Below are 56,280 nucleotides of genomic sequence, written 5' to 3' on the forward strand. Positions count from 1 at the left end.
TCGACCTGCGCCATCAGCTCGCGGATGGCGTCCTCGCCGATGGTCTTGTTGGAGTCTTCCAACGCAGCCAGAGCCGAGCCCTTGACGATCGGAATGTCGTCGCCGGGGAACTCGTTCTTCGACAGAAGCTCGCGAACCTCGAGCTCGACCAGTTCCAGCAGCTCGGCGTCGTCGACCTGGTCAACCTTGTTCAGGAACACCACGATCGAGGGAACGCCGACCTGGCGGGCAAGCAGGATGTGCTCGCGGGTCTGCGGCATCGGGCCGTCGGCGGCCGAAACGACCAGGATCGCGCCGTCCATCTGCGCCGCACCGGTGATCATGTTCTTCACATAGTCGGCGTGGCCGGGGCAGTCGACGTGGGCATAATGACGGTTGGCCGTCTCATACTCGACATGCGCCGTCGAAATCGTGATGCCGCGCGCCTTCTCTTCAGGTGCCGCGTCGATCTGGTCATAGCGCTTGTATTCGCCAAAATACTTCGTGATCGCCGCCGTCAGCGACGTCTTGCCATGATCGACGTGACCGATCGTGCCAATGTTCACATGCGGCTTGGTGCGCTCGAATTTACCTTTTGCCATGTGATCTCTCCATTCCTGCCTGCCCGTGCGGGCCTTGAATTAAGGTCTCGTGCAACCCGCTCGAGTTACGCGTATTTTTTCTGAACTTCCTGGGCGACCGCGGTCGGAACCGGCTCGTAGTGGTCGAACTGCATCGTGTACTGGGCGCGGCCCTGCGACATCGAACGCAGATTGTCGACGTACTTGAACATGTTCGCGAGCGGCACCATCGCGTTGATGACGACGGCAACGCCGCGCGCTTCCTGACCCTGGATCTGGCCACGACGGCCGTTGAGGTCGCCGATGACGCCACCGACGTAATCTTCCGGCGTCACGACCTCGACCTTCATGATCGGCTCCAGAAGCTGCACGCCGAGGCGCGGAGCCGCTTCCTTGAAGCAGGCGCGGGAGGCGATTTCGAACGCCAGAACCGAGGAGTCGACGTCGTGGAAGGCGCCGTCGATCAGGGTGGCCTTGACACCGATCATCGGGAAGCCGGCGAACGGACCGGAACCCATGACGCTGTTGATGCCCTTCTCGACGCCCGGGATGTATTCCTTCGGAACCGCACCGCCGACGATCTTGGACTCGAACACGAACTCTTCGCTCTCGGTGTTCGGCTCGAATATGATCTTGACGCGGGCGAACTGGCCGGTACCGCCGGTCTGCTTCTTGTGCGTGTAGTCCTGCTCGTGGGTGCGGGTGATCGTCTCGCGATAAGCCACCTGCGGCGCGCCGACATTGGCTTCGACCTTGAACTCGCGGCGCATGCGGTCGACGATGATGTCAAGATGCAGCTCGCCCATGCCGGCGATGATGGTCTGGCCGCTTTCCTCGTCGGTCTTGACGCGGAAGGACGGATCCTCGGCCGCCAGGCGATGCAGCGCGAGGCCCATCTTTTCCTGGTCGTTCTTGGTCTTCGGCTCGATGGCGATCTGGATGACCGGATCGGGGAATTCCATGCGCTCGAGGATGACCGGGTGCAGCGGATCGCAGAGCGTGTCGCCGGTGGTCGTGTCCTTGAGGCCAGCCAGGGCGACGATGTCGCCTGCGTAAGCTTCTTCGACGTCGGCGCGCGAATTCGCATGCATCTGCAGCATGCGGCCGATGCGCTCCTTCTTGCCCTTTACGGTGTTGTCGACCGAGGTTCCCTTGGCGAGCTTGCCCGAATAGATGCGGGCAAAGGTCAGCGAACCGACAAACGGGTCGTTCATGATCTTGAACGCCAGCATCGACAGCGGCTCGTTGTCATCGGCATGACGCTCGATCTCGGCGTCGGTCTTGGCGTCGACACCCTTGATGGCCGGCACGTCGATCGGCGACGGCAGGTATTCGACAACGGCGTCGAGCAGCGGCTGCACGCCCTTGTTCTTGAAGGCCGAGCCACAGAACATCGGGTAGAACTTGACCGCGATGGTGCCCTTGCGGATCAGCGCGCGGATCTCGTCGTTCGACGGCATCTTGCCTTCGAGGTAGTTCTCGAGCGCGGTCTCGTCCATCTCGACGGCGGCTTCGATCATCTTCTCGCGGTACTGCTCGGCCTTCTCCTTGAGATCGGCCGGGATCTCGACGACGTCCCAGGCAGCGCCAAGGGTCTCGTCGCGCCAAACGAGCGCGTTCATCTCGACGAGGTCGACAACGCCCTTGAACTCGGTCTCGGCACCGATCGGCAGCTGCATGACGACGGCCTGCGCACCGAGGCGCGAGGCGATCATTTCCTCGGAGCGGTAGAAGTCGGCGCCGATTTTGTCCATCTTGTTGCAGAAGATCATGCGCGGCACATGGTACTTGTCAGCCTGGCGCCACACGGTCTCGGTCTGTGGCTCCACGCCGGCGTTGGCGTCGAGCAGCGCGATGGCGCCGTCGAGCACGCGCAGCGAACGCTCGACCTCGATGGTGAAGTCGACGTGTCCGGGGGTGTCGATGATGTTGAAGCGGCGCATCTTGCCGTCACGACCCTTCCAGAAGGTCGTGGTCGCGGCCGACGTGATGGTGATGCCGCGTTCCTGCTCCTGCTCCATCCAGTCCATGGTGGCAGCGCCGTCATGGACTTCGCCGATCTTGTGCGACTTGCCCGTGTAGTAGAGGACGCGCTCGGTCGTCGTCGTCTTGCCGGCGTCGATATGCGCCATGATACCGAAATTGCGGTAGTCTTCGATTTTGTATTCGCGGGCCATGGGAGGTGCCTCTCAGTCTCTTTCGCGTTACCAGCGGTAATGCGCGAAGGCGCGGTTGGCTTCCGCCATCTTGTGGGTGTCTTCACGCTTCTTGACGGCCGTGCCGCGGTTGTTGGCCGCGTCCATCAGCTCGCCCGAAAGGCGGTCGACCATGGTGGTCTCGTTGCGGTTGCGGGCCGCGGCGATCAGCCAGCGGATGGCCAGCGCCTGACGGCGCTCGGGGCGCACGTCGACCGGAACCTGGTAGGTGGCGCCGCCGACGCGACGCGAGCGCACTTCCACATGCGGCGCGACATTGTCGAGCGCCTGATGGAAGACTGTGACCGGCTCCTGCTTGGTCTTGGCCTGGACTTGGTCCAGCGCGCCATAGACGATGGTCTCGGCAACCGACTTCTTGCCGTCATACATGACGGCGTTCATGAACTTGGTGACGATCAGATCGCCGAACTTGGGGTCCGGATTGATCTCACGCTTTTCTGCACTGTGACGACGGGACATGGGAAACCCTTACTTCGGACGCTTGGCGCCGTATTTCGAACGACGCTGCTTGCGGTTCTTCACACCCTGCGTGTCGAGCACGCCGCGGATGATGTGGTAGCGGACGCCCGGCAGATCCTTGACGCGACCGCCGCGGATCATGACCACCGAGTGCTCCTGAAGGTTGTGGCCTTCGCCGGGGATGTAGCCGATCACTTCAAAACCGTTGGTCAGGCGAATCTTGGCCACCTTGCGCAGCGCCGAGTTCGGCTTCTTCGGCGTCGTGGTGTAGACGCGCGTGCAGACGCCCCGCTTCTGCGGGTTCTGCTGCATGGCCGGGACCTTGTTGCGCTTCACCGGCGCCAGGCGCGGCTTGCGGATCAGCTGGTTGACGGTAGGCATTAAACCCTCTTGTCTCTCAATTCCGTGTCTGCCCTGTCAGGGCCGCTCAAAGCGTCATTTCCATACGCAAATTCGGGCAACACACCGCGCCTCGCGGTCCTGCCCGAACAAATTGCAGAGGAAGCGGGAGCCGCTTCATGCGCGCCGGAAATGTCTTTTTCGCTCGTAAAACGAACCCTGTTTGAGGCAAACTCCAAAGCGTGTCGCTTCGGACAGGAGAGCCTCACATCGGTTCTGACGTCGCGGCTTCTACCCGCAACCCCAGGGTCCGTCAACCCCGGCGCGACAAATATTGCGCCCAACCCGAGGCTGGGCAGCCATGCGAGAAACGCATGTAATTTTCTTGCGTCTTTTTCCAAGAGCGAGGAAGAAAGTGACCGGCTTTGCGCTGTCCTGTGCCCTTGCTTCGTGCCAAAAGGCGGCTTGCCCCGGACAATCTCCGGGAAAACGAGGAATCAGCCCGTGAACGACAATGAAGAACGGCCGGTCACGATCATCACCGGGCGGGTCTGGAAGAAGAAAGGCGGCAAGCCGGAGGGCGTGCATGTGATGCTGGTGGCGCCCGACGATGATTCTGCCGTGCGCCGCGCGCTCGAATCGCTCGCTGCGGAAGGTTACGCCGAGGCCGAACTCGACCAGATCGGCGACATGGAAGGCGAGCCCGACGAGGAGCCGCATCTGTCGGCCTATCAGGGCGCGCTCGAAGGCGAAGTTTCGATCGTCACCTTTGAAGAGCCGATCTGAAAAGCGCGTCCAGCCTTCATATTTCCCAGAACCCGCCGGACAAACCTGCCCCGCCTAGGCACCCTTTCATTCCTTGGAGTTTCCATGACCAGCAGTCCCATCAAGCTCGGCATCGTCGGTGTGGGCAAGATCGTGCGCGACCAGCATTTGCCGGCGGTCGCCAAGGATGGGGATTTTCAGCTCGCCGCCGCGGCCAGCCGCCACGGCAAAGTCGACGGGATCCCAAACTATCCAACGATCGAAACCATGCTTGCGGCCGAACCCGGCATCGAGGCGGTCTCGCTCTGCATGCCGCCGCAGTTCCGTTACGACGCCGCGCGCACCGCGCTGGAGGCGAAAAAACATGTGTTCCTCGAAAAGCCGCCGGGCGCCACGGTCAGCGAAGTCGAACACCTCAAGGCGCTTGCCGAGAGGAACGGTGTCTCGCTCTTCGCCAGCTGGCATTCGCGCTATGCGCCGGCGGTGGAGGCCGCGCGCGCGTTCCTTGCCTCGGCCAGACTGACTTCGGCCGCCATCAATTGGAAGGAAGATGTGCGCCGCTGGCACCCGAACCAGGAATGGATCTGGGAACCCGGCGGCTTCGGCGTGTTCGATCCCGGCATCAACGCGCTGTCGATCGCCACGCACATCCTGCCTGCTATGTTCATCACCTCGGCCGTGCTCGATTTTCCGGAGAACCGCGCGGCACCGGTCGCGGCCCATGTCGCCTTCCGCACGCCCAACGGCCTGCCGGTGATGATGGAGCTCGACTGGCTTCAGACCGGCCCTCAGAGCTGGGACATCGTCGCCGAGACCGACAAGGGCAAGATGGTGCTGTCGGGCGGCGGCGCCAAGCTCGCCGTCGACGGCAAGATCGTCCACGACGAGCCCGAGGCCGAATATCCGATGCTTTACATGCGTTTCGCCGAGATCGTTCGCGCAGGGACTTCCGATGTCGACCTCGCGCCGCTGCAGCACGTCGCCGATGCCTTCATGCTCGGCAAGCGCAACGTGGTCGAGGCGTTCTTCGACTGAGCCGGCGGCAAAGCGCCGAGGCCAACGGCATCCTCACTCGACGATCGCGATGGCGAAGCCATCATAGCCCTTGGCGCCTACGGTCTGGATGGCGGTGCCGTCCAGCCGCTTTTCGCCTCCGATGAACGAAAACGCGGCGCGAGCGCCTTCGACATTGGCGTCGCCGCTGCTCTTTTTCACGACCGCGCCGTCGCGGATGACATTGTCGCAGACGATGACGGTGCCTGGGCGCGACAGCTTCATGGCCCGGGTCAGATAGTTCGGGTTGTTCGGCTTGTCGGCATCGATGAAGATGAGGTCGAACGGTCCGGCACCTTCGTCCGCCAGCTTGCCAAGCGACTGCAGCGCAGGCCCCACGCGCAGGTCGACCCTGTCGGAAACCCCTGCCCGCTCGAAATTCGAGCACGCGACCTTGGCGTGGTGCGGATCGAGTTCCAGCGTCACGACCTTGCCGTCCGCCGGCAATCCTCTCGCCATCCAGATGGTCGAGTAGCCGCCAAGCGTGCCGACCTCCAGCACCTTCTTCGCGCCGCGGATGCGCACCAGCAGCGACAGCAGCTTGCCCTGCGCGGCCGACACGTCGATCGCGGGCAGGCCCTGATCGCGGTTGGCCTTAAGCACCGCATCCAGGACGGGATCCGCTTCGAAAAGAGAGGAAACGATGTAGTCGTCGACAGCCGTCCAAGTCTTGCTGCTCATGGTTCTTCCTCGTTCGTGAAGCCAGATCAGGATGACGGCTAATAGAACCGTCATACTGATCTGGTCTCTTTATTCGATCATGATCTCTTCCGAAAACCGGTGTCCGCTTTTCGGGATCAGCTCTTGAAATGCAAGAAGGGGCCACGTGGGCCCCTTCTCATCGTTTCTCATGTCAAGCCGCTCACTGCGCGGCGTTGACCATGTCGGTCAGCATCGGGTCGGCGACCTCGGCACCGGAGGCCTTGCGGCGCTCGTCGATGATGAGTTCGTCGCGCGAGGTGGCGATGCGCCGGATTTGGCTCATCGTACCGCCCGTGCCGGCCGGGATCAGACGGCCGACGATGACGTTTTCCTTCAGGCCCTGCAGCATGTCGGTCTTGCCGGCAACCGCGGCCTCGGTGAGCACCCTGGTCGTCTCCTGGAAGGAAGCGGCCGAGATGAAGGACGGCGTCTGCAGCGAGGCCTTGGTGATGCCGAGCAGCACCGGCTGACCTTCGGCCGGCTTCTTGCCGTCCTCGATCAGGCGCTCGTTGACCTCTTCCAGTTCGATCACGTCGACGTGGTCGCCCGGGATGTAGGTCGAGTCGCCCTGCGTGGTGATCTCGACCTTCTGCAGCATCTGGCGAACGATCACCTCGATGTGCTTGTCGTTGATCGACACGCCCTGCAGGCGGTAGACCTCCTGGATCTCGTTGACGAGGTAGGAGGCAAGCGCCTCTACGCCCTTGATCGCCAGGATGTCGTGCGGCGCCGGGTTGCCGTCGAGGATGTAGTCGCCCTTCTCGATGACGTCGCCGTCCTGGAGATGGAACGGCTTGCCCTTCGGGATCAGGTACTCCACCGGCTCGAGCGTCGAGTCATGCGGCTCGATGATGATGCGGCGCTTGTTCTTGTAGTCGCGGCCGAAGCGGATCGTGCCATCGATCTCGGCGATGATGGCGTGATCCTTCGGACGGCGGGCCTCGAACAATTCCGCAACACGCGGCAGACCGCCGGTGATGTCCTTGGTCTTGGCGCTTTCCATCGGGATACGCGCAAGCACGTCGCCCGGACGGACATGCGCGCCCGGCTCGACCGAGAGGATGGCCTCGACCGAGAGCAGGAAGCGTGCATCGCCGCCCTTCGACAGCTTGCCGACCTTGCCCTTGGCGTCCTGGATGACGATCGCGGGCTTCAGGTCGCTGCCCCGCGGCGTCGAACGCCAGTCGATGACCTCACGCTTGGTGATGCCGGTCGACTCGTCGGCCGTTTCCTGCACGGAGATGCCGTCGACCAGATCCTCGAACGCCACCCTGCCCTCGATTTCGGTGAGGATCGGGCGGGTATAGGGATCCCACTCGGCGATACGCTGGCCGCGCTTCACCTTGTCGCCATCGTCCACGAAGATACGCGAACCATAGGCGACGCGGTGCGTGGCGCGCTCCTTGCCGGTCTCATCGAGGATAAGCACCGCCATGTTGCGGCCCATGACCATCTGCTGGCCTTCCGAGTTGCGAACCACGTTGCGGTTGCGGATCTGCACCTTGCCCTCGTAGGAGGCTTCAAGGAACGAGCTATCCACCACCTGCGCCGTGCCGCCCATGTGGAAGGTACGCATGGTGAGCTGGGTGCCCGGCTCGCCGATCGACTGCGCCGCGATGACGCCGACAGCCTCGCCCTGGTTGACAGGGGTACCGCGGGCAAGGTCGCGACCGTAGCAGACAGCGCACACGCCGGTCCTGACCTCGCAGGTCAGCGCCGAACGGATGCGGATCGACTGCACGCCGGCCTTTTCGATCTGCTCCACGTCGCGCTCATCCATCAGCGTTCCGGCCTTGACCAGCAATTCGCCGGAGACCGGATGGTTGATGTCGTCGAGCGCGGTGCGGCCCAGCACGCGCTGGCCGACCGAAGCGACGACCTGACCGGCATCGACGATCGGCTGCATGGTGAGGCCCTTGTCGGTGCCGCAATCCACGGAGTTGACGATGCAGTCCTGCGCCACGTCGACGAGACGGCGGGTGAGGTAACCCGAATTCGCCGTCTTCAAGGCGGTGTCGGCCAGACCCTTGCGGGCGCCGTGGGTCGAGTTGAAATACTCGAGCACGGTAAGGCCTTCCTTGAAGTTCGAGATGATCGGCGTCTCGATGATTTCACCCGAGGGCTTGGCCATCAGGCCACGCATGCCGGCGAGCTGACGCATCTGGGTGGGCGAACCGCGCGCACCCGAATGCGACATCATGTAGATCGAGTTCATCGGCTTCTGACGGCCGTTGTCCTCGAACTCCACCGCCTTGATGCGGGCCATCATCTCGTCGGCGACCTTTTCCGAGCACTTGGCCCAAGCGTCGACGACCTTGTTGTACTTCTCGCCCTGGGTGATCAGGCCGTCATTGTACTGCTGCTCGTATTCCTTGGCCAAAGCCTCGGTCTCGGAGACCAGCTTGATCTTGGAATCCGGGATCAGCATGTCGTCCTTGCCGAACGAGATGCCGGCGCGGCAGGCATGCGCGAAGCCGAGCGCCATGATGCGATCGCAGAAAATGACCGTCTCCTTCTGACCGCAGTGGCGGTAGACGGTGTCGATCATCTTGGAGATGTTCTTCTTGGTCATCTCCTGGTTGGCGGTCTCATACGGCACGTTGACGTTCTTCGGCAGCAGTTCGCCGATGATCATGCGGCCAGGCGTGGTGTCGTAGATCTTCGACACCATCTTGCCTTCGGCGTCGACGGTGCGGAAGCGGCCCTTGATCTTGGCGTGCAGCGTCACGGCCTTGGTCTCCAGCGCATGCTGGAGCTCGCCCATGTCGGCAAACACCATGCCTTCGCCCGGCTCGTTCTGGTTGACGATCGAGAGATAGTAGAGACCGAGAACCATGTCCTGCGACGGCACGATGATCGGCGCGCCGGAGGCCGGGTGCAGGATGTTGTTGGTCGACATCATCAGCACGCGGGCTTCCAACTGCGCTTCCAAGGACAGCGGCACGTGGACCGCCATCTGGTCGCCGTCGAAGTCGGCGTTGAAGGCGGTGCAGACCAGCGGATGCAGCTGGATCGCCTTGCCTTCGATCAGGATCGGCTCGAACGCCTGGATGCCGAGGCGGTGCAGCGTCGGCGCGCGGTTCAGAAGCACCGGATGCTCGCGGATGACCTCGTCGAGGATATCCCAGACCTCCGGACGCTCCTTCTCGACCAGCTTCTTCGCCTGCTTGACGGTCGAGGAGAAACCCTTGGCGTCGAGACGGGCGTAGATGAAGGGCTTGAAGAGCTCGAGCGCCATCTTCTTCGGCAGGCCGCACTGATGCAGCTTCAGCTCCGGACCGGTCACGATGACCGAGCGGCCGGAATAGTCGACGCGCTTGCCGAGCAGGTTCTGGCGGAACCGGCCCTGCTTGCCCTTGAGCATATCGGACAGCGACTTCAGCGGACGCTTGTTGGCGCCGGTGATGACGCGGCCGCGACGGCCGTTGTCGAACAACGCGTCGACGGCTTCCTGCAGCATGCGCTTTTCATTGCGCACGATGATGCCGGGCGCGCGCAACTCGATCAGCCGCTTCAGGCGGTTGTTGCGGTTGATGACGCGGCGATAGAGATCGTTGAGGTCGGACGTGGCGAAGCGACCGCCGTCCAGCGGGACGAGCGGACGCAGGTCCGGCGGGATCACCGGAACCACCTTCATGATCATCCATTCCGGACGGTTGCCGGATTCCATGAAGTTTTCCACGACCTTGAGCCGCTTCAGATACTTCTTCTGCTTGAGCTCGGAGGTGGTCGACGCCAGCTCCGAACGCAGGTCGCCGGCGATCTTCTCCAGGTCCATGCCGGCCAGAAGGTCATGGATGGCCTCGGCGCCGATCATGGCGGTGAAAGAGTCCTCGCCATACTCGTCGACGGCAAGCATGTACTCTTCCTCGCTGAGGAGCTGGTTCTCCTTCAGCGCGGTGAGGCCGGGCTCGGTGACGATGTAGTTCTCGAAGTAGAGCACGCGCTCGATATCCTTGAGCGTCATGTCGAGCAGCGTGCCGATGCGCGAGGGCAGCGACTTCAGGAACCAGATATGGGCGACTGGCGCGGCGAGCTCGATATGGCCCATGCGCTCGCGGCGAACGCGCGACAGCGTGACTTCGACGCCGCACTTTTCGCAGATGACACCCTTGTACTTCATGCGCTTGTACTTGCCGCACAGGCACTCATAGTCCTTGATCGGGCCAAAAATGCGCGCGCAGAACAGGCCGTCACGCTCCGGCTTGAAGGTGCGGTAGTTGATGGTCTCCGGCTTCTTGATCTCGCCGAACGACCAGGACAGAATCTTCTCTGGGCTGGCAAGCGAGATCCGGATGGAATCGAACACCTGCGCAGGCGCCTGCGGGTTGAAGAGATTCATGACCTCTTGGTTCATGCCGTTCTCCTTTCGGGGTCCTCGATAACCCCTTGCATCGATCGCGGACGAAATGTCCGCAGACTGGCCGGTTGCCCGACCGGAAAATTTGAAGGGCGCGCCGCATCCTAGAGCGGCGCGCCGTAGGCTTTACTCGGCTGCGTCGGGCAGACGCGTCGGGGTCTCTTCGACCTGGGTGTTCTCCAACTCCACATTGAGGCCCAGCGAGCGCATTTCCTTGACGAGAACGTTGAAGCTCTCCGGAATGCCCGCCTCGAACGTGTCGTCGCCGCGCACGATCGCCTCGTAGACCTTGGTGCGGCCGGCGACGTCGTCCGACTTCACCGTCAGCATTTCCTGCAGCGTGTAGGCGGCGCCGTAGGCTTCGAGCGCCCAGACCTCCATTTCGCCGAAGCGCTGGCCGCCGAACTGCGCCTTGCCGCCCAGCGGCTGCTGGGTGACGAGCGAGTACGGACCGATCGAACGCGCGTGGATCTTGTCGTCCACCAGGTGATGCAGCTTGAGCATATAAATATAGCCCATCGTCACCTTGCGATCGAACGGCTCGCCGGTGCGGCCGTCATAGAGCTGCGACTGACCGCTGGTGTGCAGGCCTGCCTGCTCCAGCATGGTGTTGATGTCGGCCTCATGCGCGCCGTCGAACACCGGGGTCGCGATCGAGACGCCGCGGCGCATCTGCTCGCTCAGGCGAACGATGCTCTCGTCGTCATATTCGCGGATCGGCTCGTTGCGGTCGTTGGCCGGCATGAAGCTTTCCAGCGTCTTGCGCAGCGGCTTGATGTCGCCGCCACCCTTATACGCGTCGATCAGCTCGCCGATCTTCCTGCCCATGCCTGCGCAAGCCCAGCCCAGATGCGTTTCCAGGATCTGGCCGACATTCATGCGGCTCGGCACACCCAGTGGGTTGAGCACGATATCGGCATGCGTGCCGTCCTCGAGGAAAGGCATGTCCTCGACCGGAACGATGCGCGACACGACACCCTTGTTGCCGTGACGGCCGGCCATCTTGTCGCCCGGCTGCATCTTGCGCTTCACCGCCACGAAGACCTTGACCATCTTCATGACGCCCGGAGGCATTTCGTCGCCGCGCTGCACCTTCTCGACCTTGTCCATGAAGCGCTGCTCGAGCGCCTTCTTGGACTCGTCATACTGGCCGCGCAGAGCCTCGAGCTCGCCCTGGAGCTTCTCGTTCTCCACGGCGAACTGCCACCATTGCGAACGCGGATACTCGTCGAGCGTGTCCTTCGACAGCTTCGAGCCCTTCTTGAAGCCTTTCGGTCCGGCGATCGCTTCCTTCCCGACCAGCACGTCGGAAAGGCGCGCATAGACGTTGCGATCGAGAATCGCCTGTTCGTCGTCGCGGTCCTTGGCCAGACGCTCGATCTCCTCGCGCTCGATCGCCATCGCGCGCTCGTCCTTCTCCACGCCGTGGCGGTTGAAGACGCGCACTTCGACGACCGTGCCGAAGGTGCCCGGGGGCATGCGCATGGAGGTGTCGCGAACGTCCGAGGCCTTTTCGCCGAAGATGGCGCGGAGCAACTTTTCTTCCGGCGTCATCGGGCTTTCGCCCTTCGGCGTGATCTTGCCGACCAGGATGTCGCCCGGCTGCACCTCGGCACCGATATAGACGATGCCGGCCTCGTCGAGGTTCTTCAGCGCCTCTTCCGAAACGTTCGGAATGTCGCGCGTGATTTCCTCCGGCCCGAGCTTGGTGTCGCGCGCCATGACCTCGAACTCCTCGATGTGGATCGAGGTGAAGACGTCATCGGCCACGATGCGCTCGGAGAGCAGGATCGAGTCCTCGTAGTTGTAGCCGTTCCACGGCATGAACGCGACCAGGACGTTGCGGCCGAGCGCCAGATCGCCGAGCTCGGTCGAGGGACCGTCGGCAATGATGTCGCCCTTGTTGACGCGGTCGCCCATGCGCACCAGCGGACGCTGGTTGATGCAGGTGTTCTGGTTCGAACGCTGGAACTTCATCAGCCGGTAGATGTCGACGCCGGACTTGCCGGGATCGAGGTCTTCCGTGGCGCGGATGACGATACGGGTGGCGTCCACCTGGTCGACCACGCCGCCGCGGCGAGCGCCGATGGCAGCGCCCGAGTCACGGGCGACGACCGGCTCCATGCCGGTGCCGACGAACGGAGCCTCGGCGCGCACCAGCGGCACGGCCTGACGCTGCATGTTCGAGCCCATCAGCGCGCGGTTGGCGTCGTCGTTCTCGAGGAACGGGATGAGCGCTGCCGCGACCGACACCATCTGCTTTGGCGAGACGTCCATCAGGTCGACGTTCTCGCGCGGCGCCATCATCACTTCGCCGGCGTTACGGCAAATGACGAACTCGTCGACGAAGCTGCCGTTCTTGTCGAGCTCGGCGTTGGCCTGCGCGACATAGTGCTTGGCCTCTTCCATCGCCGACAGGTAGACAACCTCGTTGGTAAGCTTGCCGCTCACGATCTTGCGGTACGGGCTTTCGATGAAGCCGTACTTGTTGACGCGCGCAAAGGTAGCCAGCGAGTTGATCAGACCGATATTCGGGCCCTCCGGCGTTTCGATCGGGCAGATGCGGCCGTAATGCGTCGGGTGCACGTCGCGCACCTCGAAGCCGGCGCGCTCGCGGGTCAGACCGCCCGGTCCAAGCGCCGACAGGCGGCGCTTGTGGGTGATCTCCGACAGCGGGTTGGTCTGGTCCATGAACTGCGACAGCTGCGAGGAACCGAAGAACTCGCGCACGGCGGCGGCGGCCGGCTTGGCGTTGATCAAGTCCTGCGGCATCACCGTGTCGATCTCGATCGAGGACATGCGCTCCTTGATCGCGCGCTCCATGCGCAGCAGGCCGACGCGGTACTGGTTCTCCATCAACTCGCCGACCGAACGCACGCGGCGGTTGCCGAGATTGTCGATGTCGTCGATCTCGCCCTTGCCGTCACGCAACTCGACCAGAGTCTTGACCACGGCCAGGATATCGTCCTTGCGCAGCACGCGCACGGTGTCCTCGGCCTTGAGCTCGAGGCGCATGTTCATCTTGACGCGGCCGACGGCCGACAGGTCGTAGCGCTCGCTGTCGAAGAACAGCGAGTTGAACATGGCTTCGGCGGTCTCGAGCGTCGGCGGCTCGCCCGGCCGCATGACGCGGTAGATGTCGAACAGCGCGTCCTGGCGGCTCTCGTTCTTGTCGACGTTGAGCGTGTTGCGGATGTAGGCGCCGACATTGACGTGGTCGATGTCCAGGATCTGGATCTCGTCCTCGCCGGTGCCGAGCAGCACCTTCAGCGTCTTGTCGTCGATCTCGTCGCCGGCTTCGAGGAAGATCTCGCCGGTGGCGTAGTTGACGATGTCCTCGGCAAGGTAGTTGCCGAGCAGGTCCTCGTCGGTCGCCTTGATGGCCTTGAGACCCTTCTCGCCGAGTTGGCGAGCCTGGCGGGCGGTGATCTTCTTGCCTTGTTCGACCACGATCTCGCCGGTGTCGGCGTCGACCAGGTCGCCGACGGCCTTGAGGCCGCGGAAACGCTCGACGTTGAACGGAATGCGCCAGTGGTCGCCGGCGCGCTTGTAAGTGATCTTGTTGTAGAAGGTCGACAGGATCTCCTCGCCGTCCATGCCGAGCGCCATCAAGAGCGACGTCACCGGAATCTTGCGGCGGCGGTCGATGCGGGCGTGCACGACGTCCTTGCTATCGAACTCGATGTCGAGCCACGAACCGCGATAGGGAATGACGCGCGCGGCAAACAGAAGCTTGCCCGACGAGTGCGACTTGCCCTTGTCGTGGTCGAAGAAGACGCCCGGCGAACGGTGCATCTGCGAGACGATGACGCGTTCGGTGCCGTTGACGATGAAGGTGCCGTTCGACGTCATGAGCGGCATGTCGCCCATGTAGACGTCCTGCTCCTTGATGTCCTTGATCGACTTGGCGCCGGTATCCTCGTCGATATCGAACACGATGAGGCGCAGCGTCACCTTCAGCGGGGCGGCGTAGGTCAGATCGCGCTGACGGCACTCGTCAACGTCGAATTTCGGTGCCTCGAACTCGTACTTCACGAACTCCAGCATCGAGGAGCCGGAAAAGTCGGAGATCGGGAAGACCGACTTGAAAACGGCCTGCAGCCCTTCGTCCGGACGGCCGCCCTTGGGCTCGTCCACCATCAGGAACTGGTCATAGGATGCCTTCTGAACCTCGATGAGGTTCGGCATCTCCGCAACTTCCGGGATCTTTCCGAAGAACTTGCGTACGCGTCTGCGGCCATTGAAAGTCTGGGTCTGGGCCATCGTCGCTCCTTAGCTATAAACTCGGGACGAACCTCGCCTCGGCTCGCCTTGCACCAACGGGCGGCCTCGGCGGCTGCCCCTATCTGTTTTTCCGGCCGCCCTGCCAATGGTTTGGCGGCTACCGGCTAAAACGGGAGAAAACCCGTTTCCGGAAGGCCGCTTTTCGGCCCTCAGGAAAGAGGTTTTCAAACGCCTCGCGCAACAGAACCCTCCCTTCGTCAAGGGAGGGGGCGGACGGCGCGAGACCGTCCGCCCTCGCCTAACAGGCTTACTTCAGCTCGACCTTGGCGCCAGCTGCTTCCAGCTGAGCCTTGAACTTGTCGGCGTCGGCCTTGGAAACGCCTTCCTTGACCGGCTTCGGAGCCGCTTCGACCAGGTCCTTGGCTTCCTTGAGGCCAAGGCCCGTGATGGCGCGGACTTCCTTGATGACGTTGATCTTCTGGGCGCCGGCATCGGCGAGAACGACGTCGAATTCCGTCTTCTCTTCAGCCGGAGCAGCGGCGGCGGCACCAGCGCCGCCAGCAGCGGCAACCGCCACCGGAGCGGCGGCCGAAACGCCCCACTTCTCTTCCAGGAGCTTCGACAGCTCAGCCGCCTCGAGGACGGTCAGCTTCGAAAGGTCGTCTACGATCTTTGCGAGATCAGCCATTTTTGTATTCCTTCACTAGGTTCGAACGTGTGTTGTTGACAGCGAGGAACGGCCTCATGCCGCCTCGTCCTTCCGGGCGTAAGCGCCGATGACCCGCGCGACCGAAGCCGCGGGCGCATTGACGATCTGGGCGATCCGGGTAGCCGGCGTGGCGATCATGCCAACCAGCCTGGCGCGCAGCTCGTCGAGCGACGGTAGTGTGGCGAGTGCCTTCACACCGTCGGCGTCGAGCGAGGTCGTACCCATCGCGCCACCGAGAATGATCAACTTGTCATTCCCCTTGGCGAAATCGGACGCGACCTTCGGCGCCGCAATCGGATCCTCCGAATAAGCGACCAGCGTCTGTCCCTTGAACAGGTCGATGATCGATGCGGAGTCCGTGCCCTGAAGAGCGATCTTGGCGAGACGGTTCTTCGCGACTTTGACGGTGCCACCGGCGGCGCGCATCTTCGACCGAAGGTCGTTCATTTGCGCGACGGTGATACCGGCGTAGTGGGCCACGACGACTGAACCAGCGCTTGAAAACGCATCATTCAGGCCCGTGACGAGTTCGCGTTTTTCCGCTCTGTCCACTGCCTATCTCCAGTTGACCCCTGCCCCATTAACGAGGTCAGGCGTCGGGTTGCCTTTTGCCGGCCGGGCCATCCAGTACGGATCTCCCGAACGACGCTCGAGGATCCTGCCCCCTTTCGCCACACCAGCCGGCACGCCGGATAGTGCGCAGACAAAAGGCAAACACGGTTCGAACCTTTCATTGGAGCTTGGCTCCTTTGTCGGGTCTTCACCCGTCTCATGCAGGCCCAAGTGAATTAAGGCTTTTGGGCCGCCTGCAATCTCGGACAGGATATCCGGAAACCTTTCGGCTTCCGGGGTACCAGGCCGCCGACGGATCGGCGGTCCGGGATTCTTTTGCGATCGGCCTAGCCGATCAGATGACACTTACGACGCGGCGAGCGTCGCGATATCGAGCTTGAGGCCGGGGCCCATCGTCGAGGTGACCGACACCTTCTTGACGTAGTTGCCCTTGGCGCCCGCGGGCTTGGCCTTGGTCACCGCATCGGCGAAGGCGCGGACATTTTCTTCCAGCGCCTTGACGTCGAACGAGACCTTGCCGACGCCGGCCTGGACGATGCCGGCCTTCTCGACGCGGAACTCGACGGCGCCGCCCTTCGAAGCCTTGACGGCCGCGGCCACATCGGTGGTCACCGTACCGACCTTCGGGTTCGGCATCATGCCGCGCGGGCCGAGAACCTTACCCAGACGACCGACCAGCGGCATCATGTCCGGCGTGGCGATGCAGCGATCGAAATCGATCGTGCCCTTCTGGACGATGTCGACAAGGTCCTCGGCGCCAACGATATCGGCGCCGGCGGCCTTGGCTTCCTCGGCCTTGTCGCCACGGGCAAACACCGCGACGCGCACCGAGCGGCCGGTGCCGTTCGGCAGGTTGACCACGCCGCGGACCATCTGGTCGGCATGGCGCGGATCGACGCCGAGGTTCATCGATATCTCGACGGTCTCGTCGAACTTCACCTTGGACCGGTCCTTGAGCAGCTGCAGCGCCTCGGAGAGGGCGTAAGCCTTGTTCGGATCGATGCCCTCGCGGCTCTTGGCAATACGCTTTGCAATCTTTGCCATGATCTTAGCCCACCACTTCCAGGCCCATCGAGCGGGCGGAACCCTCGACCATGCGCATGGCCGCCTCGACGTCGTTTGCGTTCAGGTCCTTCATCTTCTGCTCGGCGATCGCGCGCACCTTGTCGCGGCTGATCGTGCCGGCCTTGACCTTGCCCGGCTCCTTGGAGCCCGACTTCAGGTTGGCTGCCTTCTTCAGGAAGTAGCTCACCGGCGGCGTCTTCATGACGAAGGTGAACGACTTGTCCTGGTAGTAGGTGATGACGACCGGGATCGGCGATCCCTTCTCGAGCTCCTGGGTCTGCGCATTGAACGCCTTGCAGAATTCCATGATGTTGATGCCGCGCTGACCAAGCGCCGGGCCGATCGGGGGCGACGGCGTGGCCGAGCCCGCGGCAACCTGGAGCTTGAGCTGGCCTGCAACTTTCTTAGCCATCTCTATTCCTGCCTTTTCTCATGCCGGCCCCATTCTCGGGCAACGCCGGCGGTTGCAGTCTGGTGGTGCGGTTCCGGCGGCCGGCTGTGCCGCCTTCGCCTCCCACCCGTTCATGCGGCGTCTGCCGCCGCTCCCGACGCCTCGAGGCGCGGGTGCACCAACGCCTTCCGGCGCGGGTCTACGGATCAGCCCTTTTCGACCTGTCCGAATTCCAGATCGACGGGCACGGCGCGCCCGAAGATCGAAACTTCCACCTTGAGGCGGGCACGCTCCTCGTCCACTTCCTGGACAACGCCGTTGAACGACGCGAAAGGACCGTCCGAAACGCGGATCGCCTCGCCGATCTCGAAGGTGACCGAAGGCTTCGGCCGCTCGACGCCTTCCTGGACCTGGTTCAGGATGCGCTGCGCCTCGGTCTCGGTGATCGGCACGGGCTTGGAGTCGCCCAGGAAGCCGGTGACCTTCGGCGTGTTCTTGACCAGCGAGAACACGGCATCGGTCAGATTGGCCTTCAACAGCACATAGCCCGGGAAGAACTTGCGCTCGGCATCGACCTTGCGCCCACGGCGGATCTCGACGACCTTCTCGGTCGGCACGACGATCTGCTCGATGTCACCGGACAGGCCCTTCTGCTTGGCCTTGTTCTCGATATCCTCGGCGACCTTCTTCTCGAAGTTCGAATAGGCGTGGACGATATACCACCGCGCAGTCATTTCACGACCTCTCCGTAAACCGCCGAATTAATGTCCGAGACCCAGGATCCACTCGATCGCGTAGCCCATCAGAATATCGGCAGCGAAGAAGAACAGCATCGCGATCACCGCGAACACCAGGACCATCACGGTCGAGATCATGGTTTCGCGCCGCGAGGGCCATGTCACCTTGGCCGTCTCCGCGCGAACCTGCTGGAGAAAGGTGAAGGGATTAGTGGTTTTCGAAGCCATCTGCCGCCTGTTTTCAAGACCCGTTGGCCGGGCCTCCTGGATGATCCCGCTGACCGGGACGTGCCGCCTGGGCTCTATGCGGCGCGAATCAGCGCCGCCATTTCACCCACGCAAATCAGACGCGTAAAGCCGGCTTCCCAGCTCCACGCGTCGCGTGTCTGTCTTGTCTACATAAAACCGATTCTTAATCCACGCAAGTGGCAAGGGCCCGCTTTATGTCCTAACGCCGCCTCGGAACCATCCAGTCGTCCCGTCCCGGCTATGCGGGGCTTATGCCCCAATTTCCACGATATGGCAAGCCACCCGCCGATTTTCAACCGGAAGAGCTTTGTTTTGCCGTTTGGAGGAAATGGCACGGGCAGCAGGGCTCGAACCTACGACCTGCGGTTTTGGAGACCGCCGCTCTACCAACTGAGCTATGCCCGTGCATGCGCTTGTTCGGCGCAGGCGCTTCCTAAAAGCTTCCGAGCACTCTGTAAAGAGCACTCGGCAGCGGTTTTGAAAGCTTTGCCGGAAATCTGAATTGCGTGGCTGCCGGCAATCGATCGCGGGCGCGCCCGCTCTTTAAGATTTCCCGGTCGGCGGCTTATAAGGTCCGCCCGGCACGCCCCAGCCCCAGGTCGGCATCGGCTCGGTCTCGGGATCGCAGGTCTCGCCCAGATTCGAGTTCATCTTCGCCAGCCGCGACCCCCATTCGACATAGCCCATGAAGGCGGAGCGGAACTCGGGGTCGTCCGGCAGGCCGACCTCGTCCGCCGCGTCGGCAAGGAGATTGATCCAGCGGCGGCGCTGTTCCTCGGTCAGGTGCTTGCCAAGGTGATGCATCACCATTTCGCGATGGCCGCCATGCTTCTCGCTGTAGGTCTTCGGCCCGCCAAAGACTTCGCCGATGAAGGCGGCGACATGCGCCGGGTGATCCGGCGACATGTGCCTGAATACCGGCCCGACGACCGGATCCGCAGCCACCTTGTCATAAAAGGTCCGGGTCAGCCGGTTCAGCGCCTCGCCGCCGCCGGCCCACGCATATAAAGTCGGGACGTCCTCGCTCATCACCGATCCTTCACTTTGCCAACGCTGGGACGGAAGATAGCGGCAGCGCCCCGGCCTGCTCAACCTCGCTCGATGGCCAGTATAAGGCGTTAGAGCTTCGCCGGCGCCTTTGCCTCGGCATCGGCGGCCGGAAGAACCCGGCAATTGTCCGGCCTGGGTGCGGATCTGCAAATGGTTGCGCCCGTCAGCGCGTCCACCGATTGCGGCCCGGTTGTCAGCCCGAATGTCTTCAGTTCGTCCCGGCTGAGTTCCCTGTGCTTCGCATATTCGGCCGACTGCATGGCGACGAAAAAGCCCGAGCCGACCGCCATTTCGTCAAGATACGCCCTGACCTTGTCTTCCATGCCCATGGAATGCACCAGAAAATGGGCACCGGCGCCAACCAGGCGCCGGACGCCGCCGGCGATCATCACCGCGCAGGCGGCGTCGCATTCGCCGCCTGTATCGATGGTGAGGCCCGCATGGAGACCGTCGGGTGCGACGCACCCCACTGTGCCCGGGTCGCAGTCGAGAAAATCCGTTCGGGCGACCGCAACATCCAAGCCGCGCTCGCGGATCAGCCTGCCCGCGGCAAGCGCGGCCTGCACATCTCCACCCGGCGAGTTGATTACGACGGGTAACCGGCGCTCACGGATCGTATCGAGCAGTTGGCGAAGCTTGTCAGCCGTACCTGCGGCGATCGTGCCTTCCGCCGAAATCCATTCCGGACAATCGGGATTGCAAAGCGGATTGCCGCCGCGAACGAGAACGAAGCGCATCTCCTGTTCGCGGTCCTGCGGCGCCGGCGCGGGAACCGGCGCAATGGGTGAAGGCCCGGCTTCGACGGCCGCGACCGCGACGGGCACGCCGCTCGCAGGAACCTCGCGACAATTCGCCGGCGCCGGATTGCGCTGGCAAATGGTTCTCTCGGTCAGCAGGTCGAGCGAATCGAGACTGGTGACGAGTTTCATCTCCAGCATGTCTTCGGGCTCGATCTGCCTGATGTCGCTGGCAGGCGTCGCCTTCATCACGCCCAGCATGCCCTGCTCGACACCCATTTCCTTCAGATAGGCCGACAGCCGCTTCTCGATCGCCTTGCTCATCTCGTAGGTCTTGTAGCTGCCGGCATTCTTGCGGCTGACGATCCTGGTGCTGACGATCTTCTTCTTGCCGTTCACGATCCGATAGGTGGTGCGGTAGAGCAGCTTCTCGCGCTGGTAGGTGGTGGTGATCTGATGCACACCGAGATAGGCCCATTCGCCGACCACGCGGCGGATGCCGCCGGCAAACATCAGCGGACAGGCCGAATTACACATCGCGCCGCTGTCATAAGCGAGGCCGGAATAGGGCTGGTCCTTGCCGTCATTGTCCAAGCAGTTCTTCATCCCCGGCGAGCAGCCGGAAAACTCCGTGATGCCGACCGCGATATCGAGCTTGTTCTTGCGGACCATGCGGCCAAGCTGCAGCGCGGCATCGACATTGCCGCCGGGAGAATTGACGACGATCGGCAGTGGCCTTCCGCCGAGCGTCTTCAGCAGGCGTCTCAGCTGCGCCGGCGTGCCGGTCTCGATCGTGCCTTCGGCGGAAATCCATTCCGGGCAGTTCGGCTCGCAGCCCGGCGCGCTGCTGCGCACGACGACGAAGCGCATCGCCGGACCGTAGTCCGGCGGCTCCTCCTTTGCGGCGGTGCCGAAGGCGGCCAGCCCCATGGCGGCGGCCAATCCCAGCCGAAGCAGCCCGCGCCAACACCGCATGGTCTTTGAACGGAATGTGGAAACCACGTCTGGCAAGCCCCTGAGTACAACCCATACTAGTTGCGGGGACGGGGCTTGCAACAGCTTTGAAAAGGGCCGCGCGATACCGTTCCAAAACAAAAGGGCGGCCCGAAGGCCGCCCTTTCCTTGTCGAACCGGCAAGTCCCGGATCGATTATTCCTTGATGGTGACGACGATGCCGGCACCGACGGTGCGGCCGCCTTCACGGATGGCGAAGCGCAGCTTCTCTTCCATGGCGATCGGCACGATCAGCTCGACGTCGACGGTGATGTTGTCGCCGGGCATCACCATCTCGGTGCCGGCCGGCAGCGTCACGATGCCCGTCACGTCCGTCGTGCGGAAGTAGAACTGCGGACGGTAGTTGGTGAAGAACGGCGTGTGACGGCCGCCCTCGTCCTTGGTCAGGATGTAGGCTTCGGCCACGAACTTCTTGTGCGGCTTGACCGTGCCGGGCTTGGCCAGAACCTGGCCGCGCTCCACGCCTTCACGGTCGACGCCGCGCAAGAGCGCGCCGATGTTGTCGCCGGCCTGGCCCTGGTCGAGCAGCTTGCGGAACATCTCCACGCCCGTGCAGGTCGTCTTGGTGGTCGGACGGATGCCGACGATCTCCAGTTCCTCGCCGACCTTGACGATGCCGCGCTCGACGCGGCCGGTCACCACCGTGCCGCGGCCCGAGATCGAGAACACGTCCTCGATCGGCATCAGGAACGGCTTGTCCAGCGGACGAACCGGCGTCGGGATATAGGCGTCGACCTGCGCCATCAGCTCGCGGATGGCGTCCTCGCCGATGGTCTTGTTGGAGTCTTCCAACGCAGCCAGAGCCGAACCCTTGACGATCGGAATGTCGTCGCCGGGGAACTCGTTCTTCGACAGAAGCTCGCGAACCTCGAGCTCGACCAGTTCCAGCAGCTCAGCGTCGTCGACCTGGTCGACCTTGTTCAGGAACACCACGATCGAGGGAACGCCGACCTGGCGGGCAAGCAGGATGTGCTCGCGGGTCTGCGGCATCGGGCCGTCGGCGGCCGAAACGACCAGGATCGCGCCGTCCATCTGCGCCGCGCCCGTGATCATGTTCTTCACATAGTCGGCGTGGCCGGGGCAGTCGACGTGGGCATAGTGACGGTTGGCCGTCTCATACTCGACATGCGCCGTCGAAATCGTGATGCCGCGCGCCTTCTCTTCAGGTGCCGCGTCGATCTGGTCATAGCGCTTGTATTCGCCAAAATACTTCGTGATCGCCGCCGTCAGCGACGTCTTGCCATGATCGACGTGGCCGATCGTGCCAATGTTCACATGCGGCTTGGTGCGCTCGAATTTACCTTTTGCCATAGTCTCTTTCCTTGGACGGCCTTGACCTTCAGTTCAGTCGAATGCGGGGCGATTAGCGACAACGGCCGAAAAACACAAGTGCCTTGTGGCTGAGCGGATTCCCGCTCGACCCGAACCAACGGTCGATTTCAGTGGGATATGGCGCGGATATAAGGGCGCTACGCGTAAAATCAAAGGCTCCGGGCTGGCCCATTGCCGCCGCCGCGCCGCTCTGATCTTGTTCGCCGGATGCAGTTCATTCCGGCAAATATCCGTGGTCCGCTGTTCATGATCGTCTCGACGGGGTCCTACCTCGTCAACGACACGATGATGAAGCTCGCGACCGCTGGACTGCCGCCCTATGAAGTGCTCCTTCTGCGCGGCGCGGCCGCCGCGCTGTGGGGCGTGCCGCTGCTTCTGATGCTGGGCTACGCAAGGCAGATCCCGCTGCTTTTCGAGCGCAAGGTGCTGCGCCGCAACCTGTTCGAGCTTCTGGCGATCCTCTGCTATGTCGTCGCCTTGGCCAACATGCAGATCGCGGATTCCACCGCGCTCGGGCAGGTCACGCCGCTCATCGTGCTGGTCGGCTCCTCGATGCTGTTCGGCGAAAAGATCGGCGCCACGCGCATGGCGCTGATCGGTCTTGGCTTTGTCGGAGCGATCATGGTGGCGCAGCCGACCATGCAAGGCATTTCGGTCTACGCGCTGCTCGCGCTCGGCAACGCCGCCTTCGCGGCGGTGCGCGACCTTGCCGGACGCAAGGTGGGCGCCGAGGTGCCGGGCATGATCGTCGCCATCTCGGCTGTCGTGGTGGTGCTGGTCGGCTCAGGCGCGGCGCATCTCGTCTCCGAGCGATGGGTGATGCCGGAAGGACATCACCTGCTGCTGATCGCCGGCGCCGGCCTGTTCCTGATCTTCGGCCATTTCTTCATCTTCATGGCCTACCGGGTCGGGCCGACAAGCGCGGTCGCGCCCTTCTATTACTGCTTTACCGTCTGGGCGGTCATTTCCGGGCTGCTGGTGTTCGGCCAGTTTCCCAACGCGCTCGCCGTCTGCGGCATCCTGGTTGTGATGGCCAGTGGCCTGGCGATCGTCTCGCTCGACGAACGAAGGCGCCGACTGGCCATGGTCGCCTAACCGTTACCGCATCACCCCAACACGCCTTACCCTTCTCTTCAGCGGGCGCTGCGAGAAAATCGATGAAGTTGCGCAGCGTTCGCGGATAAACGAGGCGGCCCTGGCACTGCTGGTGCCGCTTTTCGGGATCGGATAGTAGGTAACGGCAAGCCCTTCGATCTGCACCGCCATTGCCGAACTGCCCCGCCCCAACGATCCAAAGCGAACCAGCCGGCCGCGGCGCGCCTCGCGCGCCGGCCCTCGACAATTCCGTGCGCGGCAGCCTTTCAGCTGCCGCGCATTGATTCCCTACAGCGTGCGCTTGCCGGAAATCTGGTGATAGGCCCACAGCACGACGACCGAGCCGATGACGGCCACGATCAGGCTCCAGATGTTGAGGCCGGTGACGCCCGACGCGCCGAAGGCGCTGAAGATAACGCCGCCGACAATGGCGCCGACGATGCCGAGCACGATATCCATGATCATGCCCTGACCGGTCTTGTTGACGATCTTGCTGCCGATGAAGCCGGCAACGATGCCCAGAATGATCCAGCTGATAATGCCCATAATTCCCTCCAAATTTCCCCGCGGCGCCATCATGGTCATATGATTGTCAAAAGCTCAAGACAGCTTGAAATTCCGTCCGTTTGCGCCATTGTGGGGCCGGGCGGACTTGGCTGGATAAGGAGATCCATTATGGGCCTTTTCGACAATGCCGTTCCGGGCGGCAATATCACCAAACCCCTGATGATCGCGCTCGGCGCGCTTTTGGTCGGCAAGATGCTGAGCGGCAGAAGCGAAGAGGCGGCCACGCCGCAAGCGCCGGTGCCGACGCCCACGGGAACCGACGCGTCCGCCGATGGCGGCCTGCTCGGCGGTCTCGGCGGCCTGCTCGACAAGCTGAAGAATGCCGGCCATGGCAACGTCGCCGATTCATGGGTCGGCACCGGCCAGAACCAGTCGATCAACCCCGGCGATCTCGGCTCGGCGCTCGGCCCCGCGGTGATCCGCGAGATCGCACAGCGCACCGGTATGAACGAGCAGGAATTGCTGCAGCAGCTCTCCACGGCGCTGCCCGGCATCGTCGACAAGCTGACGCCGAATGGCCAGGTGCCGCAGAACCATCAGGTCGCCTCGGCCTTCAACAGCTAAACGTCTGGATAAGATGGAAACGCTGCGTGCCACGGCGCGCGGCGTTTTCTTTGGGGGATGCGAGGAGAAAATCTGGAGCGGGTAGCGGGAATCGAACCCGCATATTCAGCTTGGAAGGCTGCTGCTCTACCACTGAGCTATACCCGCGCCTTGCACTAAGGTACCGGATTCACCCGAAAAGCGCCATGCACTTTCGGTCCGGGACTTTTCGTTTCAGGGCTTCCGGGCCGGCAGTGGTGGAGAGGGTTGGATTCGAACCAACGTAGGCTAAGCCAACGGATTTACAGTCCGTCCCCTTTAACCACTCGGGCACCTCTCCAGTCTGCCGCCGGAGCCATGCAACGAGGCATTTTTCGCCGATCCGAAGCCCGAGTAAGATCTTCTCCGAAATCAGCGAAGCGCCTTATGGCGGCAAGGCCGGTGGGTGTCAACCGGCGCGGCGAGGGTTTTTCGAGGATGTCAGGCATTCATGTCTTCAGCCCATATCCTTAGCCGGACGGGACGGCTATAGAAGCCGTCATGAGCGACGATAAAAGCAACAAACCCGGCACGCGCAAGGACACCCACTACGCCAAGCTGAGGCGCGCGCACCGCGACCAGAAAGCGGGCGGGCCGCCGGCATTCCGGCCGCGCCAGCCGATGCAGCCGGGCGACGCGCCCTCCGACGGGCTGGTGCGGCTTTACGGCCTGCACACGGTGCGGGCCGCGCTCGACAATCCGCGCCGCAGGATCAGGAAGATGCTGGTGACCCGCAACGCAGCCGAGCGGCTTTCGATCGGCGACCTTGCCGCCCTGCCCTTCAAGGCCGAACTGGTCGAACCGAAAGACATCGACAGGATCACCGGATCCGACGCCGTGCACCAGGGCGTGCTGATCGAGGCGGAGCCGCTCAAGGCCAAGCGTCTCGACGCTCTCGGCGACACAAAGCTGGTGCTGGTGCTGGACCAGGTGACGGACCCGCACAATGTCGGCGCGATCCTGCGCTCCGCCGTCGCCTTCGGCGCCGGCGCGCTGATCACAACCGCCCGCCACAGCCCGCAGGAATCCGGCGTGCTGGCCAAATCCGCCTCCGGCGCGCTGGAGCATATCGACCAGATCGAGGTGAAGAACCTCGCCGATGCGCTGGGTCAGTTGCACGAGGCCGGTTTCCAGACCATCGGACTCGATTCCGAAGGCCCGGCCGAGCTGGAAAAATCCTTCGACGGCGAAAAGATCGCCCTGGTGCTGGGCGCCGAAGGCAAGGGCCTGCGCCAGAAGACCCGCGAGACGGTAGCCGCGCTCGCTCGCCTCGACATGCCGGGCGCCATCCACTCGCTCAACGTCTCGAACGCGGCGGCGGTGAGCCTCTACGCGGCGAACGCATTCCTGAGGCGCTGAACCCGGATCGGTCCCTGGGCACCGAAGCGAAAACGGGTCCCAGCGATGACGCAGGAACCCGTTCTCTGACAGGAAAAGAGCAAGCGGCGTGGGAACGTTGAGCCGCCGTCCCCTGACCTAAGCCGCCTTGCCCTTGGCTTGCGCCGCTTCCGCGCCAACCTCATGCGCCGCCATCCGCTCCAGCGCCCTGACCAGCGCCGAGTGATCTTCGCTGGACCCGCCATTGGCGGCGCAGGAATTGAACAGCTGCTGTGTCGTTGAAGTGTTGGGCAGCGACACGCCCAGCGCCTTGGCGCCTTCCAACGCCAGATTGAGGTCCTTCTGGTGCAGTTCGATGCGGAAGCCGGGCGCAAAAGTGCGCTTGATCATGCGCTCGCCATGCACTTCGAGAATGCGCGAGGCGGCGAGCCCGCCCATCAGCGCCTGCCTGACCTTGGCCGGATCGGCACCGGCCTTCGAGGCAAAGACGAGAGCTTCGCCGACCGCTTCGATGGTCAATGCGACCACGATCTGGTTGGCGACCTTGGTGGTCTGGCCGACCCCATTCGGGCCGACCAGCGTGATGTTCTTGCCCATCTTCTCGAAGACCGGCCTGGCGCGTTCAAAGGCCTTCTCCTCGCCGCCGACCATGATGGTCAGCGATGCAGCCTTGGCGCCGACCTCGCCGCCCGACACCGGCGCGTCGAGATAATCGCAGCCGAGCTCGTTGATCTTCTTCGCGAATTCCTTGGTCGCGATCGGCGAGATCGAGCTCATGTCGATGACGAGCTTGCCCTTCGACAGCCCAGCGGCGACGCCGTTCTCGCCGAACAGCACGTCGGCGACCTGCGGGGTGTCAGGCACCATGGTGATGATGATGTCGGCGGCCTCGGCCACCGCGTCGTGGCCGGAAACGGTCTTCAGGCCCTTGGCCAAGAGATCGGCCGGCGGCTTGGAGCGGTGATCGCTGGCGATGACCTTGTAGCCGGCGTCACGAAGATGTCCCGCCATTGGCGCGCCCATGATGCCGAGGCCAATGAAACCGATGGTTTCCATTGATGTTCTCCCGTCGTAATTGTCGAGGTCGCGTTCCTTCGCGCCTCTCTCTGTCCTGCCGGACAAGATTGGCAGCCTCGGCGCCGGCTCTTAAGCCGCCGCGCTTCCCTGCCCGGCGAATTCGCGGAACCAGCCGAGCCCGGCTTCCGTGCCGGCTTTCGGCTTGTACTCGGCGCCGATCCAGCCGGAATAGCCGAGGCGGTCGATGTGGTCGTAGAGGAAAGGATAGTTGATCTCGCCCGTCCCCGGCTCGTGACGGCCGGGATTGTCCGCAAGCTGGATATGCGCGATGCGACCGAGGTTCGCCTCGATGGTACGGGCGAGATCCCCCTCCATGATCTGCATGTGATAGATGTCGTACTGCAAATAGATATTCTTCGAGCCGATGCGGTCGATCAGCGCCAGCGCCTGGTCGCTGAAGTTGAGGAAGAAGCCCGGTATGTCGCGGGTGTTGATCGGCTCGATCAAGAGCCTGATGCCGGCCTGCTCCAGCTTCTCGGCCGCGAAGGCGAGATTGTCGGCAAAGACGTTCTCCAGCACCGTGCGGTCAGCTCCCTGCGGCGCAATGCCAGCCAGACAGTTGATCTGCTCGCAGCCCAGCGCATGGGCGTAGCTGATCGCCTTGGCGACGCCCTGGCGGAATTCCGGCACGCGGTCCGGCAGCACGGCAATGCCGCGCTCGCCCTTCGCCCAGTCGCCGGCCGGCAGGTTGAAGAGAACCTGGCTGAGGCCGTTCTTCTTCAGGCGCGCCGCGACGACGTCCGGCGCATGATCATAGGGACCGATATATTCAACGCCCTTGAAGCCGGCGCGGGCCGCGGCGTCGAAGCGATCGAGGAATTCATGCTCGCCGAAGAGCATCGAAAGATTGGCTGAAAAACGCGGCATGCTTCTTCTCCTTCGCCCGGCTGAACTCAATCCAACATCATGATGGCCGTCGGCGCATCCTCGTTGCGTTCGGCAAGTTCCTCGAACTCGGTGATCTTGTCGATTTCCGTGCCCATGGAAATGTTGGTGACACGCTCGAGGATGAATTCGAGGACGACCGGAACCTGGTGCTCCTTCATCAGCCGCTGCGCTTCCTTGAAGGCGCCGGCGAATTCCTCGGGCTTCTTCACGCGGACCGCCTTGCAGCCCATCGCCTCGGCGACCGCGACATGGTCGACGCCGTAGCCCGCCTCCGGATCGCCTGCACGGTTGACGTTCTCGAAGGCAAGGCTCACCTCGTAGTCCATCGAAAAGCCGCGCTGCGCCTGGCGGATCAGGCCGAGATAGGCGTTGTTCACGACGACGTGGATGTAAGGCAGCTTGTGCTGCGCGCCGACGGCCAGTTCCTCGATCATGAACTGGAAGTCGTAATCGCCGGAGAGCGCGACGATATCGCGGTCCGGATCGGCGGCGCGCACGCCAAGCGCCGCCGGCAGCGTCCAGCCGAGCGGGCCGGCCTGGCCGCAATTGATCCAGTTGCGCGGCTTGTAGACGTGAAGGAACTGCGCGCCGGCGATCTGCGACAGGCCGATCGTGGTGACATAGGTGGTGTCGCGGGCGAACGCCTTGTTCATTTCCTCATAGACGCGCTGCGGCTTCAGCGGCACCTGCTCGAAATGCGTCTTGCGCTTCATCGTCTTCTTGCGCTGCTGGCATTCCTTGGCCCAGCCCGACCAGTCGCGCAGCTTGCCGGCGGTGCGCCATTCGGTGGCGACGTCGAGCAGGATCTTCAGCGCGGCACCCGCATCCGAGACGAGACCGAGATCCGGCGCGAAGACGCGGCCGATCTGGGTGGGTTCGATGTCGACATGGATGAATTTCTTGCCCTTGGTGTAGACGTCGACCGAGCCGGTGTGGCGGTTGGCCCAGCGGTTGCCGATGCCGAAGACGAAGTCGGACGCCAGCATCGTGGCATTGCCGTAGCGGTGCGAGGTCTGCAGGCCGCACATGCCGGCCATCAGCCGATGGTCGTCGGGGATCGCGCCCCAGCCCATCAGCGTCGGGATGACCGGCACGCCGGTGATTTCGGCGAACTCGATCAAGAGATCGGAAGCGTCGGCGTTGATGATGCCGCCGCCGGCGACGATCAGCGGCTTTTCCGCTTCGTTTAGCATCGAAAGCGCCTTTTCAGCCTGGGCGCGCGTCATCGCCGGCTTGAACGGAGCAAGCGGCTCATAGGCATCGATGTCGAACTCGATCTCGGCCAATTGCACGTCGACCGGCAGGTCGACCAGAACCGGACCCGGCCGCGAAGAGCGCATCAGGTGGAACGCCTTCTGCAGCGCCATCGGCACCAGATAGGGCTCCATGACGGTGACCGCCCATTTGGCGACGGGTGCGGCGATCGAAGCGATGTCGACGGCCTGGAAATCCTCCTTGTTGAGACGGGCGCGCGGCGCCTGGCCGGTGATGCAGAGGATCGGGATCGAATCCGCCGCGGCCGAATAGAGACCGGTGATCATGTCGGTGCCGGCAGGACCGGAGGTGCCGATGCACAGCCCGATATTGCCGGCCCTGGCCCGCGTATACCCCTCGGCCATGTGCGAGGCGCCCTCGACATGGCGGGCAAGCACGTGGCGGATGGTGCCGCGCGCCTTCAGTGCCGAATAGAGCGGGTTGATCGCCGCGCCGGGCACGCCGAAGGCATTGGTGATGCCTTCCTTTTCGAGAACGAGGACCGCTGCGTCGACAGCACGCATCCTGGCCATGACAAGTCTCCATTTCGTTGGTTGGCTTGATAATGACAGTGCGCCTTTGATTTTTCAATTTTTTCAGAATATTTTTTCATTTCCAGAAAACCCCTCTTGTTAGCTGATTTTATTTTGTTTTTCGTTTTCCAGAAAATCCACCGCGACGATCACTGAAAAACTTTTTCATTGCACCCGCCGTCAAATCGGCGAGAATGACAAGCATGGAAACGACGGAAAAACGCCAGCGCGGCCGGCCGCGCGCCTTCAACGGCCCGTCCGAAGCAGCGTCGGTACAGTCGCTCGACCGGGCGCTGCGGATCCTGGCGATCGTCGCCGAGGCTAGCGGGCTGTCGCTCAGCGAGATCGCGGCGCAAAGCGGCATTGCGGCCTCCACCGCCTATCGCATGCTGATGACGCTGGAAAACCACGGCATGGTCGAGTTCGACACGACCGACCAGCTCTGGGCCGTCGGCGTCGAGACCTACCGCATGGGCGCGGCCTTTCTGCGCCGGCGCAAGCTCGTCGACCGAGCCCGTATCGTCATGCAGGAACTCATGGAAAAGACCGGCGAGACAGCCAATCTCGGCGTCGCCGAGGACGATTGCGTCGTCTTCGTCAGCCAGGTCGAGACGCATCAGGCGATCCGCGCCTTCTTCCGGCCGGGCACACGCAGCCCCTTCCATGCGTCGGGCATCGGCAAGGCCGTGCTGGCGCATCTCGAGCCCGAACGGGTCGCGGCCATCCTGCGCAAGGCGGGCCTGCAGCGCTATACCGACAAGACGCTGTCCGACATCTCGGCGCTGGCCCACGATCTGGCAACCATCAAGCATCGCGGCTGGTCGGTCGACGACGAGGAACGCCATCCCGGCATGCGCTGCGTGGCCGCCGCCATCTTCAACGAATATGGCGAGCCGATCGGCGGCGTCTCGGTGTCCGGGCCAACGGTGCGCGTCACGCCCGAGCGGCTGGCCGAGATCGGTCCGCTGGTGCGCGACGCCGCGGTCGAAGTGACGAAGATGATCGGCGGCGGCAAAGCGTTCTGACTAGGAAGCGCCCGGCAAAGCGCTCTTTGCCGATATGTCGAAGAAATCGAGCAAGATGGCCAGCCCGACGCCACAGGCCGCCAAGATGAGGCCGGTGATGAATATGCGACTGGCGCGGTCATGAATGCTTCGTTGCAGGGATTTGATGTCGAGCAGAATGGCAAGCGCCCGGATCTGCAGCGCAATGCCGACCAGGATCGGCAGGACGGCAATCAGATGGTAGGTCTGCCATGGGATCGGGTTGGCCGCCCAATGGGTGATGAAGCCTAGCGAGAACGCCAGCAGGATGCCGACGATGGTGATGGTGCCGTTGCGGAAAACCGGTTCGACCCGTTCTTCCCTGGGATCCTGATTGTTCAAGCCACCCTCCCCTCGATTGCCGTCAAAGACAGACTAGACGCTTGCAAAATCGCTGTACATCGGTGGTTGCTCCGCAAGAGCCGGCCGCGGCCGGGCCGGACGCAGGGCTGTCTTGCCGCGGCGTTGGAATGCATGCGAAAGGGCATGGATGCGGAAAACAGCTAATCTCCTGTCCGCCGCTTCACTTTGCGGATGCGTGGCGACGACACCGCCGCCGGCAGCACCCGTCGGCAGCCCCAGCAGCAACCCACAGGTCGATCCCATTCCGATTTCACTGGCCCTGGAGGAGATCATCACCGCCGGCGTCCGCCAGCACCTGAGAAACCCTCTCGCCGCAAAGTTCGGAACGATGCTTGCCGGAGAGCGCACGCTGAACGGCCGCGACGAGACCGTTGTGTGCGGCTATGTCGATGACAAGGGCTCTCCCGGCAGCAGCGAAGCGTTCATCGGCAAGATCTATTCCGATGCCGGAAACAGTTTCGAACTCGTCGCGATAAACGACATTTCAGTCAGCGGCGCCTGCCGCATGGCGGGATTGGCGTTGCCGGAGCTGAAGCCCAATTCCTAACTGGCGGAAACAGGACAATTGTCCGCTTCAAATTAAGCCATGTGGCGTGTCCTCTAACAGTCAAACGCAAGAAAAGGGGCCGCGCGCAGCCCCTCTTCCTGTCGTTGGTTAGCTCTCTCTCAGAGCCGGCAATAGCGCGGACCGTCATAGCTCATATAGGTGTCGGAGCGCTCGTCGTAGCTGGCGTAGCGGGCGTAGCAACGGCGAACGTGGATCGAGTCGTAGCCGCCGTCTTCGACATAGACGGTGCGGGGCTGCTGGGCGAGCAGGCTGCCGAGCACGAAACCGCCGACGCCGGCGGCGATGCCGATGCCGAGCTCGCGGCGGTGATGATGGTCGTGGGCGGCCGAAGGCTGGACGGTGCCGACGAGCGAGCCGGCGGCGACGGAGGTGGCGATGAGGCCGGAAACGATGGTGCGCTTGAACATGACGATCTCCTGGGGTTTCGGTGGAGAGGCGAACCATCCGCCTCTTGATCATGGGTCGCAGCAAGCCGAAAAAAGGTTCGAAGATTTTTCGAGATTTTTTCGCCGACGATTTTCGCGGCCTTTCTCCCGCCTCCGACTGCCGATCGCCCGAAATGCAAAGAAGGGCGGCCCGAGGCCGCCCTTCGAAGACAAATGGTCTTCTCGTCAAAGGAAGATGATCACCTTGCCGTGGTGGTGATGATGATTGTGGTGCCACCACCACCAGGGCTTGCCGTGATGATTGTGGTGATGATGATTGTGGTGATGATGGTTATGATGATGATGATTGCCATGGGCCGAGGACGCTTCCACCGTGGCGGCGAGCGCGCCGGTCGCAACGAAAACGGCGACGAGGCCGGACGTAAGGGTACGCTTCAACATGATGATCTCCTGGATCCTTGATCGAGGCGACCATTCGCCTCTCGGGAGATCAGTCGTGGCGAAGCGGCAAAAGGTTCGAAGGATCGAGTGAATAGTCAGTAGTCAATAGTGAGTAGAAGGCTGCAGGGCTGGCGACAAATACTCACTACTCACTATCGACTACTGATTACTCACTCTATCCCATCCCCGTGACGTGCCTCAGCCAGAACGCCAGCACGATGAAGCCGACGAAGGTGGCGACGCCGGTCCAGTCGATATTGGCCTTCTTCAGATCGCTGACGACCTTAACCAGCAGAAGCCACGTCACGAAGATGAGCGGCAGGATGATGACGAATCTGATCATGCGGCACCCCGTTCGATGCGATTGCACCTGAAGAGGATGTAGGAAGCGGCGCGCTGCTTTTCAGCATGCCGGCTTAGCGCCGGGTCCGTTGGCAAGCCGAAACGGAGTTTTGTCTTTACTGGCGCACGAAATATGCTACCGGAGCGCCATGCCCTTGTAGCTCAGCTGGTAGAGCAGCGGTTTTGTAAACCGAAGGTCGCGGGTTCGATCCCTGCCGGGGGCACCAGAAAGTCAGTCTTCCAGTCTTCCCCCGCAAATCTAAACGCGGCACTTGAGGCGGCGGGCGCCCAACACTTTGCAAAGCCGCTATCTTTTTCAACGCCGGGGATTAAGGGGTATACGCAGGGGTAACGTGCCGCCCCAGCCAAGGCTTGTGACACCGCGCAAATCATCAAGCGAACGATGCGAATTCCGGCAGGCAGAGTTTGGCATGCAAACGAGCCGTCGTTGCTAATCGGCCGTCCGAAGCCTATGCTTTCGATATCGGCCGCCAGACACGTACGGATGCAGCCGACCGTGAGAGGAAAGTGCTCTTGCCCGCAACGGGAGAAGAGCCATGCCTCAATCCACTTTTCGCAACCACGTACTGAAATCCCTCGCCCGTGACGATTTCGCCCTCTTGCAGCCGTCGATGCATCACGTCGAACTGGGCATCAGAGAACAGCTAGAGGTCCCCTATCAGCCGATAGAGCAGGTGTATTTTCCCGAGACGGGGATCGCTTCGGTAGTCGCTACCATGACTGGGGGGCGCCAAAGCGAAGTCGGCATCATCGGCCACGATGGTATGACGGGTGTTACGGTCATTCTCGGCCAGGAGAGCTCTCCCAACGAGACCTATATTCAGATCGCTGGCCAGGGCTGGTGCCTGCCGGTTGAAAACCTTCGCACGGCCCTCGCAAAAAGCCCGACCCTTGGCCGATCGTTGCTTCGCTATGCCAACGCCTTCCTCATCCAGGCCTCCCGGACCGCGCTGGTCAACGGCCACTCGAAGATCGAGGAGCGACTGGCTCGGTGGCTGCTCATGGTCCACGATCGCTCTTCAGGAAGCAGGATTTACCTGACGCACGAATTTCTAGCGACCATGCTTGGCGCCCGGCGCCCTGGGGTCACAACGGCCCTGCAAATGCTTGAGTATCGGGGGCTGGTCCAAGCCAGACGCGGCGAGATCGCGATCGTCGATCGCAGCGGACTGATAAAGCTCACACACGGTGCCTATGGCGAGGAAGAGCAACGCCATTTCGGCATTGTCTCCGGCTGATTGTCCGGAAGCGTACATATGCTTGATGGCCGCTGAAAATAGGGCGTAAATCACGTTGGTTTGGGTGCAGGGAGGAACTTGCAATGACCAACGCTTTTCACAGCGTCACGGTTGAAAAGGCGACCGAGGCCTATGTCCTTTCCAGGGGTCGAGCCCGGTTCCTTTCCATCTCACAGGCAATCCGCGCCATCCGGACACTTATGCCTGCCTGCAGAACCAGCGACCACGAGTTGGAGGGTATGTTGGCGGCAGCCTGCATCGTTCACGGCATTCCCGTGGCCTTCGACGCAACGATGGCCGAAGGCGAGGAAATGCGGCTCCATTCGTAGGGTCGGAGATGCTCACGGTCGCCCAGACAGCCATTTCGTCGGACGTTCGGCAGGCGATTGTCCGCTACCTGATCGATAAGATCGACGACCCCAGCATTTCGGTCGCCGACTCTGTCCATGCCGTGAGAGAGATGTTCCCACTCTGCGAGTTGACGGATTGGCAACTTGGCGATCACATCGCACGAGCCGCGATCGACGCAGGATTTGCGGTTGAATTCGACGCCGAGGTTCCCTGAATGAAGCCAATGGCAGGCGCATATCTGGATCACCTTTTGGAGTGCCCCTTTTGCGGGACGATCCGCCTCCAGATCCCGTCCGACGCCCAGCCTTCAACGCCAATCGGGTGCGCTGATTGCGGGCAATATCTCGGCACATGGGACGATTTGCAGACCGATTTTGAGTCCCAGGGCGGCAATGACGGAATATTCCGCCTCGACAAGGGGCGCATCCTGAAGCTCGATTAGCCCCCGCTCATCAAGCGAAATCTTGCATGCCGGGACCTTTCCTGAGGGCTCACACCCCAATCGCCGACACCAAAATCCGGTTCTGCCTTCGTACCGCCGCGCGCAGCTCCGGTATCCTTGCTTCGTCGCGCTTGACGAACTCGATGAACATCATGTTCATGTTGTTGAAGATCAGCTCTCCCACCGCCGGCCCGTCGATGTCCGGCCGCACCAGGCCGATCTCCTGCAGCCGCGCCATCAGGGCGCTTATTTGCTCGGTTAGCGCGCGGTCGAGCGCCGTATAGGCCTGGCCGAAGGGGCTGTCGGGCAATTGGGTCGAGATCGCCATCGCCTGGCGCCACATCTCTTTGCTCAGATAATTCAGCGAGTGCTCGATGTAGATGCCGATCAGCGTGTCCAGCGCGTCGCCGACATTGGCAGGGGGGCTGGCGACCACCCCTCGCCCGGCATTCAGCACCTCGTTGACTTCCATCGACACGATGGCGCCGAGGATGTCGCCCTTGTTCTGGTAGTAGTTGTAGATGGTGCCGATCGAGACTTCAGCCTGTGCGGCGATCGCCTCGATTTTGGCGCCTTCATAGCCGGCCTCGCGGAAAAGCTCCGTCGCCGCATCGATGATGCGGCGGTGCCGGTCCGCCTTCTGCCGTTCGCGCAATCCGCTCATACCAGCCTCTCTGCTACAAATCATAATTGACTCAATTTTGGAATTGGTTCAACTTTTCTTCCAACAAGCCAGCAAAGGCAGGGAGAACACTCGATGACCGTCAATGCCCGGAATCCGCTTTCCATTCTGAAATCTCATCTTTCAGCCGCCTGCGCGGCCGCGGCGGCGCTGCTCGTCGCAGCAGGTGGCGCCCAAGCCGCCGACCTCAATGCGCTGATCTGGTGCGATCATTCCGATCCGGCACTGCTGCAGCCCTTCGAGGAGGCCAACAACGTCAAGGTCAACGTCAAGGAGTTCGAGGGCACAGGCGCGGGGCTGGCCATCGTCGAGCAGTCGCAGCCTGGCGACTGGGACGTGATGGTGATCGATAGCATCGACGTGCCGCGCGGTGTCGAAAAGGGCCTGTTCGAGCCGTTGCCTGAGGACAAATTGCCCTTCGTCGACCTCTTTCCGGAAGTGAAGATGGATAAGTCGACTGTCGTCGACGGCAAGCGCTACGGCATCACCGAAAAGTTCGGCTACAACACGATCGGCTTCAACAAGACCAAGGTCGATCCGGCCGACATGCAGTCGCTCGCCTCGCTCACCAGCGACAAATACAAGGGCAAGATCGCGATCTACGACTATTACCTGCCGGTGATCGGCATGGCCGCTTTGGCCATCGGCAAGAAGACCGCCGACCTCACCGAGACCGATCTGCCTGCCCTTAAGGCCGAGCTGCTCAAGATGAAGGCCAATGCCAAGCTGGTCGGCGAAGTCACCGCCAGCCAGACCGCGTTAGCCACCGGCGAAGTCGACATCCTGGTCGGCGGCGGCGAGTGGGTCACGGCCGGCCTTGCCAAGGAGAATCCGGCGCTTGATTTCTCTATCCCGAAAGAGGGTGCCGTGCTGTGGTCGCAGTCGCTCGCCATGTTCAAGGATTCCAAGAACCAGGACGTGGCGCTGAAGTTCATCCAGTACATCATGAGCCCGGAAGGCCAGGCGCGGCTTGCCACCTCCTCCTGCTACTGGGGCATGCCGTCGAACAAGAAGGCGGCACTAAGCGAAGATCAGAAGAAGATCCTGCGGTTCGACGAGCAGCCCGGCTTCCTTGCCCGCGCCCAGGCCTATCCGGCGCCGAACGCCGATCTCGACAAGAAGATGCAGGACATGTGGACCGAGATGCTGCAGGCGCAGTAAATCGGCCTATGGCATCCGCGGGAAACAATTCGCGTGCCCTGCCCTGGGCGCTGGTCACGCCGGCGCTGGCATGGACGTGTGCATTCTTCGTGCTGCCCTTCATCGCCATGGGGTTTTCCAGCCTCACGGCGCATGAAGGCGGCTTCACTTTAGCCAATTACAGCCAGTTCTTCACCGACCCGTCCTACTGGCGGGCGATGGTCAACTCGCTGGAGGTCACGGCCATCGTCACCGTGATCTCGATCCTGCTCGCCTATCCCTTTGCCTGGATCCTTGCCGAGATGGTGCCGGAACGGTGGCAGCGGCTGGCGCTGATGCTGGCCGTACTGCCGTTCTGGACCTCCTATGTCGTGCGCTCCTATTCCTGGCTGCTGGTGCTGGCGCAGAACGGCGTCATCAACCGGGCGCTGACCGGCATCGGCCTGATCGGCGAACCGCTGCAGCTCGCCAACACGCGCTTCGCTACCGTCACCGGCTTCGTGCATTTCTTCGTCATGCTTCTGACGCTGACGATCTTCGCCAATCTCAAGCAGCTCAGCCCGAGCTACCGCAGGGCGGCCGCAGACCTCGGCGCCGGGCCGGTGCGCACCTTCCTGCATGTCGTGCTGCCGCTCACCTTGCCCGGTATCATAGTCGGCGCGTTCCTGACCTTCGTGCTCTGCATCGGCGACTACATCACGCCGCAGATCCTCGGCGGCAACAACGAACTCGTCATGCCGCAGCTCGTCATGATGCAGATCGGCCGCCGGGGCGATTTCCCGCTGGCCTCCGCGCTGTCGATCATCCTGATGGCCGTCGTCACCATCGCCTATCTCGCCTGCGCGCGCTGGCTGAAGATCGAGCGGGCCTGATCATGCGCGCAGCCGTCCGCCTCGCCGCCTGGGTCTACGCCATCGCCGTCTACGGCTTCATCTTCTTGCCGGTGGTCGTGCTGGTGCTGTTTTCGCTGCAGGCAACTTCCTTCCCCATCCCGCCCTTCACCGGCCCATCGCTTCGCTGGTACCAGGCGGTGCTGTCGGATGCGCGGCTCACCTCGGCATTGGTCAATTCGCTGCTGGTGGCGGTGCTCTCCTCGCTTGCCTCTGTCACGCTCGGCTTTCTCTCCGCCTGGGGTTTTGCCCGTTTCGTGCTGCCGGGCTCGGCCATCCTGCGCGGGTTGATCACGCTGCCGCTCACCGTCAGCTACCTCATCATCGGCATGGGCCTGCTGGTGCTGTTCAACTGGGCAGGCGTGCCCAAATCGCTGCTTGCGGCCGGCATCGGTCATGTGGTGATCAACCTGCCGCTCTGCTTCGCCATCATCTACAGCCAGATGGGCGATCACCAGATCAACATCGAGCGCGCCGCGCGCGACCTCGGCGCCGCCGAATGGAAGGTGCTGCTCATGATCACCGTGCCAGTCATGGCGCCGGCGATCTTCGCCGGCTTCTTCCTGTCGATGACGTTTTCCTGGGACGAGTTCGTCATCTCCTTCCTGCTCACCCGCTTCGAGACGACGCTGCCCGTGGAGATCTGGAACCTCCTGCGCTCCGGCCTCAATCCCAAGACCAATGCCGTCGGCTCGCTGGTCTTTGCCGTTTCCATCGTCCTGGTGGTGTTTTTCGAACTGACGCTGTTGCGGAGAAAGCCGGCATGAGCGCGCCCTTGGTCGACATCCGCAACGTCTCGCACCGCTTCGGCCAGCTCCCGGTGCTGAAGAACGTCTCGCTGGCGATCGAGCCCGGCAGCTATACGATCCTGCTCGGCCCGTCCGGTTCCGGCAAGACGACGCTGCTTTCGATCCTCGGCGGCTTCGTCATGCCCAGCGAAGGCAAGGTCTTCATTCGTGGCGCGGATTGCACCGCCGTGCCGCCGGCCAAGCGCCCAACAACCACCGTGTTCCAGGACTATGCGCTGTTTCCGCATATGAGCGTCGGCGGCAATGTCGGCTTCGGGCTGCGCATGCAGGGCGTGGACGGCGCGACCCGGGCGGCGAAGGCGCGCGAGGCACTTGCGCTTGTCGGGCTGGCGGCCGCCTTCGACAAGAAGCCGCATCAGCTTTCCGGTGGCCAGCGCCAGCGCGTGGCGCTCGCCCGCGCGCTGGTCATCGAGCCTGCGGTGCTTCTGCTCGACGAGCCGCTCGGCGCGCTGGACCTGAAGCTGCGCCGGCAGATGCAGGACGAGTTGAAGGCGATCCAGAAGCGCGTCGGCACCGCCTTCATCCATGTCACCCACGACCAGGAAGAAGCGATGGCGCTGGCCGACCATTGCGTGGTGATGAATGACGGACGCATCGAGGACGAAGGCCCGCCCGAGCGGGTCTATGCGCGGCCGGCGACGCGTTTTTCCGCTACCTTCATGGGCGAGAGCACGATCCTTGCCGGCACGGTCACCGAGGCGAGGAACGGGACCGTCAGGGCCTCGACGGCGGTGGGGCCGATTTCACTGCCCGGCGCGTCGTCTGCCGGCGCCACGGTCGCGCTCGCGATCCGGCCCGAGCACCTGGTCCTCGGCGAAGTAAAAAGCGATGTCGCGCTAGGCACGGCCAAGGTCGGCGATGTCGTCTTCCAGGGCAGCTTCAAGCGCGTGCTGGCCACCTCGATGCTGGACCCGGCATTGCAGTTCATCGCCAAGGCTCCCGCTTCCGCCACCGTTCAGCCAGGCGACACGATCCGGGTTTCATGCAACGCTCAAGACATCATCCTGCTGGCGGACTGATCCATGGGTATGCTTCCGGTCATCGAGGCTCCGGACTGGTACGAAACCATCCGCATGGGCGACGGCGTCACGCTCATCCATGAGCCGTGGATAAAGCCGTTCTTCCGCTGCAACATCTGGCATGTGCGCGGGCGCGACCGAGACCTGCTGTTCGATACCGGCCTCGGCCATTTCAGCCTACGGCGCCATGTGCCGCTGGTGAGCGAGCGCAAGCTGACCTGCGTCGCCAGCCACACGCATTTCGACCACATCGGCTGCCATCACGAATTCCCCGATCGCTGCGTGCATTCGGCCGAAGCCCAAATCCTTGCCGATCCGCGCAACGAATGGACGGTCGCCGACCGTTACGCCAATGAGGAGATGTTCGACGGCGCGCCGGCAGGTTGGGATACGGCGCGCTACCTGATCCTGCCGGCACCGGCGGGCCGGCTGCTCGAGCACGGCGACGTTGTGGACCTCGGCGACCGCGCCTTCGAGGTCATCCACACGCCTGGACATTCGCCCGGCGGCATCGCGCTTTACGAGAAAAGGACCGGCATCCTGCTGTCGGGCGACATCGTCTATGACGGGCCGCTGATCGACGACGTCTATCATTCCGATATCGAGGACTATGTCGGGACGCTGCTTGCCATGCGCGACCTCGACGTCTCGGTCGTGCATGGCGGCCATTTTCCGAGCTTCGGCAAGGTGCGCTACCGGCAACTCATCGATGAGTATGTCGCGGGCAAACGCAAGGCCGGCTGCCACTTACAGGGCGGCTGAGCGACCGGGGAAGCGAAGCCTGGTCTTTGTTTTCCGCAATTCCGGACGGAAAACCGCTCACTTTTCCTGGAATTGCTCTAAAGCGCCCTTTGCGGACAAGGTGTCCCGGTGGCGTCGCCGCAGCGGGAAGCCGTCGGCTGCGGCCGCTGGCTCATCTCTTCGGAATGACGCACCAGCTCAGCGAACATGAGCGCGAAACTTCCCATCATCAGGAAGACTATGATCAGACGCGTTACCGGCAATAGACAGGTCTCTCGACTGGCCAGCCCCCGCCAACCCATCCACTGTCGGCTAACATGATCGATCTGGCTTTACGAGTGTTTAAGCTTCGCCTTAACCATAGCAGCCATCACATTCATGTCGCGGCTGTCACGAAGCGCGATTGTCGGGTGTGACCCGCCTGTCAGCGCAGCGCCCTTCACAGATATGGGTGACGCATGCTACGCCGTCGCCGGCGCGGCCCCGCAGACGGTCGCCCTCCGGGAGCCATGAGCAAAGCCTCCAACCGTTTCGCCTTCGTCTCTTCCGATACCGACGACGCCCGGGCGGCGCTGGAAAGCCTGTCCGCGCGCTATGGGAAGGTGCCTGTCGCGGAGGCCGAGATCATCATTGCGCTGGGCGGCGACGGCTTTCTTCTGCAGACGCTGCGCGACACGATGAGCACGGGCAAGAAGGTCTACGGCATGAACCGTGGCACCATCGGCTTCCTGATGAACGAATATCGCGCCGGCGGCCTCGAGGAACGCATCGCCGCCGCGGTCGCCGAGACGATCCGGCCGCTCGAAATGGTCGCGGTGACGCATGACGGCGAAACCGTTTCGGCGCCGGCCATCAACGAGGTGGCGCTGTGGCGCCAGTCCTACCAGACGGCGAAGATCCGCATCACCGTCGATGGCCAGGTGCGGCTGGAGGAACTCAACTGCGATGGCGTGATGATTGCGACGCCCGCCGGCTCCACCGCCTACAATCTGTCGGCGCATGGGCCGATCCTGCCGCTCGATGCGCCGCTTCTGGCGCTGACGCCGGTGAGTCCTTTCCGACCGCGCCGCTGGCGCGGGGCGCTGCTGTCCAACAAGGCGACCATACGCTTCGACATCCTGGAAGCCGAAAAGCGCCCGGTGAATGCCGCGGCCGATCATACCGAGGTCAAGGCAGTGGCTTCCGTCACCGTGCGGGAATCGCCGACGGCGACGGCAACCTTGCTGTTCGATCCGAACCATTCATGGAACGAACGCATCCTTGCCGAGCAGTTCCGCTACTGAGCCGGCGCAACGATACTGTTTCGATTAAGCGTTGCGATTAAGGTTACGTCTTCACAATCGCTGTATTTCGGTCCGTTTCTGTTGACAAATCGAGGGCTTGCGCCTAATTGCAACACCGATCTTGCAGGCGCGCGGCGCCTGCCGCGGCTGCTGTGTCGCGATTTTCCCAACCAACAAAGACAACAAACACTTGTCCTCAGACACCACGATCGCTCAAGAAGCGTTGACATTCTCGGACCTTGGCCTTTCGCCCAAGGTTCTCTCCGCAGTCACCGATGCCGGCTACACCGAGCCGACTCCGATCCAAGCCGGCGCCATCCCTCACGCGCTGCTCGGCAAGGACGTGCTGGGCATTGCCCAGACCGGCACCGGCAAGACGGCTTCCTTCGTGCTGCCGATGCTGACGCGCCTGGAAAAGGGCCGGGCGCGAGCCCGCATGCCGCGCACGCTGATCCTCGAACCGACCCGTGAGCTGGCCGCGCAGGTCGAGGAAAACTTCATCAAATACGGCAAGAACCACAAGCTCAACATCGCGCTTCTGATCGGCGGCGTCTCATTCGACGAGCAGGACAAGAAGCTCGAGCGCGGCGCCGACGTGCTGATAGCCACGCCCGGCCGCCTGCTCGACCACCGTGAGCGCGGCAAGCTCCTTCTCAACGGCGTCGAGATTCTCGTCATCGACGAGGCCGACCGGATGCTCGACATGGGCTTCATTCCCGACATCGAGCGCATCTGCGAGATGATCCCGTTCACGCGCCAGACGCTGTTCTTCTCGGCGACGATGCCGCCGGAGATCACCAAGCTCACCGAAAAATTCCTGCACGCGCCGGTGCGCGTCGAGGTTTCCAAGGCCGCATCCGCTGCAACCAACATCATCCAGCGGCTGGTGAAATCCGGCTCGAAGCCATGGGACAAGCGCGAAACCCTGCGCAACCTGATCAAGGCCGAAGACGCGGAACTAAAGAACGCCATCATCTTCTGCAATCGCAAGATCGAGGTGTCGGAGCTGTTCCGCTCGCTGCTGAAGCATGATTTCGATGCGGGCGCGCTGCATGGCGACATGGATCAGCGGGCGCGCATGCAGATGCTCGCCAACTTCCGCGACGGCAAGTTGCGTTATCTCGTTGCGTCCGACGTCGCCGCGCGCGGCCTCGACATTCCCGATGTCAGCCACGTCTTCAACTACGATGTGCCGATCCACGCCGAGGATTATGTCCACCGCATCGGCCGCACCGGCCGCGCCGGCCGCTCGGGAAAATCCTTCACCATCGCGACGCGCTCGGACACGAAATATGTCGACGCCATCGAAAAGCTGATCGGCAGCAAAATCGAATGGCATGACGGCGACCTGTCGACCGTGACCGAGAGCGAGGGCGAGGAGCAGCCGCGCCGTGGCCGCGGCGCCCCGCGTCGCGCCGGCCGCAAGGACGAGGACCGCAAGGACGATCGCAAAGAACGCGGCGAGCGCAAGAAGGACCGTCACGCCAAGCGCGACGAGACGCCCGATACCGCGCTTGAGGATCAGCCCGTCGCCGAAGTGGCCGATATCGCCGAACGCCGCGCCCGCAAGGACGCCATCCGTTCCGAGAACGAGCGCAAGGGCCCAGGCAACCGTAACGAACAGCGCGGCGACGCCCGCCCGCAGCGCGACCGCCCCGGCCGCCACCGTCAGGAAGAAGACGACGCAACCGTCGGTTTCGGCGACGACGTGCCGGCCTTCATGCGGATCGTCGCGAAGGTCTGAAGTCGATACCAACATAGCCTGGAATGAAAGCGGCCCCTTAAACGGGGCCGTTTCCTTTTCTGCTTCGCCCGAAGCAATCCAGCCAAAGGCGATGCCTACATCGGTCCCGGCATCATCTTGGTCGGCTTCTCAAGCATCGGGAACTCGGCCTTGCTGCATTTCACGTTCGGGTTCGTTGGACTGAACATACCGTTCGGATTGTCCCTGAACAGCCATGCATGCAGGTCGTAGTGGACGAACTCCCTCGGAATGAGCGGATAGTGGCCTTCCATCGGCCCCATGAATTTTTGGCCGAACAATGTCGGGGCCGCCTTGGTGTCCGGTGTCAGCGGCACCAACCATTCCACGCCGACCAGCTTCAAGCCCTTCTTCGTCGGCTCGTAGATCAGGACGTTGGGCTTCATCGGGTCGAGCGGCTTGCCGACGCTCGGGACGTTGACGAAATGGATGCCCATCGCGCCCTTCGGATAGTACATCGCGCCGTCCATCTTCTCGCCGCTGTAGTGGACGCAGCCGACGGTCGACAAATAGAGGTCGCGGACAGCGGCCGTGTAATCTTCATACTTGGCCAGCGATTTCTTCAAGGCTTCGATGTCGGCCTTGTTGGCGTCCTCGGCCCGGGCCGTAGCGACTCCGAACGATGTGCCGATAAGACACGCCAAAGCGAGGACGCCGCAGCGCCCCAAGCGAGCTGTTCTTGTCATGCATTCCTCCCAGATTCCGTTGATCTGGCCGTGCAAGACCGGGGCGGTAGATGTTGAGTGCGCGGCCAATTGACCACCCCATCCCCTCTGGAACAGCAGGATGGTAGTCCTTTCACGGGTTTCGGAAAAGTATCAATTAGAAAAAGCTAATGTCCTAAGGCCTTCGACCCATCTTTGGACGATTTCGAACAAAAACGGCCCCGTACGGGGCCGTTTGCCTTGATGGAGTTGCGCCTCTGCGCCGTTTTCTCTCAGGTGAGCGGCGACAGCTGGATTTCGACGCGGCGGTTCTGCTCGCGGCCGGCGGCGGTCGCATTGGATGCGATCGGGCGGGTCTTGCCGAAGCCGGTGACGGCGAAGCGGCGTTGATCGACGCCCTGGCCGGACAGGTAATTTGCGACGGCAAGCGCGCGACGCTGCGACAGATCGAAATTGTGCTGGTCGCCGCCGGTCGAATCGGTGTGGCCGAAAACGTCCACGGTGGTCTGGCGGAATTTCTTCAGCACCAGCGCGACCGAATTCAGCACCGGATAGAAGCCCGGCTTCACCGCGTCCTGGTCGACATTGAAGGTGATGTCGGACGGCATGTTGAGGATGATCTGGTCGCCGCTGCGGGTGACGCTGACGCCGGTGCCCTGCAGCTGACGGCGAAGCTCCGCCTCGTTCTGGTCCATCGTTGCGCCGATCGCGCCGCCGGCGAGCGCGCCGATGCCGGCACCGATCAGGGCGTTGCGGCGGTCATTGCCGCCGGCCAGCAGACCGAGGCTGGCGCCTGCCAGCGCGCCGAGGCCGGCCCCGGCTGCCGTATTGGAGATCTTCTGGTCGCCGGTATACGGATCGGTAGTGGTGCAGGCGCTCACCAATAGAGCCGTCGCCACGGCGACGAGCACAGTCTTCTTCATGAGATTGGTCCCTCTCCAATTCGCGGCCTTTGCGGCCGCGCCAAATCAGCCCTTCCGCAGCCTTGTAGCATGAAATGCGGCGAAAAACGGAACGGGAATGCGGCCGGCAAAGTCCGGCGGTCGTTCCCGCTTCGCGTCTACCACAAATTCTTGCCGTCGATGACCACCACCTCGACCTTATCCAGGTCGAAATCGTCGAACAGGCGCGAATTGACGCTGATCTTCGGGTTGTCGAAGTCCGGCTTTCCGGTCGACCAATCAGGCGTTTCGGTGAAGGTGCCGCAGCCGCAGGTGGCGCAGAAACCATGCTTTACGGTCTTCGAGCCCCAGCGGTAGAAGGAGACGTTCTCCGGCGGGCTCGTGAGCTTGAATTGCGACGGCACATAATACGCCCATAGCGACCCGCGCTTCGAGCAGAACGAGCATGTGCATTGCGTCACCGTCCGCGGCGCCTCGGCAACCTCGAAGGTTGTCGCCTTGCAATGGCAGCTGCCTTTGATGGTCATGGACTCACCTCTCCGTTGTCCGCCGCCGCCCCGGATTCCCTAGCGGAAGGGCAACATAAAGAAGCAGTCCTGACAACTGTCTGTCAGCAGCTTTCGGCAGATATGCCGGCGCGTTCGAAACTCTCTAGCGCCTCGCGTTTGGCTCGCGAAGTCTAGTATGAGGGCGGCGGCACGAACAGGCAGATGGTCTTGCCGGCGTCGAGCCCGGCCTGATGCGCGCACCAGTGATATTCGCCGTCGGGCGAATTCTTGACCCGCTTGTCGCTATAGGCCACCACCTCGCCCGTGCCTTTTATGACATAGCCTTCGGGCCGCTCGCTGATCGATGACTGCGGCACCTCCTTGCAATCGAAGTTGGCACAACAGGCAAAGGGGTATTTCCAGCCTTGCGGCATGGCCGCCGTAGGCTGGGCGTCGTGCGCGATGGCCAGCGGCGCCAGCACCGAGCTGGCTCCAACAGCGAGCAGGGAGAACAAAAGTCGGCCAGCCGGTCGAGCGGCTTGGGCCGATCTTGATATGGCAGCAGACATCGAAACGTTCCTTTCGAGCATCAAGCGTTTTCGCTTGCCCGTTCCCGGAACGTATCTTCCCAGTGGCCGGATCGTCGGTCGCAGATATGCCGCACCCGGCCATAAATGCTTTTATCCCAGCGCAAAAGGCTGGGCTGATTCCTCGGTTGGCGCAAGCATCCGCTTGCATCGGCAAAGCCGCGCTTCACGCCAACCTCTGCCATCCAGAATCGTGTGCCGGCTTGGTTAACGACCGGTTAGCCGCACGGAACTGGTGCCCGACAACGGGATTCGGCTCAAGCTGGTTCCAGGCGTTCAGTAGGGAACATGCCCGTCATACTGCGGCAGGTCGTCGGCGATTGTGAACCACTTCGCCTTGGACCCGACAAAGATGTGCGCGGTCGGCCGTATGGTCGGATCATCGACCAGCGTCCCCATCGCGATATGCACATAGGCGCCGTCGCGGACCAACGAATAGATGAGCGAGCCGCATCGCCCGCAATGCGCGTCGTGGCCAGTTTCGTCACCGTAGATCAGCAGCCGGTCATCGCCGGCGGTCAGGCGAAACTTTTCGCGCTCGATGCCGGCGAAGGGTTTGAACGCCGACCCCGTCGTGCGCCGGCAGTTCGAGCAATGGCAGTTGGCGGCATAAACGAATTCATCCGCAACCTCGTAGTGGACTGCGCCGCAGAAACATTTTCCGGTAAGTTTGCGCGTCACCCACTCCTCCCTCGTGCGACGCGGGGACCCCTAGTCGAGGTCCGCCACCGCTTCGCCGGCGCCACCCTCGATGCGATGCGAGAGCGAGGCTTCCATAAAGTCGTCGAGATCGCCATCGAGCACGCTCGACGGCGAAGTGCTTTCAACGCCGGTGCGCAGATCCTTCACGAGCTGATAGGGCTGCAGCACGTAGGAGCGGATCTGGTGGCCCCAGCCGATGTCGCTCTTCGACGCCTCGGTGGCGTTGGCGACCGCCTCGCGCTTCTTCAGCTCTTCCTCGTAAAGTCGCGAGCGCAGCATTTCCCAGGCCTTGGCGCGGTTCTTGTGCTGCGAGCGCTCGGCCTGGCAGGCGACCGCTATGCCGGTCGCGAGATGGGTGATGCGCACCGCCGAGTCGGTGGTGTTGACGTGCTGGCCGCCCGAACCCGAGGAACGATAGGTGTCGATGCGCACATCGGATTCGGAAACATTGATCTCGATCGAGTCATCGATGACCGGATAAACCCAGACGCTGGCGAAGGAGGTGTGGCGCCGCGCGTTGCTGTCGTAAGGCGAAATGCGCACCAGGCGATGGACGCCGGACTCTGTCTTCAGCCAGCCATAGGCGTTGTGGCCCTTGATCAGCACGGTGGCGGACTTGATGCCCGCCTCTTCGCCGTCATGGATTTCCAGAACCTCGACCTTGAAGCGGCGGCGCTCGGCCCAGCGCGTGTACATGCGCAGGAGCATCGAGGCCCAGTCCTGGCTCTCGGTGCCGCCGGCGCCGGCATGGATTTCCAGATAGCTGTCGTTGGCGTCGGCCTCGCCCGAGAGCAGCGTCTCGACCTGGCGGGCCTTCGCCTCGCCCTGCATCGAACGCAGCGCCGCCTCCGCTTCCGCGATAATGCCGTCGTCGCCCTCTTCCTCGCCGAGTTCGATCAGGCCGATATTGTCTTCCAGCGCCTGCGTCATCCCCTTGACGGCGGCGATGCCGTCCTCGAGCTCCTGGCGCTCGCGCATCAGCTTCTGCGCTTCGACCGGATCATTCCAGAGGCTGGAATCCTCGGCGCGCGAATTCAGGTATTCAAGCCGCTTTACAGCCTGATCCCAGTCAAAGATGCCTCCTCAGCAGGGTTATCGCCTGCCTGATCTCGTCGACAATGTTGAGCGTTTCCGCGCGCATGGCTCTTCGTTCGGTCCTGTTCTTTTCGGTCTTTTCGGAATAGGCGCGATACATAGGCACGGCATCGCCGCCTGTAAAGCGAAATGGGCCGGCTCAACCGTGACCCCGAAAAGTGGAAACCGGTTTTCGCAAAAGGTCACGGTCTAGGAATAAGTCGCCGGCCCATTTCGGGAATTCAGGAGGTCAGTAGAGGCCGCCGCCGCCGTCCTGGATGGCCTGGTTGGCCTGCGGTGACAGCCCCGCGCCGGAACCGTTCGAGCCATCGGCGCCCATGCCGATCACCCAGTAGCTGTCGGCCGGCCCGGTGCCCGGCTTGAACGCCTCGATGATGGTGTTCGGATCGCCCTCGGCGGCACGCATGCCGGTCTTGCGGTTGATTGCGATCAGCTTCATGCCATCGGGAACCTGGAAGTCGGTGTTCGGCTTGCCGTCGAGCGCAACGCGCATGAAGTCCTTGAAAATCGGCGCCGCCAAGCCGCCGCCAGTGGCGCCGTGGCCAAGGCCGCGCGGCGTGTCGTAGCCCATATAGAGGCCGACGACGAGGTTCGGGGTGAAGCCGATGAACCAGGCATCCTTCTCGTCATTGGTCGTGCCGGTCTTGCCGGCGATGTGGCGGCCGAGCTCGCCGATGGTGGCGCCGGTGCCGCGCTGCACGACGCCCTCCATCATCGAGGTGATCTGGTAGGCGGTCATCGGGTCGAGCACCTGCTCGGAATTGTCGACCAGCTCCGGCTCCGGCTGGTTCTTCCAATCGGTGGCGTTGCAGCCCTCGCAGCCGCGCTCGTCCTGCTTGAACACCGTCTTGCCGTAGCGGTCCTGGATGCGGTCGATCAGCGACGGTTTGATCGATTTGCCGCCATTGGCCATGATCGAATAGGCCGAGACCATGCGCATGACGGTCGTCTCGCCGGAGCCCAGCGCCATCGGCAGATAGGGCGCCAGATGATCGTAGACGCCGAAGCGCTCGGCATATTCCACGACCAGTTTCATGCCCATGTCGTTGGCGAGCCGCACGGTCATCAGATTACGCGACTTCTCGATGCCGGAGCGCAAGGTGGCCGGGCCGGCGACCGTGCCGTCATAGTTCTTCGGCGTCCAAGTGGTGTTGCCGCTCTGGATGGTGATCGGGCCGTCCATGATCACCGAGGCAGGCGTATAGCCATTGTCGAGCGCCGCCGAATAGACGATCGGCTTGAACGAGGAACCGGGCTGGCGCATCGCCTGAGTGGCGCGGTTGAATTCCGACTGCGCGTAGGAGAAGCCGCCGACCATGGCGAGCACGCGGCCGGTGTGCGGATCCATGGCGACGAGGCCGCCCTCGACCTCCGGCACCTGGCGCAGCATGTAGGTGTTGTCGGAGCCGTCATTCTTCTGCACGAAGACCACATCGCCGGGCTCCAGCACTTCCGCCGGGGACTTCGCCCTGACTGACTTGCCCTTGACGAAGTGGCGCATGGCGAAGCCCATGTCCTCCTTGCTGACGGTACCCTGGACACGTTCCTTGACGAGGTCACCGGAAACCTGTCGCGCCGGCTGAAGGCCGATGGTCAGGCCGGTCGCCGAGCTGTCGAGCACGACGGCCAGCGTCCATTCCGGCACGTCCTCGAGGCCCTTCACATTGCCGAGCGGCACGCCCCAGTCGCCGGAAACGTCGATATGCGTCACCGGACCGCGATAGCCGCGCAGCATGTCGTATTTGAGCAGGCCGTTCTGCATCGCCTTGCGGGCGATAAGCTGGACCTTAGGATCGAGCGTGGTGCGCACCGACAGGCCGCCCTCGTAAAGCGCATTCTCGCCGTAGCGCGCGATGATCTGGCGGCGGACTTCCTCGGTGAAGTACTCGCCGGCAAACAGATAGGAGCCGTTGCGGCGCGGGGTCACGCCGAGCGGTTCAGCCTTGGCCTTGTCGCCCTCCTCGCGGGTGACGTAGCCGTTCTCGACCATCTGGTCGATGACCCAGTTGCGGCGCTCCAGGGCACGGTCGGCGTGCTTGAAGGGGTGATAGTTGTTCGGGCCCTTCGGCAACGAGGCGAGATAAGCCGCCTCGGCGACCGTCAGCTCGTTGACCGATTTGTCGAAATAGGTGAGCGCGGCGCCCGCGACGCCATAGGCGCCGAAGCCGAAGAAGATTTCGTTGAGATAGAGCTCGAGGATCCGGTCCTTCGAATAGGCCTGCTCGATGCGGAAGGCCAGGATCATCTCCTTGATCTTGCGCTCATAGGTCTGATCGGAAGAGAGCAGGAAGTTCTTGGCCACCTGCTGGGTGATCGTCGAGGCGCCGACCTGCCGCCGGCCGGAACCGAAATTCTGCAGATTGACGATGATGGCGCGGCCAAGACCGGTGATATCGATACCCGGATGGTTGTAGAAGTTCTTGTCCTCGGCCGACATGAAGGCGGCCTTGACGCGGTCCGGGATGGCCTGGATCGGCAGGTAGAGACGCCGCTCGCGCGCATATTCAGCCATCAGCGCGCCGTCGGAGGCATGGATGCGCGTCGTCACCGGCGGTTCGTATTTGGCCAGAACCTCGTAGTCGGGCAGGTCCTTCGTCAGATGGCTGATGTAGATGGCAAGACCGGCCGCCACCAGCAGCGCCAGCGTCGTGCCGATGCCAAAGAAATAGCCGATGAGACGAATCATGCCCGCTCCAGTCCGAGGTTCGGGAATTTCCTAAACGAAGCCGACAGTCGCGCAAGCTTCCAGGGGCGGTCCCAATCCGCAATCGAAAAACCCATGTCGCGGCCATGTGGACAAAATACGGCAGCGCGAAAATTGAGGACTCGGTTGCCGAATAATAACGCCGGGTGTTGTCGTCATGCAACGCTGCTTGTGGTTGTAGACGTCCGGCGGTCGTGGGCGGGTGCGGCGGGGTCAGCCACCCGTCGCGGTTCCGGTCTTGGCGGCGGCAAACAGGGCAACCGCGTTGGTTATGCTTTGCGCCGCCTTGCCGCGCCAGTCGGCGTTCAGCAGTTGCGCCTCGTCCTTGATGTTGGAGAGGTAGCCGAGCTCGACCAGGACCGACGGCACGTCCGGAGCCTTGAGCACCCTGAAGCCGGCCGAACGCTGCGGATTGTTGATCAGGCCGACGCTGGTCGACAGCTGACCGACCAGCGTGTGGGCGAAGCTCATCGAGAAACCATGTGTCTCACGGCGGATCAGGTCGATCAGGATGTCGGTGACTTCCTTGTTGTCGTCCTCGATCTTCAATCCGGCGAACTGGTCGGACAGGTTCTCGCGATCGGCGAGCGCCTGGGCCTCCGGATCGGAAGCCTTGTCCGAGAGCGTGTAGACCGTGGCGCCGCGAAGACCTTTGACGGCGATCGTATCGGCATGGATGGAGATCAAAAGATCGGCCTCGTGCTGGCGCGCGATGCGCACGCGTTCGTCGAGGGCCAGGTACACGTCGTTGTCGCGTGTCATGTAGACATCGTATTTGCCGACCGCGGCCAGCTTGTCGCGCAGTTCCTTGGCAAAAGCGAGCGTGACGTCCTTCTCGACCGTGCCGGCGGAGCTTTCGGCGCCGCCATCGACGCCGCCATGACCGGGATCGATAACCACCGTGAAGCGATGGCCCGGCGCCGAGACCGGCCCGGTGCCGACCCGCTCGCCCTTTTCGGTCGAAACCGTCGAACCGGTCGTCAGCGACTGGTTGGCGAGAGCTTCGTCGAACTCCCTCTCGGAGGCAGCCGACATATCGATGGCGATGCGATAGCCGCTGCCGTCGTCGTTCTTGAGCACGTCGAGCTTGTCGACGGCGAAAGGGCCCTTGCCGGTAAGGATCAGGCGCGAGCCATGTCCCTGATCGCCGTAGCGAACGGCCCGCACAAGGCCGCGCGGCTTCACATCCTTGGCGTCGAGCGCGAATCGCGTGCGCGGCAGATCGACGACCAGGCGATTGGGGCTGCGCAGCAGGAACCATTTGATGTCCGGCTCGCGGTCGAAATTCACGACGATGCGCATCTTGGTGGCGTCGCCGGCCATCTTGCAGCCCGTCGCGTCAAGCAGGGTGTCGGCACGCGCGGCGGCTGTAAGGCAGAACAACAGTGCCAGCAGCGAGGCAGTCCAGGCCACGCGCAGGAAATGCCCCGCGGCCCCACCCCTCTTGTCTGCGGCGCCCGCCGGTCCCATCTCTTATCCGTCGCTCCCGGTTTGACGCATTGCGCCCGGTTTTCTCGCAGAGTGCCTGTAAGGCCGCCAACTCGATTAACGATTGGTATTCAGAGAAGGTTAACCAAGCCTTTCATGGAGCGGGAAGAAGGCATCTTCCCCCGGGGAAGCGCTTTTTGCCGGCATCCGAAATCGGGGTTGCCTTCCATCCCGCCAAATCATAAAAGCGACGTTGGATCACTGCAATCCTGGAACCGCTCGCCTCAGCAGTTTCCTGCCAAAGGTTGGATGCAAAGGCGGCTCCTTTACCCTTCCAGGCTCAGGTGGTCGCGACGATTTTCGCAGGCGTGCCCTCGTGGCGGGGAATCGCTTGCGTGAGGAAAACGGCCGGGTTGGTCCCGCGCCGGCTCTTTATGAGCAAACAAGCTGGTCCGGCTCAGCCCGGGCTTTGGTTCAAAAGGTTCTGCTGGGTGCCGATGGCTTCAAGCGCAATCATGGAAAGGTCCGCATCGAACCGCGCCATAATGGCTGCGGGCGGCACCGCCATTGCGCTCAAGCGGCGGCCGGCGGACGTTCAATTATCCGGCATGCACACAGATACAGGCGCACAGCGGCGGGCATTGCCACGCCAGCTGCGGCTGTCGGCTGCCGACAGGAAACAAAATAATGCCCAACAAGATGCTGATAGACGCCTCCCACCCGGAGGAAACACGCGTTGTTGTCGTTCGCGGTAACCGCATCGAAGAATTCGACTTTGAATCCCAGGACAAAAAGCAGCTCAAAGGAAACATCTACCTCGCCCGCGTAACCCGCGTCGAACCTTCCCTCCAGGCAGCCTTTGTCGAATATGGCGGCAACCGTCACGGTTTTCTCGCCTTCAGTGAAATTCATCCCGATTATTACCAAATCCCGGTCGCCGACCGTCAGGCCCTGCTGCGCGCCGAGGCGCAGGAGGCCGCGGACGAAGACGACGAGGAGGCCGAGAACGGCGAAGAACAGCAGGCGCGCGATCGCGGCGGCCGGCGCAACCGTCGGCGCGGCGGCAAGAACCGCGACCGCGGCGAGCACAAGCACGCTTCCTCGGAGAACGAGGAAAGCACGGTCGAGGCTATAGCTGACGAAACCGCCGCCGAGGTTGCCGGGGGCGAGGAAGCCGGCGGCGAGACCGCCGATACCCCGGCAGAAAGTGCCGGAGCAGTCTCCGAGGCCGTCGAGGCCGTATCGGAAGCGGCTGAAGGACCCTCCGGCGAAGCTGGCGGAGATGACGCCACGGACGATGAGGATGGCAAGCCATCCGAAGGTGGCCCGACCTCGATTGCCGCCAGCATCGAAGCAGATGTGATTTCCGAGGCGGTCCCGCAGGCGGATCAGCCCGAGCAGAGCGGCGAAGCCGCCGCCAGCGACAATGATCGCGGCATGCTGGAGGACGTCTCGGCCTCGCACTCGGAGGAGCACGAGGTCGAATCGGTCGGCGCCGAGGACGCGCTCGAGGAAATCCGCAACCGCCGCAAGCCGGTGCGTCGCCAGTACAAGATCCAGGAAGTCATCAAGCGCCGCCAGATCCTTTTGGTGCAGGTGGTCAAGGAAGAGCGCGGCAACAAAGGCGCGGCGCTCACCACCTATCTGTCGCTTGCCGGCCGTTATTCGGTGCTGATGCCGAACACGGCGCGCGGCGGCGGCATCTCGCGCAAGATCACCAACGCCCAGGACCGCAAGCGGCTGAAGGAGGTCGTGACCGATCTCGACGTGCCGCAGGGCATGGGCGTCATCCTGCGCACCGCCGGCGAAAGCCGCACCAAGGCGGAGATCAAGCGCGACTACGAGTATCTGATGCGGCTTTGGGAAAACGTCCGCAACCTGACGCTGCAGTCCTCGGCCCCTGCCCTGGTCTATGAGGAAGGCAGCCTGATCAAGCGTTCGGTGCGCGACCTCTACAACAAGGACATCGACGAGATCCTTGTCTCCGGCGAAGACGGCTACCGCGAGGCCAAAGATTTCATGCGCATGCTGATGCCGAGCCACGCCAAGGTGGTTCAGCCATTCCGCGACACCACGCCGATCTTCGTGCGCAACGGCATCGAGGCGCAGCTCGACCGCATGCTGCAGCCGCAGGTGACGCTGAAGAGCGGCGGCTACATCATCATCAACCAGACCGAGGCGCTGGTTGCGATCGACGTCAACTCCGGCCGCTCCACCAAGGAGCATTCGATCGAGGAGACCGCGCTCCACACCAATCTGGAAGCGGCAGAGGAAGTCGCGCGGCAGTTGCGATTGCGCGACCTTGCCGGCCTGATCGTCATCGACTTCATCGACATGGAGGAGAACCGCAACAATCGCTCCGTCGAGAAGCGGCTGAAGGATCACCTCAAGAACGACCGCGCCCGTATTCAGGTCGGCCGCATCTCACACTTCGGCCTGATGGAAATGTCGCGCCAGCGCATCCGCGCCAGCGTCCTGGAGTCGACCATGAAGCCTTGCCCGCATTGCGGCGGCACGGGCCATGTGCGCTCCGATTCCTCCGTGGCGCTGATGGTCGTGCGGGCGATCGAGGAATTCCTGCTCAAGGATTCGCGCAGCCACATCATCGTGCGCACACCGGCGGCGACCGCGCTCTATGTGCTTAACCACAAGCGCGCCAACCTGGTGGAGCTCGAAGCCCGCTTCGGCCTGACGATCACGATCGAGGCTGACGAGACGCTCGGCACTCAGCACTACGCGATCTTCCGCGGCGCCGTTGCCGAGAAGCCGGAAGGCTTTGTCGAGGTGCGCAGCCTGCCGGCCTATGTCGAGCCGGAAGAGCCCGAGGACGAGATCGTCATCGAGGAAGAGGAAGAGGAAGTCTCGGTCCAGGTCGAACAGCCGCGCCACGCGCAGCAGGGCCAGCATCAGCAGCGATCCGAGGATGGCGAAGGCCGTGATCGCAAGCGTCGCAAGCGTCGGCGGCGGCGCGGCGGCAGGGATCGCGACCGCGAGCACAACGGGGACGCCGCGGCGGCGCCGATGGAAGTCGGCGAAGCCGGTGACGATGATGCAACGGAAGAGACCACCGAGGAGGTGATCGCCGGCGACGAGGCCGCGGCGGCCGCTGCCGACGACGGTTCCGGAAAGAAGCGCCGTCGCGGGAAGCGCGGTGGCAAGCGCAGCCGCCGTGAGGACGAAGCTTCAGACGCCGTTGCCGGCGAAACTGTCGGCGATATCGAGGGTGAGTCGGTTGAAGGCCAGGACACCGTAAGCGAGCCGGCAATAGCCGCTCCCTCGGAAGAACCTGCCGCTCCGGCGGCGGCTAATGACGATGCCGAGGCGATCGAAAAGCCGAAGAAGCCGCGCCGTTCGAGGGCCAAGAAGGTGGCCGAGGAAGCCGCGGCCGAAACGGTGTCGGAACCTGTGGCCGAGGCCCAGGTCGCGCCCGTGGCTGCCGAGCCGGAGCCCGTGGCAGCTGCGGCATCCGAGGCGGAGCCTGCCGCCGGCGCCCACCCGACGCGGCGCAAGCCACAGTCAGTCGACGCGCCGGTCGTTCCCGTCGTGTCGTCGAATGTAAGCGACGAAGCCAAGGCCGAGGACAAGCCGAAGCGCGGCGGCTGGTGGCAGCGCAAAGGCTTTTTCTAAGCTTTTAAGGTCGTTAGGCTGATCTTTCGAAAGAATCCCGCGCCGCATCCGGCGCGGGATTTTTCATTTCGCCGACGGCCTTTTTCAGCTTTGGGTCCGGATGGAAAACCGCCAGAACTTTGCTGCTTTACGGCGCGAAGATCGACCAGTTCATCATCCGGGCGAGCTTCTCCATGGCGATGGAGCCGAGCCTGGAGTTGCCGTTCTCGTTGAGTCCGGGCGACCACACCGCCAGCGAAGCAACCCCTGGCACGATGCCGAGAATGCCGCCACCGACACCGCTTTTGCCGGGGATACCGACGCGGAAGGCAAAGTCGCCGGAACCGTCATAGTGGCCGCAGGTCAGCATCAGCGCGCCGATGCGGCGTGCCCGTTCGGCCGAGACGACCGAATGCCCGGTCGCCGGGTTCCTGCCGCCATTGGCCAGAAACCGGCCGGCCATGGCAAGCTGACGGCAGCTCACGGCAATCGCGCAATGGTGGAAATAGACACCCAGCGCCAGCTCCGGTTCGTGATGGAGATTGCCGAAGGATTTCATGTAGTTGGCCAAGGCGAAGTTGCGGTAGCCGGTGGCGCGCTCGGATGCCGCCACCTCGCGGTCGATGATGATCGTATCGTCATCGGCGAGGAACTGGATGAAGCGCAAGATTTCGCCTATCGCCTCGCGCGGCTGATGGCCGGCGAGCAGGACG

The 56,280-nt window shown here is 62.9% G+C and carries 54 protein-coding genes and 4 tRNA genes (1 of these 58 only partly in view); 20 read left to right on the forward strand and 38 right to left on the reverse strand.

The genetic code is table 11. The features are described 5' to 3' along the window. From FJW10_RS26325 to rpsL, 4 genes are all read right to left on the reverse strand, one after another. Positions 1 to 581: GTP-binding protein (locus FJW10_RS26325; protein WP_140786395.1), on the reverse strand; the 581-nt coding region annotated here is incomplete at its 3' end. 65 nt (positions 582 to 646) lie between these two features. Further along, positions 647 to 2,737 (reverse strand): elongation factor G, encoded by a 2,091-nt coding sequence (fusA, locus tag FJW10_RS26330; protein ID WP_140646984.1) that lies wholly within the window; start codon positions 2,735 to 2,737, stop codon positions 647 to 649. A 27-nt stretch (positions 2,738 to 2,764) separates the two neighbouring features. Continuing rightward, the gene (gene rpsG / locus FJW10_RS26335) at positions 2,765 to 3,235 is read right to left on the reverse strand and encodes a 30S ribosomal protein S7 (protein WP_027170372.1); all 471 of its coding nucleotides are present in this window, start codon (positions 3,233 to 3,235) and stop codon (positions 2,765 to 2,767) included. Between the two features lie 9 nt (positions 3,236 to 3,244). Then, positions 3,245 to 3,616 carry a 30S ribosomal protein S12 gene (gene rpsL / locus FJW10_RS26340; protein ID WP_006202128.1) on the reverse strand — a complete coding sequence of 124 codons (372 nt, stop codon included), beginning with the start codon at positions 3,614 to 3,616 and terminating at the stop codon, positions 3,245 to 3,247. A gap of 462 nt (positions 3,617 to 4,078) precedes the next feature. Between rpsL and FJW10_RS26345 the strand changes: the two genes are divergently transcribed. Then, positions 4,079 to 4,360 carry a transcriptional regulator gene (locus FJW10_RS26345; RefSeq protein WP_140646983.1) on the forward strand — a complete coding sequence of 94 codons (282 nt, stop codon included), beginning with the start codon at positions 4,079 to 4,081 and terminating at the stop codon, positions 4,358 to 4,360. A gap of 84 nt (positions 4,361 to 4,444) precedes the next feature. Beyond that, positions 4,445 to 5,374, forward strand: coding sequence for a Gfo/Idh/MocA family oxidoreductase (locus FJW10_RS26350; protein WP_140902256.1), 930 nt, complete (start codon positions 4,445 to 4,447; stop codon positions 5,372 to 5,374). A gap of 33 nt (positions 5,375 to 5,407) precedes the next feature. Here FJW10_RS26350 and FJW10_RS26355 read toward each other — a convergent pair whose 3' ends face one another. The 13 genes from FJW10_RS26355 to tuf form a co-directional block, all read right to left on the reverse strand. Next, positions 5,408 to 6,073: an O-methyltransferase gene (locus FJW10_RS26355; protein ID WP_140902257.1), complete on the reverse strand. Its 666-nt coding sequence runs from the start codon at positions 6,071 to 6,073 to the stop codon at positions 5,408 to 5,410. Positions 6,074 to 6,254: 181 nt separating this feature from the next. Then, positions 6,255 to 10,451 (reverse strand): DNA-directed RNA polymerase subunit beta', encoded by a 4,197-nt coding sequence (gene rpoC / locus FJW10_RS26360; protein ID WP_140902258.1) that lies wholly within the window; start codon positions 10,449 to 10,451, stop codon positions 6,255 to 6,257. A gap of 129 nt (positions 10,452 to 10,580) precedes the next feature. After that, positions 10,581 to 14,717 (reverse strand): DNA-directed RNA polymerase subunit beta, encoded by a 4,137-nt coding sequence (gene rpoB / locus FJW10_RS26365; RefSeq protein ID WP_140786226.1) that lies wholly within the window; start codon positions 14,715 to 14,717, stop codon positions 10,581 to 10,583. Between the two features lie 268 nt (positions 14,718 to 14,985). After that, positions 14,986 to 15,366, reverse strand: coding sequence for a 50S ribosomal protein L7/L12 (rplL, locus tag FJW10_RS26370; protein WP_059189560.1), 381 nt, complete (start codon positions 15,364 to 15,366; stop codon positions 14,986 to 14,988). 54 nt (positions 15,367 to 15,420) lie between these two features. Continuing rightward, complete coding sequence (rplJ, locus tag FJW10_RS26375) at positions 15,421 to 15,939, reverse strand: 50S ribosomal protein L10 (protein ID WP_140545996.1); 519 nt, start codon at positions 15,937 to 15,939, stop codon at positions 15,421 to 15,423. Positions 15,940 to 16,305: 366 nt separating this feature from the next. After that, a complete protein-coding gene (rplA, locus tag FJW10_RS26380) occupies positions 16,306 to 17,004 on the reverse strand; it encodes a 50S ribosomal protein L1 (RefSeq protein WP_140637120.1) in 699 nt (232 codons plus the stop codon). Between the two features lie 4 nt (positions 17,005 to 17,008). Next, entirely contained in the window at positions 17,009 to 17,437 is a 429-nt protein-coding gene (rplK, locus tag FJW10_RS26385) for a 50S ribosomal protein L11 (protein WP_095765524.1), read from the reverse strand. Positions 17,438 to 17,622: 185 nt separating this feature from the next. Further along, positions 17,623 to 18,150 carry a transcription termination/antitermination protein NusG gene (gene nusG / locus FJW10_RS26390; protein WP_140545994.1) on the reverse strand — a complete coding sequence of 176 codons (528 nt, stop codon included), beginning with the start codon at positions 18,148 to 18,150 and terminating at the stop codon, positions 17,623 to 17,625. 27 nt (positions 18,151 to 18,177) lie between these two features. Next, positions 18,178 to 18,381: a preprotein translocase subunit SecE gene (secE, locus tag FJW10_RS26395; RefSeq protein ID WP_027170383.1), complete on the reverse strand. Its 204-nt coding sequence runs from the start codon at positions 18,379 to 18,381 to the stop codon at positions 18,178 to 18,180. A 350-nt stretch (positions 18,382 to 18,731) separates the two neighbouring features. Further along, positions 18,732 to 18,807: transfer RNA gene (locus tag FJW10_RS26400), tRNA-Trp, on the reverse strand. 138 nt (positions 18,808 to 18,945) lie between these two features. Next, entirely contained in the window at positions 18,946 to 19,431 is a 486-nt protein-coding gene (locus FJW10_RS26405; protein ID WP_140902259.1) for a group II truncated hemoglobin, read from the reverse strand. Between the two features lie 89 nt (positions 19,432 to 19,520). Next, positions 19,521 to 21,119: a hypothetical protein gene (locus FJW10_RS26410; protein ID WP_246674375.1), complete on the reverse strand. Its 1,599-nt coding sequence runs from the start codon at positions 21,117 to 21,119 to the stop codon at positions 19,521 to 19,523. A gap of 219 nt (positions 21,120 to 21,338) precedes the next feature. Further along, a complete protein-coding gene (gene tuf / locus FJW10_RS26415) occupies positions 21,339 to 22,514 on the reverse strand; it encodes an elongation factor Tu (RefSeq protein WP_140646975.1) in 1,176 nt (391 codons plus the stop codon). Between the two features lie 228 nt (positions 22,515 to 22,742). On the opposite strand from tuf, the gene FJW10_RS26420 reads away from it, so the two are divergent. Next, complete coding sequence (locus FJW10_RS26420) at positions 22,743 to 23,630, forward strand: DMT family transporter (protein ID WP_140902260.1); 888 nt, start codon at positions 22,743 to 22,745, stop codon at positions 23,628 to 23,630. Positions 23,631 to 23,633: 3 nt separating this feature from the next. On the opposite strand, the gene FJW10_RS30580 is transcribed toward FJW10_RS26420, so the two are convergent. After that, complete coding sequence (locus FJW10_RS30580) at positions 23,634 to 23,801, reverse strand: hypothetical protein (RefSeq protein ID WP_181177672.1); 168 nt, start codon at positions 23,799 to 23,801, stop codon at positions 23,634 to 23,636. Positions 23,802 to 23,918: 117 nt separating this feature from the next. Beyond that, on the reverse strand, positions 23,919 to 24,176 hold the full coding sequence (locus FJW10_RS26425; protein WP_027170387.1) for a GlsB/YeaQ/YmgE family stress response membrane protein: 258 nt from the start codon (positions 24,174 to 24,176) through the stop codon (positions 23,919 to 23,921). Positions 24,177 to 24,305: 129 nt separating this feature from the next. Here FJW10_RS26425 and FJW10_RS26430 point away from each other — a divergent pair, with 129 nt between their 5' ends. Continuing rightward, a complete protein-coding gene (locus tag FJW10_RS26430) occupies positions 24,306 to 24,761 on the forward strand; it encodes a YidB family protein (RefSeq protein WP_140902261.1) in 456 nt (151 codons plus the stop codon). Positions 24,762 to 24,834: 73 nt separating this feature from the next. Here the strand turns inward: FJW10_RS26430 and FJW10_RS26435 are convergent. Then, positions 24,835 to 24,908 (reverse strand) — tRNA-Gly (locus FJW10_RS26435). Positions 24,909 to 24,995: 87 nt separating this feature from the next. Beyond that, positions 24,996 to 25,080, reverse strand: a tRNA-Tyr gene (locus FJW10_RS26440). A gap of 200 nt (positions 25,081 to 25,280) precedes the next feature. On the opposite strand from FJW10_RS26440, the gene FJW10_RS26445 reads away from it, so the two are divergent. Beyond that, positions 25,281 to 26,138 carry an RNA methyltransferase gene (locus FJW10_RS26445; RefSeq protein WP_140902262.1) on the forward strand — a complete coding sequence of 286 codons (858 nt, stop codon included), beginning with the start codon at positions 25,281 to 25,283 and terminating at the stop codon, positions 26,136 to 26,138. A 117-nt stretch (positions 26,139 to 26,255) separates the two neighbouring features. Here the strand turns inward: FJW10_RS26445 and FJW10_RS26450 are convergent, their stop codons facing one another. The 3 genes from FJW10_RS26450 to gcl form a co-directional block, all read right to left on the reverse strand. Next, a complete protein-coding gene (locus FJW10_RS26450) occupies positions 26,256 to 27,173 on the reverse strand; it encodes a 2-hydroxy-3-oxopropionate reductase (protein ID WP_140902263.1) in 918 nt (305 codons plus the stop codon). Positions 27,174 to 27,263: 90 nt separating this feature from the next. Then, entirely contained in the window at positions 27,264 to 28,061 is a 798-nt protein-coding gene (gene otnI / locus FJW10_RS26455; protein WP_140829713.1) for a 2-oxo-tetronate isomerase, read from the reverse strand. A 26-nt stretch (positions 28,062 to 28,087) separates the two neighbouring features. Next, the gene (gcl, locus tag FJW10_RS26460) at positions 28,088 to 29,869 is read right to left on the reverse strand and encodes a glyoxylate carboligase (protein ID WP_140902264.1); all 1,782 of its coding nucleotides are present in this window, start codon (positions 29,867 to 29,869) and stop codon (positions 28,088 to 28,090) included. A gap of 203 nt (positions 29,870 to 30,072) precedes the next feature. On the opposite strand from gcl, the gene bhcR reads away from it, so the two are divergent. Further along, complete coding sequence (bhcR, locus tag FJW10_RS26465; protein ID WP_140902265.1) at positions 30,073 to 30,894, forward strand: HTH-type transcriptional regulator BhcR; 822 nt, start codon at positions 30,073 to 30,075, stop codon at positions 30,892 to 30,894. On the opposite strand, the gene FJW10_RS26470 is transcribed toward bhcR, so the two are convergent. After that, entirely contained in the window at positions 30,895 to 31,254 is a 360-nt protein-coding gene (locus FJW10_RS26470; RefSeq protein WP_140902266.1) for a hypothetical protein, read from the reverse strand. It lies immediately after the preceding gene. A gap of 196 nt (positions 31,255 to 31,450) precedes the next feature. Between FJW10_RS26470 and FJW10_RS26475 the strand changes: the two genes are divergently transcribed. Further along, positions 31,451 to 31,822 carry a hypothetical protein gene (locus FJW10_RS26475; protein ID WP_246674377.1) on the forward strand — a complete coding sequence of 124 codons (372 nt, stop codon included), beginning with the start codon at positions 31,451 to 31,453 and terminating at the stop codon, positions 31,820 to 31,822. Between the two features lie 119 nt (positions 31,823 to 31,941). Here FJW10_RS26475 and FJW10_RS26480 read toward each other — a convergent pair whose 3' ends face one another. The 3 genes from FJW10_RS26480 to FJW10_RS26490 form a co-directional block, all read right to left on the reverse strand. Then, on the reverse strand, positions 31,942 to 32,250 hold the full coding sequence (locus FJW10_RS26480; protein ID WP_140829703.1) for a BA14K family protein: 309 nt from the start codon (positions 32,248 to 32,250) through the stop codon (positions 31,942 to 31,944). A 204-nt stretch (positions 32,251 to 32,454) separates the two neighbouring features. Beyond that, entirely contained in the window at positions 32,455 to 32,670 is a 216-nt protein-coding gene (locus FJW10_RS26485; protein WP_140902267.1) for a hypothetical protein, read from the reverse strand. 175 nt (positions 32,671 to 32,845) lie between these two features. Beyond that, the gene (locus FJW10_RS26490; RefSeq protein ID WP_140902268.1) at positions 32,846 to 33,013 is read right to left on the reverse strand and encodes a hypothetical protein; all 168 of its coding nucleotides are present in this window, start codon (positions 33,011 to 33,013) and stop codon (positions 32,846 to 32,848) included. A gap of 150 nt (positions 33,014 to 33,163) precedes the next feature. On the opposite strand from FJW10_RS26490, the gene FJW10_RS26495 reads away from it, so the two are divergent. From FJW10_RS26495 to FJW10_RS26515, 5 genes are all read left to right on the forward strand, one after another. After that, positions 33,164 to 33,239: transfer RNA gene (locus FJW10_RS26495), tRNA-Thr, on the forward strand. 330 nt (positions 33,240 to 33,569) lie between these two features. Beyond that, complete coding sequence (locus tag FJW10_RS26500; RefSeq protein WP_140829699.1) at positions 33,570 to 34,271, forward strand: Crp/Fnr family transcriptional regulator; 702 nt, start codon at positions 33,570 to 33,572, stop codon at positions 34,269 to 34,271. Between the two features lie 83 nt (positions 34,272 to 34,354). Then, the gene (locus FJW10_RS26505; RefSeq protein ID WP_140657593.1) at positions 34,355 to 34,600 is read left to right on the forward strand and encodes a hypothetical protein; all 246 of its coding nucleotides are present in this window, start codon (positions 34,355 to 34,357) and stop codon (positions 34,598 to 34,600) included. Positions 34,601 to 34,608: 8 nt separating this feature from the next. Next, a complete protein-coding gene (locus tag FJW10_RS26510) occupies positions 34,609 to 34,836 on the forward strand; it encodes a hypothetical protein (protein ID WP_140902269.1) in 228 nt (75 codons plus the stop codon). Between the two features lie 9 nt (positions 34,837 to 34,845). Next, positions 34,846 to 35,064, forward strand: a complete 219-nt coding sequence (locus tag FJW10_RS26515) for a hypothetical protein (protein WP_140829695.1) — start codon at positions 34,846 to 34,848, stop codon at positions 35,062 to 35,064. Between the two features lie 49 nt (positions 35,065 to 35,113). Here FJW10_RS26515 and FJW10_RS26520 read toward each other — a convergent pair whose 3' ends face one another. Next, the gene (locus FJW10_RS26520; RefSeq protein WP_140829693.1) at positions 35,114 to 35,728 is read right to left on the reverse strand and encodes a TetR/AcrR family transcriptional regulator; all 615 of its coding nucleotides are present in this window, start codon (positions 35,726 to 35,728) and stop codon (positions 35,114 to 35,116) included. A gap of 93 nt (positions 35,729 to 35,821) precedes the next feature. Here FJW10_RS26520 and FJW10_RS26525 point away from each other — a divergent pair, with 93 nt between their 5' ends. From FJW10_RS26525 to FJW10_RS26560, 7 genes are all read left to right on the forward strand, one after another. Next, a complete protein-coding gene (locus FJW10_RS26525; protein ID WP_140902270.1) occupies positions 35,822 to 36,907 on the forward strand; it encodes a spermidine/putrescine ABC transporter substrate-binding protein in 1,086 nt (361 codons plus the stop codon). An 8-nt stretch (positions 36,908 to 36,915) separates the two neighbouring features. Continuing rightward, a complete protein-coding gene (locus FJW10_RS26530) occupies positions 36,916 to 37,758 on the forward strand; it encodes an ABC transporter permease (protein ID WP_140902271.1) in 843 nt (280 codons plus the stop codon). Between the two features lie 2 nt (positions 37,759 to 37,760). Continuing rightward, a complete protein-coding gene (locus FJW10_RS26535) occupies positions 37,761 to 38,543 on the forward strand; it encodes an ABC transporter permease (protein WP_140829687.1) in 783 nt (260 codons plus the stop codon). Continuing rightward, positions 38,540 to 39,604 (forward strand): ABC transporter ATP-binding protein, encoded by a 1,065-nt coding sequence (locus FJW10_RS26540; protein WP_140902272.1) that lies wholly within the window; start codon positions 38,540 to 38,542, stop codon positions 39,602 to 39,604. The genes FJW10_RS26535 and FJW10_RS26540 overlap by 4 nt, the downstream gene beginning before the upstream one ends. 3 nt (positions 39,605 to 39,607) lie before the next feature. Continuing rightward, positions 39,608 to 40,366 carry an MBL fold metallo-hydrolase gene (locus FJW10_RS26545; RefSeq protein WP_140829682.1) on the forward strand — a complete coding sequence of 253 codons (759 nt, stop codon included), beginning with the start codon at positions 39,608 to 39,610 and terminating at the stop codon, positions 40,364 to 40,366. 488 nt (positions 40,367 to 40,854) lie between these two features. After that, positions 40,855 to 41,628, forward strand: coding sequence for an NAD kinase (locus FJW10_RS26555; RefSeq protein WP_140829680.1), 774 nt, complete (start codon positions 40,855 to 40,857; stop codon positions 41,626 to 41,628). 190 nt (positions 41,629 to 41,818) lie between these two features. Next, a complete protein-coding gene (locus FJW10_RS26560; RefSeq protein ID WP_181177673.1) occupies positions 41,819 to 43,372 on the forward strand; it encodes a DEAD/DEAH box helicase in 1,554 nt (517 codons plus the stop codon). Between the two features lie 95 nt (positions 43,373 to 43,467). Here FJW10_RS26560 and FJW10_RS26565 read toward each other — a convergent pair whose 3' ends face one another. From FJW10_RS26565 to FJW10_RS26600, 8 genes are all read right to left on the reverse strand, one after another. After that, on the reverse strand, positions 43,468 to 44,076 hold the full coding sequence (locus FJW10_RS26565) for a hypothetical protein (protein ID WP_140902273.1): 609 nt from the start codon (positions 44,074 to 44,076) through the stop codon (positions 43,468 to 43,470). Positions 44,077 to 44,327: 251 nt separating this feature from the next. Next, the gene (locus FJW10_RS26570; protein ID WP_112099652.1) at positions 44,328 to 44,978 is read right to left on the reverse strand and encodes an OmpA family protein; all 651 of its coding nucleotides are present in this window, start codon (positions 44,976 to 44,978) and stop codon (positions 44,328 to 44,330) included. A 137-nt stretch (positions 44,979 to 45,115) separates the two neighbouring features. Beyond that, positions 45,116 to 45,484, reverse strand: coding sequence for a GFA family protein (locus tag FJW10_RS26575; RefSeq protein ID WP_140829676.1), 369 nt, complete (start codon positions 45,482 to 45,484; stop codon positions 45,116 to 45,118). A gap of 152 nt (positions 45,485 to 45,636) precedes the next feature. Continuing rightward, positions 45,637 to 46,014, reverse strand: a complete 378-nt coding sequence (locus FJW10_RS26580) for a hypothetical protein (protein ID WP_140829674.1) — start codon at positions 46,012 to 46,014, stop codon at positions 45,637 to 45,639. A 294-nt stretch (positions 46,015 to 46,308) separates the two neighbouring features. After that, complete coding sequence (locus FJW10_RS26585) at positions 46,309 to 46,713, reverse strand: GFA family protein (protein WP_140902274.1); 405 nt, start codon at positions 46,711 to 46,713, stop codon at positions 46,309 to 46,311. A gap of 30 nt (positions 46,714 to 46,743) precedes the next feature. Further along, positions 46,744 to 47,875 (reverse strand): peptide chain release factor 2 gene (gene prfB, locus FJW10_RS26590; protein ID WP_140902294.1). Its coding sequence is split into 2 segments (ribosomal slippage): positions 46,744 to 47,808 and positions 47,810 to 47,875, totalling 1,131 coding nucleotides; the frame shifts between segments, so codons are not numbered across the junction. 183 nt (positions 47,876 to 48,058) lie between these two features. Beyond that, the gene (locus FJW10_RS26595; protein WP_140829670.1) at positions 48,059 to 50,515 is read right to left on the reverse strand and encodes a penicillin-binding protein 1A; all 2,457 of its coding nucleotides are present in this window, start codon (positions 50,513 to 50,515) and stop codon (positions 48,059 to 48,061) included. 231 nt (positions 50,516 to 50,746) lie between these two features. Then, positions 50,747 to 52,003: an N-acetylmuramoyl-L-alanine amidase gene (locus tag FJW10_RS26600; protein ID WP_140902275.1), complete on the reverse strand. Its 1,257-nt coding sequence runs from the start codon at positions 52,001 to 52,003 to the stop codon at positions 50,747 to 50,749. 645 nt (positions 52,004 to 52,648) lie between these two features. Between FJW10_RS26600 and FJW10_RS26605 the strand changes: the two genes are divergently transcribed. Further along, positions 52,649 to 55,588, forward strand: coding sequence for an Rne/Rng family ribonuclease (locus FJW10_RS26605; protein WP_140902276.1), 2,940 nt, complete (start codon positions 52,649 to 52,651; stop codon positions 55,586 to 55,588). Positions 55,589 to 55,715: 127 nt separating this feature from the next. Here FJW10_RS26605 and FJW10_RS26610 read toward each other — a convergent pair whose 3' ends face one another. After that, positions 55,716 to 56,280, reverse strand: the 3' portion of a protein-coding gene (locus FJW10_RS26610; protein ID WP_181177674.1) for a glutaminase. The gene runs 365 nt beyond the window's last position; 565 of the gene's 930 nt are visible here — the last part of the coding sequence; its start codon lies off the right edge, out of view — the gene reads right to left on this strand; it ends in the stop codon at positions 55,716 to 55,718.

This window comes from Mesorhizobium sp. B4-1-1, from assembly GCF_006439375.1.
Classification (GTDB): domain Bacteria; phylum Pseudomonadota; class Alphaproteobacteria; order Rhizobiales; family Rhizobiaceae; genus Mesorhizobium.

Bases quoted from the DNA above. Each gene is read 5' to 3' on its own strand.
- fusA (WP_140646984.1), bottom strand. From the start codon at position 2,737: ATGGCCCGCGAATACAAAATCGAAGACTACCGCAATTTCGGTATCATG.
- rpsG (WP_027170372.1), bottom strand. From the start codon at position 3,235: ATGTCCCGTCGTCACAGTGCAGAAAAGCGTGAGATCAATCCGGACCCC.
- rpsL (WP_006202128.1), bottom strand. From the start codon at position 3,616: ATGCCTACCGTCAACCAGCTGATCCGCAAGCCGCGCCTGGCGCCGGTG.
- FJW10_RS26350 (WP_140902256.1), top strand. From the start codon at position 4,445: ATGACCAGCAGTCCCATCAAGCTCGGCATCGTCGGTGTGGGCAAGATC.
- FJW10_RS26355 (WP_140902257.1), bottom strand. From the start codon at position 6,073: ATGAGCAGCAAGACTTGGACGGCTGTCGACGACTACATCGTTTCCTCT.
- rpoC (WP_140902258.1), bottom strand. From the start codon at position 10,451: ATGAACCAAGAGGTCATGAATCTCTTCAACCCGCAGGCGCCTGCGCAG.
- rpoB (WP_140786226.1), bottom strand. From the start codon at position 14,717: ATGGCCCAGACCCAGACTTTCAATGGCCGCAGACGCGTACGCAAGTTC.
- rplL (WP_059189560.1), bottom strand. From the start codon at position 15,366: ATGGCTGATCTCGCAAAGATCGTAGACGACCTTTCGAAGCTGACCGTC.
- rplA (WP_140637120.1), bottom strand. From the start codon at position 17,004: ATGGCAAAGATTGCAAAGCGTATTGCCAAGAGCCGCGAGGGCATCGAT.
- rplK (WP_095765524.1), bottom strand. From the start codon at position 17,437: ATGGCTAAGAAAGTTGCAGGCCAGCTCAAGCTCCAGGTTGCCGCGGGC.
- nusG (WP_140545994.1), bottom strand. From the start codon at position 18,150: ATGACTGCGCGGTGGTATATCGTCCACGCCTATTCGAACTTCGAGAAG.
- secE (WP_027170383.1), bottom strand. From the start codon at position 18,381: ATGGCTTCGAAAACCACTAATCCCTTCACCTTTCTCCAGCAGGTTCGC.
- FJW10_RS26405 (WP_140902259.1), bottom strand. From the start codon at position 19,431: ATGAGCGAGGACGTCCCGACTTTATATGCGTGGGCCGGCGGCGGCGAG.
- FJW10_RS26410 (WP_246674375.1), bottom strand. From the start codon at position 21,119: ATGGGGCTGGCCGCCTTCGGCACCGCCGCAAAGGAGGAGCCGCCGGAC.
- tuf (WP_140646975.1), bottom strand. From the start codon at position 22,514: ATGGCAAAAGGTAAATTCGAGCGCACCAAGCCGCATGTGAACATTGGC.
- FJW10_RS26420 (WP_140902260.1), top strand. From the start codon at position 22,743: ATGCAGTTCATTCCGGCAAATATCCGTGGTCCGCTGTTCATGATCGTC.
- FJW10_RS30580 (WP_181177672.1), bottom strand. From the start codon at position 23,801: ATGGCGGTGCAGATCGAAGGGCTTGCCGTTACCTACTATCCGATCCCG.
- FJW10_RS26425 (WP_027170387.1), bottom strand. From the start codon at position 24,176: ATGGGCATTATCAGCTGGATCATTCTGGGCATCGTTGCCGGCTTCATC.
- FJW10_RS26430 (WP_140902261.1), top strand. From the start codon at position 24,306: ATGGGCCTTTTCGACAATGCCGTTCCGGGCGGCAATATCACCAAACCC.
- FJW10_RS26445 (WP_140902262.1), top strand. From the start codon at position 25,281: ATGAGCGACGATAAAAGCAACAAACCCGGCACGCGCAAGGACACCCAC.
- FJW10_RS26450 (WP_140902263.1), bottom strand. From the start codon at position 27,173: ATGGAAACCATCGGTTTCATTGGCCTCGGCATCATGGGCGCGCCAATG.
- otnI (WP_140829713.1), bottom strand. From the start codon at position 28,061: ATGCCGCGTTTTTCAGCCAATCTTTCGATGCTCTTCGGCGAGCATGAA.
- gcl (WP_140902264.1), bottom strand. From the start codon at position 29,869: ATGGCCAGGATGCGTGCTGTCGACGCAGCGGTCCTCGTTCTCGAAAAG.
- bhcR (WP_140902265.1), top strand. From the start codon at position 30,073: ATGGAAACGACGGAAAAACGCCAGCGCGGCCGGCCGCGCGCCTTCAAC.
- FJW10_RS26480 (WP_140829703.1), bottom strand. From the start codon at position 32,250: ATGTTCAAGCGCACCATCGTTTCCGGCCTCATCGCCACCTCCGTCGCC.
- FJW10_RS26485 (WP_140902267.1), bottom strand. From the start codon at position 32,670: ATGTTGAAGCGTACCCTTACGTCCGGCCTCGTCGCCGTTTTCGTTGCG.
- FJW10_RS26490 (WP_140902268.1), bottom strand. From the start codon at position 33,013: ATGATCAGATTCGTCATCATCCTGCCGCTCATCTTCGTGACGTGGCTT.
- FJW10_RS26500 (WP_140829699.1), top strand. From the start codon at position 33,570: ATGCCTCAATCCACTTTTCGCAACCACGTACTGAAATCCCTCGCCCGT.
- FJW10_RS26505 (WP_140657593.1), top strand. From the start codon at position 34,355: ATGACCAACGCTTTTCACAGCGTCACGGTTGAAAAGGCGACCGAGGCC.
- FJW10_RS26510 (WP_140902269.1), top strand. From the start codon at position 34,609: ATGCTCACGGTCGCCCAGACAGCCATTTCGTCGGACGTTCGGCAGGCG.
- FJW10_RS26515 (WP_140829695.1), top strand. From the start codon at position 34,846: ATGGCAGGCGCATATCTGGATCACCTTTTGGAGTGCCCCTTTTGCGGG.
- FJW10_RS26520 (WP_140829693.1), bottom strand. From the start codon at position 35,728: ATGAGCGGATTGCGCGAACGGCAGAAGGCGGACCGGCACCGCCGCATC.
- FJW10_RS26525 (WP_140902270.1), top strand. From the start codon at position 35,822: ATGACCGTCAATGCCCGGAATCCGCTTTCCATTCTGAAATCTCATCTT.
- FJW10_RS26530 (WP_140902271.1), top strand. From the start codon at position 36,916: ATGGCATCCGCGGGAAACAATTCGCGTGCCCTGCCCTGGGCGCTGGTC.
- FJW10_RS26535 (WP_140829687.1), top strand. From the start codon at position 37,761: ATGCGCGCAGCCGTCCGCCTCGCCGCCTGGGTCTACGCCATCGCCGTC.
- FJW10_RS26540 (WP_140902272.1), top strand. From the start codon at position 38,540: ATGAGCGCGCCCTTGGTCGACATCCGCAACGTCTCGCACCGCTTCGGC.
- FJW10_RS26545 (WP_140829682.1), top strand. From the start codon at position 39,608: ATGGGTATGCTTCCGGTCATCGAGGCTCCGGACTGGTACGAAACCATC.
- FJW10_RS26555 (WP_140829680.1), top strand. From the start codon at position 40,855: ATGAGCAAAGCCTCCAACCGTTTCGCCTTCGTCTCTTCCGATACCGAC.
- FJW10_RS26565 (WP_140902273.1), bottom strand. From the start codon at position 44,076: ATGACAAGAACAGCTCGCTTGGGGCGCTGCGGCGTCCTCGCTTTGGCG.
- FJW10_RS26570 (WP_112099652.1), bottom strand. From the start codon at position 44,978: ATGAAGAAGACTGTGCTCGTCGCCGTGGCGACGGCTCTATTGGTGAGC.
- FJW10_RS26575 (WP_140829676.1), bottom strand. From the start codon at position 45,484: ATGACCATCAAAGGCAGCTGCCATTGCAAGGCGACAACCTTCGAGGTT.
- FJW10_RS26580 (WP_140829674.1), bottom strand. From the start codon at position 46,014: ATGTCTGCTGCCATATCAAGATCGGCCCAAGCCGCTCGACCGGCTGGC.
- FJW10_RS26595 (WP_140829670.1), bottom strand. From the start codon at position 50,515: ATGATTCGTCTCATCGGCTATTTCTTTGGCATCGGCACGACGCTGGCG.
- FJW10_RS26600 (WP_140902275.1), bottom strand. From the start codon at position 52,003: ATGGGACCGGCGGGCGCCGCAGACAAGAGGGGTGGGGCCGCGGGGCAT.
- FJW10_RS26605 (WP_140902276.1), top strand. From the start codon at position 52,649: ATGCCCAACAAGATGCTGATAGACGCCTCCCACCCGGAGGAAACACGC.